Source organism: Clostridium sp., assembly GCF_036569345.1.
Classification (GTDB): Bacteria; Bacillota; Clostridia; order Clostridiales; family Clostridiaceae; genus Clostridium_AD.
In genome coordinates this window covers 1-44,128 of sequence record NZ_DATCQT010000152.1, presented here as the reverse complement: position 1 = coordinate 44,128, position 44,128 = coordinate 1, and the positions used below count along the sequence as shown (strand labels likewise).

The 44,128-nt window shown below is 31.4% G+C and carries 37 protein-coding genes, 1 other RNA gene, 2 pseudogenes and 1 riboswitch; of the genes and pseudogenes, 35 read left to right on the top strand and 5 right to left on the bottom strand.

Annotation, left to right across the window (positions count from 1 at the left end; translation table 11 throughout):
* The 10 genes from VIM70_RS15400 to VIM70_RS15355 form a co-directional block, all read left to right on the top strand.
* Window positions 1–232 (top strand): electron transfer flavoprotein subunit alpha/FixB family protein (locus tag VIM70_RS15400; protein WP_331946658.1); only part of this gene is annotated, 232 nt, incomplete at its 5' end.
* A gap of 117 nt (window positions 233–349) precedes the next feature.
* Window positions 350–1,198, top strand: a complete 849-nt coding sequence (locus VIM70_RS15395) for a 3-hydroxybutyryl-CoA dehydrogenase (protein ID WP_331946657.1) — start codon at window positions 350–352, stop codon at window positions 1,196–1,198.
* A 119-nt stretch (window positions 1,199–1,317) separates the two neighbouring features.
* Window positions 1,318–3,249, top strand: coding sequence for a sigma-54-dependent Fis family transcriptional regulator (locus VIM70_RS15390; RefSeq protein WP_331946656.1), 1,932 nt, complete (start codon window positions 1,318–1,320; stop codon window positions 3,247–3,249).
* Between the two features lie 298 nt (window positions 3,250–3,547).
* Entirely contained in the window at window positions 3,548–4,714 is a 1,167-nt protein-coding gene (locus tag VIM70_RS15385) for an iron-containing alcohol dehydrogenase (RefSeq protein ID WP_331946655.1), read from the top strand.
* A gap of 252 nt (window positions 4,715–4,966) precedes the next feature.
* A complete protein-coding gene (locus tag VIM70_RS15380) occupies window positions 4,967–5,839 on the top strand; it encodes a sulfide/dihydroorotate dehydrogenase-like FAD/NAD-binding protein (RefSeq protein ID WP_331946654.1) in 873 nt (290 codons plus the stop codon).
* Window positions 5,839–7,221, top strand: coding sequence for an NADPH-dependent glutamate synthase (gene gltA, locus VIM70_RS15375; protein WP_331946653.1), 1,383 nt, complete (start codon window positions 5,839–5,841; stop codon window positions 7,219–7,221). The genes VIM70_RS15380 and gltA overlap by 1 nt, the downstream gene beginning before the upstream one ends.
* Before the next feature lie 272 nt (window positions 7,222–7,493).
* A complete protein-coding gene (gene gap, locus VIM70_RS15370; protein ID WP_331946652.1) occupies window positions 7,494–8,534 on the top strand; it encodes a type I glyceraldehyde-3-phosphate dehydrogenase in 1,041 nt (346 codons plus the stop codon).
* A gap of 254 nt (window positions 8,535–8,788) precedes the next feature.
* Window positions 8,789–9,202 (top strand): C-GCAxxG-C-C family (seleno)protein, encoded by a 414-nt coding sequence (locus VIM70_RS15365; RefSeq protein ID WP_331946651.1) that lies wholly within the window; start codon window positions 8,789–8,791, stop codon window positions 9,200–9,202.
* A 20-nt stretch (window positions 9,203–9,222) separates the two neighbouring features.
* Entirely contained in the window at window positions 9,223–10,104 is an 882-nt protein-coding gene (locus VIM70_RS15360; RefSeq protein ID WP_331946650.1) for a DNA-3-methyladenine glycosylase family protein, read from the top strand.
* An 87-nt stretch (window positions 10,105–10,191) separates the two neighbouring features.
* Window positions 10,192–10,905 (top strand): TVP38/TMEM64 family protein, encoded by a 714-nt coding sequence (locus VIM70_RS15355; RefSeq protein ID WP_331946649.1) that lies wholly within the window; start codon window positions 10,192–10,194, stop codon window positions 10,903–10,905.
* A 52-nt stretch (window positions 10,906–10,957) separates the two neighbouring features.
* On the opposite strand, the gene VIM70_RS15350 is transcribed toward VIM70_RS15355, so the two are convergent.
* Window positions 10,958–11,617, bottom strand: a complete 660-nt coding sequence (locus VIM70_RS15350) for a TIGR01906 family membrane protein (protein ID WP_331946648.1) — start codon at window positions 11,615–11,617, stop codon at window positions 10,958–10,960.
* A 287-nt stretch (window positions 11,618–11,904) separates the two neighbouring features.
* Between VIM70_RS15350 and VIM70_RS15345 the strand changes: the two genes are divergently transcribed.
* From VIM70_RS15345 to VIM70_RS15310, 8 genes are all read left to right on the top strand, one after another.
* Window positions 11,905–12,192, top strand: a complete 288-nt coding sequence (locus VIM70_RS15345; protein ID WP_331946647.1) for a co-chaperone GroES — start codon at window positions 11,905–11,907, stop codon at window positions 12,190–12,192.
* A 91-nt stretch (window positions 12,193–12,283) separates the two neighbouring features.
* The gene (groL, locus tag VIM70_RS15340) at window positions 12,284–13,909 is read left to right on the top strand and encodes a chaperonin GroEL (protein WP_331946646.1); all 1,626 of its coding nucleotides are present in this window, start codon (window positions 12,284–12,286) and stop codon (window positions 13,907–13,909) included.
* Window positions 13,910–14,069: 160 nt separating this feature from the next.
* A riboswitch (purine riboswitch) is annotated at window positions 14,070–14,167 on the top strand.
* Between the two features lie 205 nt (window positions 14,168–14,372).
* Entirely contained in the window at window positions 14,373–15,827 is a 1,455-nt protein-coding gene (gene guaB / locus VIM70_RS15335; RefSeq protein ID WP_331946645.1) for an IMP dehydrogenase, read from the top strand.
* 54 nt (window positions 15,828–15,881) lie between these two features.
* Complete coding sequence (guaA, locus tag VIM70_RS15330; RefSeq protein WP_331946661.1) at window positions 15,882–17,411, top strand: glutamine-hydrolyzing GMP synthase; 1,530 nt, start codon at window positions 15,882–15,884, stop codon at window positions 17,409–17,411.
* Between the two features lie 358 nt (window positions 17,412–17,769).
* Window positions 17,770–18,555, top strand: coding sequence for an electron transfer flavoprotein subunit beta/FixA family protein (locus VIM70_RS15325; protein ID WP_331946644.1), 786 nt, complete (start codon window positions 17,770–17,772; stop codon window positions 18,553–18,555).
* A gap of 19 nt (window positions 18,556–18,574) precedes the next feature.
* Window positions 18,575–19,513: an electron transfer flavoprotein subunit alpha/FixB family protein gene (locus VIM70_RS15320; RefSeq protein WP_331946643.1), complete on the top strand. Its 939-nt coding sequence runs from the start codon at window positions 18,575–18,577 to the stop codon at window positions 19,511–19,513.
* Window positions 19,514–19,823: 310 nt separating this feature from the next.
* Window positions 19,824–21,257: an FAD-binding oxidoreductase gene (locus VIM70_RS15315; RefSeq protein ID WP_331946642.1), complete on the top strand. Its 1,434-nt coding sequence runs from the start codon at window positions 19,824–19,826 to the stop codon at window positions 21,255–21,257.
* Window positions 21,258–21,307: 50 nt separating this feature from the next.
* Window positions 21,308–22,450, top strand: a complete 1,143-nt coding sequence (locus VIM70_RS15310; RefSeq protein WP_331946641.1) for an acyl-CoA dehydrogenase — start codon at window positions 21,308–21,310, stop codon at window positions 22,448–22,450.
* Between the two features lie 229 nt (window positions 22,451–22,679).
* Here VIM70_RS15310 and VIM70_RS15305 read toward each other — a convergent pair.
* A pseudogene (locus VIM70_RS15305) lies at window positions 22,680–22,829 on the bottom strand (zinc ribbon-containing protein); the annotation flags it as partial.
* 752 nt (window positions 22,830–23,581) lie between these two features.
* On the opposite strand from VIM70_RS15305, the gene VIM70_RS15300 reads away from it, so the two are divergent.
* Window positions 23,582–24,010, top strand: a complete 429-nt coding sequence (locus VIM70_RS15300) for a hypothetical protein (protein ID WP_331946639.1) — start codon at window positions 23,582–23,584, stop codon at window positions 24,008–24,010.
* Window positions 24,011–24,185: 175 nt separating this feature from the next.
* On the opposite strand, the gene VIM70_RS15295 is transcribed toward VIM70_RS15300, so the two are convergent.
* Complete coding sequence (locus VIM70_RS15295; RefSeq protein WP_331946638.1) at window positions 24,186–25,466, bottom strand: glycosyl hydrolase family 18 protein; 1,281 nt, start codon at window positions 25,464–25,466, stop codon at window positions 24,186–24,188.
* A 238-nt stretch (window positions 25,467–25,704) separates the two neighbouring features.
* Here VIM70_RS15295 and VIM70_RS15290 point away from each other — a divergent pair, with 238 nt between their 5' ends.
* The 7 genes from VIM70_RS15290 (at window position 25,705) to ssrA (ending at window position 34,609) form a co-directional block, all read left to right on the top strand.
* On the top strand, window positions 25,705–27,054 hold the full coding sequence (locus VIM70_RS15290) for a glucose-6-phosphate isomerase (RefSeq protein WP_331946637.1): 1,350 nt from the start codon (window positions 25,705–25,707) through the stop codon (window positions 27,052–27,054).
* Between the two features lie 4 nt (window positions 27,055–27,058).
* Complete coding sequence (locus tag VIM70_RS15285) at window positions 27,059–27,499, top strand: YaiI/YqxD family protein (protein WP_331946660.1); 441 nt, start codon at window positions 27,059–27,061, stop codon at window positions 27,497–27,499.
* A 311-nt stretch (window positions 27,500–27,810) separates the two neighbouring features.
* Complete coding sequence (locus tag VIM70_RS15280) at window positions 27,811–29,823, top strand: triple tyrosine motif-containing protein (protein ID WP_331946636.1); 2,013 nt, start codon at window positions 27,811–27,813, stop codon at window positions 29,821–29,823.
* A gap of 106 nt (window positions 29,824–29,929) precedes the next feature.
* Window positions 29,930–30,646 (top strand): pseudouridine synthase, encoded by a 717-nt coding sequence (locus VIM70_RS15275; RefSeq protein ID WP_331946635.1) that lies wholly within the window; start codon window positions 29,930–29,932, stop codon window positions 30,644–30,646.
* A 500-nt stretch (window positions 30,647–31,146) separates the two neighbouring features.
* The gene (gene rnr / locus VIM70_RS15270; RefSeq protein ID WP_331946634.1) at window positions 31,147–33,378 is read left to right on the top strand and encodes a ribonuclease R; all 2,232 of its coding nucleotides are present in this window, start codon (window positions 31,147–31,149) and stop codon (window positions 33,376–33,378) included.
* Between the two features lie 187 nt (window positions 33,379–33,565).
* Window positions 33,566–34,033 carry an SsrA-binding protein SmpB gene (gene smpB, locus VIM70_RS15265; protein WP_331946633.1) on the top strand — a complete coding sequence of 156 codons (468 nt, stop codon included), beginning with the start codon at window positions 33,566–33,568 and terminating at the stop codon, window positions 34,031–34,033.
* Window positions 34,034–34,257: 224 nt separating this feature from the next.
* Window positions 34,258–34,609, top strand: a transfer-messenger RNA (tmRNA) gene (gene ssrA, locus VIM70_RS15260).
* Between the two features lie 574 nt (window positions 34,610–35,183).
* Here the strand turns inward: ssrA and VIM70_RS15255 are convergent.
* Together VIM70_RS15255 and VIM70_RS23455 are read right to left on the bottom strand one after the other, a co-directional pair.
* Window positions 35,184–36,320, bottom strand: coding sequence for a serine hydrolase (locus VIM70_RS15255; RefSeq protein ID WP_331946632.1), 1,137 nt, complete (start codon window positions 36,318–36,320; stop codon window positions 35,184–35,186).
* Between the two features lie 179 nt (window positions 36,321–36,499).
* A pseudogene (locus tag VIM70_RS23455) lies at window positions 36,500–36,844 on the bottom strand (PRD domain-containing protein).
* A 43-nt stretch (window positions 36,845–36,887) separates the two neighbouring features.
* On the opposite strand from VIM70_RS23455, the gene VIM70_RS15250 reads away from it, so the two are divergent.
* The 9 genes from VIM70_RS15250 to larC form a co-directional block, all read left to right on the top strand.
* Window positions 36,888–37,451 (top strand): 3'-5' exonuclease, encoded by a 564-nt coding sequence (locus VIM70_RS15250; RefSeq protein WP_331946631.1) that lies wholly within the window; start codon window positions 36,888–36,890, stop codon window positions 37,449–37,451.
* Window positions 37,452–37,641: 190 nt separating this feature from the next.
* On the top strand, window positions 37,642–38,547 hold the full coding sequence (locus VIM70_RS15245; protein WP_331946630.1) for a DUF362 domain-containing protein: 906 nt from the start codon (window positions 37,642–37,644) through the stop codon (window positions 38,545–38,547).
* A 430-nt stretch (window positions 38,548–38,977) separates the two neighbouring features.
* Window positions 38,978–39,178, top strand: a complete 201-nt coding sequence (locus tag VIM70_RS15240) for a hypothetical protein (protein WP_226126334.1) — start codon at window positions 38,978–38,980, stop codon at window positions 39,176–39,178.
* 60 nt (window positions 39,179–39,238) lie between these two features.
* On the top strand, window positions 39,239–39,472 hold the full coding sequence (locus tag VIM70_RS15235; protein WP_331946629.1) for a hypothetical protein: 234 nt from the start codon (window positions 39,239–39,241) through the stop codon (window positions 39,470–39,472).
* A 75-nt stretch (window positions 39,473–39,547) separates the two neighbouring features.
* Entirely contained in the window at window positions 39,548–40,288 is a 741-nt protein-coding gene (locus VIM70_RS15230; protein WP_331946628.1) for an alpha/beta hydrolase family protein, read from the top strand.
* Between the two features lie 38 nt (window positions 40,289–40,326).
* Window positions 40,327–41,307: a cobalt transporter CbiM gene (gene cbiM / locus VIM70_RS15225; RefSeq protein WP_331946627.1), complete on the top strand. Its 981-nt coding sequence runs from the start codon at window positions 40,327–40,329 to the stop codon at window positions 41,305–41,307.
* The gene (locus VIM70_RS15220) at window positions 41,308–42,096 is read left to right on the top strand and encodes an energy-coupling factor transporter transmembrane component T (protein WP_331946626.1); all 789 of its coding nucleotides are present in this window, start codon (window positions 41,308–41,310) and stop codon (window positions 42,094–42,096) included. It abuts the gene before it with no gap.
* A gap of 35 nt (window positions 42,097–42,131) precedes the next feature.
* Window positions 42,132–42,857, top strand: coding sequence for an ABC transporter ATP-binding protein (locus VIM70_RS15215; RefSeq protein ID WP_331946659.1), 726 nt, complete (start codon window positions 42,132–42,134; stop codon window positions 42,855–42,857).
* A gap of 57 nt (window positions 42,858–42,914) precedes the next feature.
* A partial coding sequence (larC, locus tag VIM70_RS15210; protein WP_331946625.1) for a nickel pincer cofactor biosynthesis protein LarC occupies window positions 42,915–44,128 on the top strand: 1,214 nt, incomplete at its 3' end.

The following is a 44,128-nucleotide window of genomic DNA, read 5'->3' as shown; positions in this document are numbered from 1 at the left end:
AGTTCAAGTAGGCCAAACAGGAAAAACTGTAAGACCAACAGTATATATAGCTTGTGGTATTTCAGGAGCAATTCAGCATTTAGCTGGTATGCAAGATTCTGATTTTATAATAGCTATAAATAAAGATGCAACAGCACCTATCATGAAGGTTGCAGATATTGCAATAGCTGGAGATTATAGTAAGGTAATTCCAGAAATGATAGCTCAAATCAATACTCTAAAAAATAAATAATTAAAATAAATAGTGTATTGAACTTGCTTTAATTACTAAATTTAGTATTAAAGTAAGTTCAAAAAATATTCATTACTTATGTATTCTAAATACATATAATTAGAGGAGAGTGTTAGTATGAAAAAGGTTTTTATACTTGGTGCAGGAACTATGGGAGCAGGTATTGCTCAAACATTTGCAGCTAAAGGAAATGAAGTAATATTAAGAGACATTAAAGATGAGTTTGTAGATAAAGGACTTGCTGGAATAAAAAAGAATATGGAAAGATTAGTTAGCAAGGAAAAAATCACAAATGAACAAATGGAAGAAATACTTTCAAGAATCACAGGAACTACTGATATGAATTTAGCAGCAGACTGTGATCTAGTAGTTGAAGCTGCAGTAGAAAATATGAAAATAAAGAAACAAATTTTTGCTGAGTTAGGTACCATATGTAAACCAGAAACTATTTTAGCTTCAAATACATCTTCACTTTCTATAACTGAAGTAGGAGCTGCTACAAACAGACCTGATAAGGTTATAGGAATGCATTTCTTTAATCCAGCTCCAATGATGAAACTTGTAGAAATAATTAAAGGAATGGCTACATCTACTGAAACTTTCGATGCAGTAAAAGAAATGGCAATTGCTATCGGTAAGGACCCTGTAGAAGTTGCTGAAGGACCTGGTTTTGTTGTAAACAGGATATTAATACCAATGATTAACGAAGCTGTAGGAATCCTTGCAGACGGTATTGCGTCTGCAGAAGATATTGATAAAGCGATGAAACTCGGTGCTAATCACCCAATGGGACCTTTAGCATTAGGTGATCTTATAGGCCTTGATGTATGCCTTGCTATCATGGATGTTTTATATTCAGAAACTGGAGACTCTAAATACAGAGCTCATAGTCTTTTAAGAAAATATGTTAGAGGCGGATTTCTTGGTAGAAAAACTAAAAAAGGAATCTTTGATTATTCAAAATAATATATTATTTTAAAATAAATAATGAATTTGGGGAGTATTGTAACTTATAAGGGTTATGATACTCCTTAAATTTTAATTACATATATTTATTATTTTGTATATATTAGGAGTTGAAAATAATGACATATACTAAAGAAAATAGAGAAGATATTATTAAAAAATCACATGAACGTTCTCGAAAATACGGTATTCAAATAGAACAAGTAAGATCCAAGAAAATTTTAAGAGGGCAAGCAGCGGCTGATAACATGAAAATTAATGAGGAGTTAATAAGGATAGCGACTCCCTTTATGAAAATTGTTTACGACTTTTTAATAGATTCAGGATTCTTTATTATATTAACAGATAAGGAAGGGTGTATTCTTAATATAATTGGGGATAAAGGTATATTAGTTGCAGCAAAAGATATGGATATGGTAATTGGGGCCTATATGGATGAGGAAAGTATAGGAACCAATGCTATGGGAATAGCTATAAGTGAAAATGTGCCTATTCAAGTATCGGCTACAGAACATTTTGTTACAGCATATCACAAATGGACTTGCTCTGCAGCTACTATCCATGATGGGAATGGTATTATAATTGGAACGCTAAATTTAACAGGAAATAGTAAGTTTGTACATCCTCATACTTTAGGTCTTGTGGTGGCTGCTGTAAAATCTATAGAAGTTCAGATTAATAGCGAAAAAATTAAAGTTGAGCTTGCAAAATCATATTTATATATGAGTACAATCATGGATTCCATGGATTATGGTATTATTGCTGTAGATGTTTATGGGGTAATTAGAAACATCAATAAGACCTCATGTGTTATGCTTAAAATACTTAAAGAAGATATAATAAATAAGTCTATAGAAGAAGTATTATATAATTGGCAAGATATATTTAATCAAGTTAAAAATCAAAAGGAATACCACGACGAAGAGATAGTGCTAGTGCGAAGTGGAGTACGGGAAAGATATACCTTAAGTACTTATGCTATTAAGGAAAAAAATAATGATCTTATAGGTATGGTTTTAACAATTAAAGAAATTCAAGAGGTTTTAAATTTAGTTAATAAATATACTGGGAGAAGAGCCAGGTACGTATTTGAAGATATTATAGGAGAAAGCCATTCAATAAAAAGGGTAATAAGTAATGCTAAAAATATTGCGTCGACTACATCAACTATATTAATTGAAGGCGAAAACGGGACAGGTAAGGAAATATTGGCACAGGCTATTCACAATGCAAGTGATAGAAGAAATAATAACTTTGTGACAATAAATTGTGAAGCTATACCTAAAAGTTTAATAGAAAGCGAATTGTTTGGATATGAAGAAGGAACTTTTACTAAAACTGAAAGAGATGGAATGCCAGGTAAGTTTGAATTAGCAAGTGGAGGAACTTTATTCTTAGATGAAATTGGAGAAATGCCACTTGATATACAAGTGAACTTATTTACAGTTTTGCAAGAGGGTTGTGTAAGACGTGTAGGAAGTACTAGGTATATTCCAACAAATGTTAGGCTAGTAGTAGCCACCGATAAAGATCTACGACAAGAAGTAGAGAAAGGAACTTTTAGACGAGACTTATATTCTAAACTTAGTGCAATTTCAATTTGGTTACCACCTTTAAGAGATAGGGAAGATGATATAATGCTTTTATTTAAATATTTTATAAGTGTAAAAGCAGAAAAGCTTAGAAAACCAATTCCTTATATATCAAATGAAATATATAGTAATATTTTAACTTATAACTGGCCAGGAAATATTAGAGAAATTGAAAACTTTGCAGAAAACATTGTTAATTTGGAAGGAAATACTACCTTTGATATTGCTAATAAACAAGATAAAATGCAATCTATTACAGAATGTGAGAATAAAATACCAGATGATGATATGTATATCTGTTCGCTGCAAGAAATTGAGGAAAAGGCAATAAGAGATACTATTAAAAAATTTGATGGAAACATATCTAAGGTAGCAAAGGTGCTGGGAATAAGTAGAAATACACTATATGTAAAGATGAAGAAGTATGGCGTGGAATTTAAAAACGGCAAACCTGAGTAAATACAAGCAAAATAATAATTAACAAAGTACAAAAATAGAAAAGTGTATAAAAACATAACAGTGTCACATAAGTTAACAATTAATTGTTAATTTATGTGACACTTTTTAATGATATAATATAATAAAAGTCAAAATATACTGAATTAGGTTACGATAATATTGACTTTATGCTTTCAATGATATATTATTAACAAATAGACGAGAAATAAAAAATAAAAATTTAACAAAGTGTTACTAGTATAAGAGTATAAAGATACAAAAATGCATACTACTATATTTATAAATGGAGGGATATACAATGAATAGGTTTACTTTGCCAAGAGATATTTATTATGGAGAGAATTCATTAGAAATGTTAAAAACTTTAAAAGGTAAAAAAGCAGTAATAGTTACTGGTGGAAGCTCTATGAAAAAATTCGGATTTTTAGATAAGGTTGAAGCTTATTTAAAGGAAGCTGGAATTGAAGTTAAGCATATTACAGGAGTAGAACCAGATCCATCAGTAGAAACAGTTATGAGTGGTGCAGAGGTAATGAGAGAATTTAAGCCAGATTGGATAGTATCAATCGGTGGTGGTTCACCAATTGACGCAGCAAAGGCTATGTGGATTTTCTATGAATATCCAGAATTTACTTTTGAACAAGCAATTATACCATTTAATATTCCCGATTTAAGACAAAAGGCTAAATTTATAGCTATACCGTCAACTAGTGGAACTGCAACGGAAGTTACAGCATTTTCAGTAATTACTGATTATAAAGCAAAAATAAAATACCCTCTGGCAGATTTCAATTTGACTCCAGATATAGCAATAGTTGATCCCGCACTAGCTCAGACAATGCCACCTAAACTAGTAGCTCATACAGGTATGGATGCATTAACACATGCAATTGAGGCTTATGTAGCAGGTCTTCACTCAAGTTTTTCTGATCCGCTAGCAATGCAAGCCATAACCATGATTAGAGAAAATTTATTAAAATCATTTGAAGGAAATGAAGAAGCACGAAATGAAATGCACATTGCGCAATGTCTTGCTGGAATGGCATTCTCAAATGCTCTACTGGGGATATCTCATAGTATGGCACATAAAACAGGCGCTGTATTCCATATTCCTCATGGTTGTGCTAACGCAATATTCCTTCCATATGTTATAGATTTCAATAAAAAGACTTGTGGAAGTAGATATGCTACTATAGCAAGAGCATTAAATTTAGCTGGTAAATCGGAAGATGAATTAATAAATTCATTAACTGGTATGATAAACGATTTAAATAAAGCTATGAATATACCATGTTCTTTAGCTGAATATGGCATGACTAAAGAAGATTTTGAAGCGAATGTAGACTTTATAGCGGAAAATGCTATAAAAGATGCATGTACAGGATCTAATCCAAGACCAATAAATGTTGATGAAATGAAAAAAATATTTAATTGTACCTTTACAGGGGGAAAAGTTAATTTTTAGTATAATAGGTATTAATTGAATAATTATTAAGAGGACAGGTAGTGAATAGCATCAGTGTTTTTATGCTCTATACTACCTGTTTTTTAATATAAAAATTTTATACTAAAGGGAATTGTTATTCAAAATAAATTTTAATTAAAATACTTTGAATTTTTGTGGTAAAATAAAGATAAATAACAACTTATAATAATGAAGATTTAAAAACGATTGCATAAAAAGAACAAAATCATAGATTAAAATGGAGGGTTAAAAATGTATAAAATAGTCGACAAAAGAGCATTAGCACCTCAAATATTTTTAATGGATATAGAGGCGCCAAGAGTAGCTAAATCAGCAAAGCCTGGTCAATTTATAATTATTAGAATGGATGAAAAAGGTGAAAGATTACCTTTAACAATCTCTGACTTTGATTCTGAAAAAGGTACAGTTACTATAGTAGTTCAAACAATAGGATGTTCAACAAAAGAAATGGAACACTACGAAATTGGTGATTCATTTTCAGATTTTGTAGGACCACTTGGACAAGCATCAGAATTAATGAGTGAAAATATTGAAGATTTAAAGAAGAAGAAAATTGTATTTGTAGCTGGAGGCCTTGGAACAGCTCCAGTTTATCCTCAAGTTAAATGGTTAAGTGAGCAAGGTGTAAAAGCAGATGTAATAATAGGCGCAAAGGGTAAAGATTATGTAATTATGGAAGATAAAATGAAGAAGGTAGCAGGTAATGTGTATGTTTGTACTGATGATGGTTCTTATGGATATAAAGGGCTTGTTACAAATAAATTAAAAGAATTAGTTCAAAATGAAAATAAGAAATATGATTTGGTTATTGCTATCGGACCAATGATAATGATGAAATTTGTTTGCAAATTAACTGAAGAACTTGGAATATCAACTATTGTAAGTATGAATCCTATTATGGTTGATGGAACAGGAATGTGTGGAGGTTGCAGACTTACAGTTGATGGTGAGACTAAATTTGCTTGCGTTGATGGACCAGAATTTGACGGACATAAGGTTGATTTCGCAGAGGCAATGAGAAGACAAACAATGTACAAGTCCCAAGAAAGTTCTAAAACTGAAGGCATTAAGCCTGGTTGCGGTTTAGAAGGAGGTACTAAGTAATGAGTATTAAGAGTAGAGTTCCAATTGCAGAGCAGGATCCAAAAGTAAGAGCAACTAATTTTGAAGAAGTATGCCTTGGATATACAGAAGATGAGGCAGTTGAGGAAGCATCAAGATGTTTAAAATGTAAAAAACCAATGTGTGTTACTAAATGTCCAGTAGCAATAGATATTCCTGGATTTATTGCGCATGTTAAGAATAGAGAGTTTGTAGATGCAGTTAAGGTAATAGCAAAATACAGTGCATTACCAGCCGTTTGTGGAAGAGTTTGTCCACAAGAAACCCAATGTGAAAGCAAATGTATATTAGGAATAAAGGGAGACGCTATCGCAATTGGTAAACTTGAAAGATTTGTAGGTGACTATTCAAGAGCGCACGATGTAGATATTTCGGAAACTAAACCTAAAAACGGTAAAAAGATTGCAGTAATTGGAAGTGGCCCATCAGGACTTACTTGCGCAGGCGATTTAGCCAAAGATGGATATGATGTAACTATATTTGAAGCACTTCATGAGGCAGGCGGAGTTTTGGTATATGGAATTCCAGAATTTAGATTACCTAAGGAAACGGTTGTTAAACACGAAGTTGAAAATGTTAAGAGATTAGGCGTTAAATTAGAAACAAATGTTATTATAGGACGAACTGTTACAATAAAACAATTAATGGAAGAGGAAGATTTTAAAGCTGTGTATATCGGTTCAGGTGCAGGACTTCCAATGTTTATGGGAATACCAGGAGAAAATTTAAATGGAGTATTCTCTGCAAATGAATTTTTAACTAGAAGTAATTTGATGAAAGCATTTAAAGAGGGATATCGTACACCTATAAGAATAGGCAAGAAGGTTGCTGTTGTAGGTGGAGGAAATGTTGCTATGGACTCAGTGCGAACATCAGTGAGGTTAGGCGCAGAAGGTCACATAGTTTACAGGAGATCGGAATCAGAACTTCCAGCAAGAGCTGAAGAAGTGCATCATGCAAAAGAAGAAGGAGTTATAATGGATTTACTTGTAAATCCAGTTGAAATTCTAGGAGATGAAAAAGGGAACGTTATAGGAATGAAGTGTATAAGAATGGAACTAGGAGCGCCTGATGCTTCAGGTAGATGTAGACCTATAGAAATTAAAGGATCAGAATTCACAATGGATGTAGATACGGTTATAATGTCTCTAGGGACATCACCAAACCCATTAATCCCTTTAACAACAAAAGGTTTGGATATTAATAAGCGCAAGTGTATAATTGCAGAAGATGAAACTGGTTTAACTTCTATAAATAAAGTATATGCCGGTGGAGATGCGGTTTCTGGAGCAGCTACAGTTATATTAGCAATGGAAGCAGGGAAAAAAGCTGCTAAAGCTATAAATGAAATGTTAACAAAATAACAAAGTTTATTAAAAAGCCCTGTGGACATTTGTTCATGGGGTTATTTATTGTTCCCAGTCGATATTCTTAGAAAACCAAAGGATACATGAGCATTGAGGAGTACAACTGATATGCAATTGAATGCTTAATATTGACAAAATCATAGTACATTGGTATAAATGTTATAGGACATGAACTTGTAAATGGTTAAACATTAAAGAATAATGTTACCAAAAAAATAAAACTGTACTATACAATACATAAAAAAATATATATTGGGGGAACAACAAATATGTGTATAAAAATCGCTATAAATGGATTTGGTAGAATAGGAAGAGTCGCACTAAGGATTGCTTTAAACAATTTATATGAGGGAACAGAAATAGTAGCTATAAATGCAAGAGCGGATGTAGAAACACTTGCACACCTTTTTACCTATGACTCATGCTATGGAACATTTAAAGGCGAAGTAAAAACACAGGGTAACTCATTAATAATAAACGGCAAAGAGATTAAAGTGTTTAATATAAAAGAACCTAAGGACTTGCCTTGGAAAGAATTAGAAGTAGATATTGTTATAGAATCAACCGGCATATATAAAAAGAGAGAACAGGCTATGCAGCATATTAAAGCAGGAGCTAAAAAGGTAATAATTACTGCACCAGCAGAGAATGAGGATATAACAATAGTTATGGGTGTTAATGATGAAAAGTATAATCCTCAAAAACACAATATCATATCAAATGCTTCGTGTACTACCAATTGTCTTGCCCCTTTTGCTAAAGTGTTAGATGAACAATTTGGTATAGTGCAAGGAAGTATGACGACAATACATTCATACACTAATGATCAAAAGATATTGGATAAAACTCATAAAGATTTAAGACGTGCTAGAGCAGCGGGAGAGTCAATAATTCCTACAACTACAGGAGCTGCAAAATTGCTGGCAAAAGTAATTCCAAACTTAGCAGGCAAGATTAATGGGTCGGCTTTAAGGGTACCAACAGCTGCAGTGTCTATTACAGAAATGGTATGTGAGATGGCAACAAAAGTAACTGTAGAGCAAGTAAATAATGCATTCAAATATGCATCACAAAATGAGCTAAAGGGTATATTGGGTTACTCAGAAAGGCCATTAGTATCCATCGATTATAAAGGGGATGATCGATCATCCATAGTTGATGGACTTTCAACTATGGTTGTAGGCGATAATATGTTAAAGGTACTAGCATGGTATGATAATGAATGGGGATATTCAACAAGAACAGTAGATTTAGTAAATCTTGTAGCAAGTAAAATGATTAATATGAAAAATATGAAATTGGTAGTATAAATGTTGAAAATTAGTATCTAAACTTAAACAGTAATTCTTTAATTTCTTATATTTAAACACATAAAAAATAGGGTACGGGGACAGTTAACAATTATTGACTTTGTGGTTAGTAATTGTTAACCGTCCCCGTTTATTTTTTTAAGTTAGATGATGAGTAAGTATTTATAAAATTTATAGCAGAGGTTAAAATTAAAAAACTTGTTAGATATCCAAATGTTTTGATATAATGAGGTTAAAGGCTAAGGGGGATATCTATGTTAATGGATAAAATCAATAAATATTACACTAAGGGATATGATTTTAGCTGTTCTGAGGTGATGATCTACGCAGCGAGTAACGAATATAATATGAATTTACAAAGCGAAACATTTAAGGCTATGTCATCATTTGGTGGTGGTATGGGTGTTGAGAGTGTATGTGGAGCCATAACGGGTTCCTTGGCAGTTATAGGCATACTGTTTACTATTGAAAAAGCACATGAAGGAACTAGGGTTAAAAAATTATGTCAGGAATTCTTCCAAAAATTTGAGGAGAAGTTAAGTTCCAATAATTGTGAAAAACTTAAAGAAAAATATAAAAAAGAAGATAGTGGGTGTAGGGTAATGATTGAGACCGCAGCCCAAATATTAGATGAAATTGTGTTACGTGAATTACTAGTTAATCAATAAAAACGTTGAAAGGAAAAATTATGGATTACGAAAATATTGAATCATTTAATAAAGGTATCATTTTAAAAGGCGTAATTAACTTTGAATTAGACCATATATTCGAATGTGGGCAATGTTTTAGATGGAATAAGCAACCTGATGGAAATTATATAGGCGTGGTAAATGGCAAGGTAATAGAGGTAGAGAAAAAAGAGACATTGGTAAAAATTTATAATATAGATGAGGAAGAATTCAATAATTTTTGGTGTGATTATTTCGACCTTAAAAGAAATTACTCCCTTATTAAAGAGAAATTTCAAACTGATCCTCTTCTAGAAAGGTCTGTTAATTTTGGGCATGGTATTAGATTATTGCAACAAGAGCCATTTGAACTTACCATATCGTTTATAATTTCATCAAATAATAGAATTCCTATGATAAAAAGAGCTATTAATAATTTGAGCCAAAAGTGGGGAAAAGCAATTGAATATAAAGGAGAAACATATTTTACGTTTCCAACGGTTGCAGATTTAGAGGGAGCTTCTTTAGGAGATATTCAAAGTTGCAGTTTAGGATTCAGATCTAAATATGTAAAAGATACAGTACATAAGATATATATCGGTGAAGCAAATTTGGAATTTATTAAATCATGTGATGATGATATTTGCCATGAACAATTAAAAAAATTTAATGGTATTGGTCCAAAGGTTTCAGATTGTATAATGTTATTTTCTATGCAAAAATATTCTGCATTTCCAGTGGATGTATGGGTTAAGAGAGCAATGCAATTCTTTTATTTAGCACCAGATGTATCGCTACCTAAAATAAGAGTTTTTGCTAGAGATAAATTTGGAAACTTGGCAGGTTTTGCACAACAGTATTTATTTTATTATGCGAGGGAGAATAATATTAAAATAGAATAAATTAATAGAAATTAAGCAAAATATATAATAACATATAAAAAATTTGCTTAAGATTGAATATTCTAGGGATGAAGAGGATGAAAAATAATGAAGATAATATGGAATTCTGTAATAGAGAAAATATTAAAGAACAAACAATATATAATATTATCAGCAGTTTTATTATTTTTCATATACATTGGATATGAATATTATTTTAAGTTTTCATATATAGTGAAAAATCCCAATATATTAAAAGAAATTGTTCTTTCTTATGGGAAATTTAGCATTTTAGTATTTATTTTTATGCAGATTTTACAAGTGGTTGTTTTTTTTATACCAGGTGAATTTATACAAATTGCTGGAGGTTATATTTTCGGAACTTTTTCAGGAGGAATAATATCATTAATAGGTATTACTATAGGCAGCATGATAGTATATCTTATTGCTAATAGCTTTGGTAAGCCATATGTTGAGAAAATAATACTAAATGAAAAAGTTAAATTCTTTAAAAAAATTCTGAAAGTAGGAAGCAAAAAAATTGTTGTATTCATGTTTTATTTAGTTCCAGGAATACCGAAAGATGCACTAGCATATATATGTGGAGTATCAGATATTTCTCTTAAAGATTTTATTATATATTCAACTCTCGGCAGAATTCCGGGGATTATTATTTCTTCTTATTTTGGGCAGAAAATATATGATCAAGATACTACAAGTTTAATAACTATAAGTGTAACCATGAGTATTTTATTTGTAATAGGAATTTTTAAAGGTAATAATATAATAAAGAATATGATTAGAAAGAGAAAGATTAGTTGAAATCACTTTTTTAAAATAAAAAGTTATAAAGAGTGTAGCTTTTTATAAAATGTTATAAAGAGTGCAGCTTTTTATATTGTGATTTATATATACATCTTAACATTATGCTACTTAAAGAAATTAAAATAATTATTAATATTGCACAGTGAAAGAAAAAATTCTGTGGTAGTATTGTAATTATTGGGTCGGTGTTAATATCAAATAACCAATAGTCATTATTGAAAAAGATATGATGGAAAGTTGTGAAGCTTTTATCAAAATTGATTAAAAAAGGTATAAGCAACGTTATGGGAATTATAATCAAAAATATGGAGCTAGTTAATAGATAGTTTATTTTCTTACGTTTTTTATTTATAATAACACCTATAATATTTATTAATATGGATAATAATAGCATTATTTTAAGATTATCAAATATTACTTTAACTTCCTTAAAATGAATTTTTCCATGATCAGATGAAGGTAGTGTTGGAAGATTAAATTCTTCTGTTTCATTTTGGGTTAAAAATGTTATAACATAATTATAATTAGCTTTAAGTTCACTTTTATTCAAATTGGAAGATTGTTCAATATTTAAAACATTAATATCAATATAATATAATGGTTTAAAGAGCAAAGTAAAATACACACTTAAAATTAAAAAAAAGAAAGTAATACTTAAAATAAAAACTGTTTTTAATGAAAATTTGTAAACACTAGATAAAATATTCATAAAATCACCTCTATTAGTGATTTTAACAATAAATGAATATATATTCAATAATAAAAATATTCGCAAATTACAAAATTTGAGAAAAATAAGCAAACTGGAGTAAAACTATATAATACAGTGATAAATAAGCATAACTTGATTATTTGACTATATATGATATAATATATACAATATACGAATTTGATATTATACTGATTATTAATTATTATGTAAGTTATAGACAATGTTAGCACTCAAATGTGTTGAGTGCTAACAAAAGTGAAAAAAATATATGAGGAGGGGTTTAAATGAACATTAGACCACTTAGTGATAGAGTATTAATTAAAAGGTTAGAAGCAGAAGAAACTACAAAAAGTGGAATACTTCTTTCAGGAGCTTCAAAGGAAAAACCACAAGAGGCCGAGGTAGTTGCAGTAGGACCAGGAAAGACCGAAGATGGAAAATTAATTAAAATGGAAGTTAAGGCAGGGGATACAGTATTATTCTCTAAATATTCAGGAAATGAAATCAAATATGATGGAATTGAGTATATCATATTAAAACAAGAAGAACTATTAGCAATAATTGAAAAATAATTTTAATTAAACGTTATAACAATTAAATGATAATTAAACAATAACAATTAAATTATTATTATTTAATTGTTATCGTATAGGAGGGTTTTAAATGGCTAAAAACATATTGTTTGGAGAAGAAGCAAGAAGAGCTATGCAAAGAGGTGTAGATAAGCTTGCAAATACTGTTAAAATAACACTAGGACCCAAAGGAAGAAATGTTATTTTAGATAAGAAATTTGGATCACCACTGATAACAAATGATGGTGTTACTATAGCTAGAGAAATAGAGCTTGAAGATGCATTTGAAAATATGGGAGCACAACTTGTTAAAGAAGTTGCTACAAAGACCAATGATGTAGCGGGAGATGGAACAACAACTGCAACACTTCTTGCTCAAGCTATAATAAGAGAAGGTTTAAAAAATGTTACAGCTGGAGCAAATCCAATGCTCATAAGAACAGGAATAAGAATGGCTGTAGATAAAGCAGTTGAAGAGATTAAAAAATCTTCTAAACCAGTTAATGGTAAAGAAGACATAGCTAGAGTTGCTTCTATATCAGCTAGTGATGAAGTAACAGGAGCTTTAATTGCTGATGCTATGGAAAAAGTAGGTAACGAAGGTGTTATAACTGTAGAAGAATCAAAATCTATGGGAACTGAACTGGATGTTGTTGAAGGAATGCAGTTTGATCGTGGATATTTAAGCGCATATATGGTTACAGATTCAGAAAAAATGGAAGCAAATCTTGATGAGCCATATATTTTGATAACAGATAAGAAAATTACTAATATACAAGATATACTTCCAATACTTGAGCAAATTGTTCAACAAGGTAAAAAATTATTAATAGTTGCTGAAGATATTGAAGGTGAAGCTTTAAGTACATTAGTTGTTAATAAATTAAGAGGAACTTTTACTTGCGTAGCTGTTAAAGCACCAGGTTTTGGCGATAGAAGAAAAGAAATGCTTCAAGATATAGCAATCCTAACAGGAGGAGAGGTTATATGTGAAGAATTAGGAAAAGAGCTTAAAGATGTTACTGTTGAAATGCTTGGAAAAGCAGAAAGTGTTAAAATATCTAAAGAAACTACTACAATAGTAAACGGAAAAGGTGAAAAGAATGTTATACATGATAGAATCTCTCAAATTAAAAAACAAATTGAGGATACTACATCAGATTTTGATAGAGAAAAGTTACAAGAAAGACTTGCTAAACTTGCAGGAGGAGTAGCTGTAATAAAAGTTGGAGCTGCTACTGAAACAGAACTTAAAGAAAAGAAACTCAGAATAGAAGATGCTCTTGCAGCTACAAAAGCAGCAGTTGAAGAGGGAATAGTGCCTGGTGGTGGAACTGTTTATATTAATGCTATTGTACAGATTAATAAGTTATCATCAGATGTACCAGATATTCAAGTGGGTATTAATATAATTAAAAGAGCTTTAGAAGAACCATTAAGGCAAATAGCTACAAATGCTGGTGCAGAAGCTTCAGTTATAATAGAGAGAGTCAGAGAAAGTCATGGAGAAATTGGTTATGATGCTCTACACGGAGAATTTGTAAATATGAATAAAGCTGGAATTGTTGACCCAACAAAGGTTGTAAGATCAGCACTTCAAAATGCAGCATCTGTTGCAGCAACTTTCTTAACAACAGAAGTTGCAGTTGCGGATATTCCAGAAAAAAATGCAGCTCCAATGGGTGGACCAGGAATGGGAATGGACGGAATGTACTAAAAGTAATTTAAATAACAAACAGAAATATCTGAAACAAAAATATATTATTATAAAAAAATTAGCTAGGTTTTAACCTAGTTAATTTTTTTAGTTTAATCTATCTTACCAGCAAGTATACATTGACAAAACCTTAAAGATTTACTATCATGGTTATAATAACTTTTAAAAACTGCACACTACTCATATATCCCTTGAATATGGCAAGGAGCATCTACGGTCAGCCTTAAATTGACCACTATGGGTAATTTTAGTATGAACTTATTTTAGGTATGCTAATTTTACTTTTGTTTAAGTAGGATATAACATATCTTTTTTACTTTCTACCTTATTTAAAAATGTCGTATATATAAATATTTTTATGCTAACTATAAAGATGAATATAAGGTGTTAATAAGCAATATACCATAATTTAGGTATGTTATTTATTTTTACCTAAATAGAATTACAAAGGGGTGTTAATTAAATGGCAAAAATATTAAAACAAGCATATACTTTCGATGATGTATTACTAGTTCCAAATAAGTCAGAAGTATTACCTAGGGACGTTAGTTTAGCTACTTATCTTACAAAAAAAATAAAACTTAACATACCTTTAATGAGTGCAGCGATGGACACTGTTACTGAATCTAGAATGGCAATTGCTATGGCTAGAGAGGGTGGAATAGGTATTATACATAAGAACATGAGTATTGAAAACCAAGCTATTGAAGTAGATAGGGTAAAAAGACAAGAAAATGGTGTAATCACAGATCCTTTTTTCCTATCTCCAGATAACATTTTAGAAGATGCTTTAGCTTTGATGAAAAAATACAGGATATCAGGAGTTCCAATTACAACAAATGGTAAATTAGTTGGAATAATTACTAACAGAGATATAGTTTTCGAAACTGATTATAGCAAAAAAATTAAGGACATAATGACAAGTGAGAATCTAATTACTGCACCAGAAGGAACAAGTATGCAGCAGGCTAAGGAGCTTCTTAAAAAACATAAAATAGAAAAGCTACCTTTAGTAGATAGTGCAAATAATTTAAGAGGACTTATAACTATAAAAGATATAGAGAAAACTTTAAAATTTCCTGATGCTGCAAAGGATGCTAGAGGAAGATTATTATGTGGAGCAACTGTTGGCGTAACTTCAGATATGATGGAACGCGTAGCAGTCTTAGTAAAGTCATCAGTGGATGTAATAACTATTGATACAGCTCATGGTCATTCTTTTGGAGTAATGGATGCAGTGCGTAAAATAAAATCTGTTTACCCAGAACTTCAAATAATTGCAGGAAATATTGCAACAGCTGAGGCAACTCGCGATTTAATTGAGGCTGGAGCAGATTGTGTGAAGGTAGGAATAGGTCCAGGATCAATTTGTACAACAAGAATTGTAGCAGGCGTGGGAGTTCCGCAACTCACTGCAGTAATGGACTGTGTGGAAATGGCAAATAAATATGGAATACCTGTAATCGCAGATGGTGGCATTAAATATTCAGGAGACATAGTTAAGGCATTAGCCGCAGGAGCTAAAGTAGTAATGATTGGTTCTATGTTTGCAGGTTGTGAAGAGGCTCCAGGTGAAATGGAAATATATCAAGGAAGAAGTTATAAGGTATATAGAGGCATGGGTTCTCTAAGTGCTATGGATTCAGGGAGTAAGGATAGATATTTTCAAGAAGGAAATAAAAAGTTAGTTCCAGAAGGGGTAGAAGGAAGATTACCTTTTAAAGGAACTGTTATAGATACTATATATCAAATGATAGGTGGTATACGCTCGGGAATGGGTTATTTAGGTTCAGCTACGCTTAAGCAATTGTTTGAGACTTCAACTTTTGTTGTTCAAAGTTCAGCGGGACTCAGAGAAAGCCATCCACATGATGTATCAATTACAAAAGAAGCACCAAATTATAGCGTGAGCAACTAGAATAGATAAGAGAAGCTAAGTATAAAGCCTAAGAACATTGGAGGAAAAACATTGATTAATAGAGAATTAGTTTTAGTAGTTGACTTTGGTGGTCAATATAATCAACTTATTGCAAGAAGAGTTAGAGAAAACAACGTTTATTGTGAAATAATACCATACACATATTCTGTTGAAAAAATAAAAAGTATGAACCCAAAAGGAATAATATTCACAGGTGGACCTAATAGCGTATATGCAGAGGGTGCCCCACAAGTTGAAAAAGAAATATTCGAGCTCGGTGTACCTATTTTAGGGATATGTTATGGTGCTCAATTAATGGCTCGATCTTTTGGTGGAGAAGTTATAACAGCTGCTGTTCGTGAATACGGAAAAGTAGAAGTTGATCTAAATAAAGATTCTATAATTTTTGCAGGATTAGAAGAAAATCAGTGTTGGATGAGTCATACAGATCATATATCTAAGGTACCAAAAGGATTTGAAATCATTGCAACTTCTAAAAATTGTCCAGTAGCAGGTATAGCCAATGTTTCTAAAAAACTTTATGGAGTTCAATTTCACCCAGAAGTAAAACATACATTGTTTGGTGAAGAAATGCTTAGAAAGTTCCTATATGACGTATGCCTTGTTAAAGGTGATTGGTCAATGTCATCTTTTGCAGTAGAAAAAATTAAGGCTATAAAAGAATTAGTTGGAGACAAAAAGGTGCTTTGTGCATTGTCTGGTGGAGTAGATTCTTCAGTAGCAGCTGTGCTTGTACATAAAGCAATAGGAGATCAGTTAACTTGCGTATTTGTAGATCATGGTCTACTTAGAAAAGATGAAGGAGACCAAGTTGAAAAAATGTTTAAGGGTGAATTTAAAATGAACATAATAAGAGTTAATGTTCAGGATAGATTTTTGGGTAAACTTAAAGGGATAAGCGAGCCAGAGCAAAAGAGAAAGATAATTGGAGAAGAATTTATAAGAGTTTTTGAAGAAGAATCTAATAAACTTGGACAATTAGATTTTCTTGTGCAAGGAACAATATATCCGGATGTAGTTGAAAGTGGAACGGCTACTTCAGCGACTATAAAAAGTCATCACAATGTTGGAGGCCTTCCAGAAGATATGCACTTTAAACTAATTGAACCTTTAAGAGAATTATTTAAAGATGAAGTTAGAGCAGTTGGAGAAGAAATTGGAATTCCTCACTACTTAGTATGGAGACAACCATTCCCAGGACCAGGTCTTGCTATAAGAGTACTTGGAGAAATAACACCAGAAAAATTATTTATAACTAGCGAAGCAGATGCAATATTTAGAGATGAAATTGCTAAAGCAGGACTTGAAAGTGAAATATGGCAATACTTTGCATGTCTACCAAACATCCAATCCGTTGGAGTTATGGGAGACGAGCGAACATACTGTCATACAGTTGCGTTAAGAGCTGTAACAAGTTCAGATGGAATGACATCTGATTGGTCTAGAATACCATATGAAGTATTAGATAAGGTATCTCGTAGAATCGTTAACGAAGTTAAGGGAGTAAACAGAATTGTTTATGATATAACTTCAAAGCCACCTTCAACTATTGAGTGGGAATAGGATGTATAAAGTCTACAAGCCTTATAAAATAAGTGCTTGCGGACTTTCCTTTTATTCTTTGATTTTACTTTAATTTTTCAAGTAAGGAAATTCATTGAACCAATCTTGGATTAGTATAGCAGGGTTAGATCGTTATGCCAAAATTATGAAATAAAGAAAATTGTATAAATGATTGAGTTGTTTTAAACATTGTGATAGAATTAAATAAAGTGGTAGGACCATACTACCAAAAATAATATTTTTATAGAAATTAATCGAAACAATTTTTATAAAATGGTACTTTATAAAAATTTAAATAAACAATGGGTCTATCAAAAAAACAGTTTAATAATATAAAAGTGTAAAGGAGAGGGAAAGTATGAATATTTTGTTATGTGTAAAACAAGTTCCAGATGATTCTATTGAAATCCATTTGGATAATAAGACGAAAAAACCTAATTTGAATGGAGTCAGTTTGGTAGCAAATGCATTTGACACATATGCATTAGAGTTAGCAGTTCGTTTTATGGAAGCTAATGGAGGAAATGTTAGTGTATTAACTGTTGGAGCAGATGATTCTTTAAATACATTGAAAAATTGTCTTTCTGTAGGAGCTAAAGAAGCATTTTCTGTAAAAGATGATTTATATGCAAATTTAGACGGTATTGGAACAGCTAATGTTTTGGTAGATGCTATTCATAAAATTGAAAAAGACAAAGGTGAAAAATTTGATTTAATTCTTTGTGGAAAGGAATCCACAGATGAAATTACTGGTCAGGTAGGAGCAATACTTGCTGAAAAATTGGAGACAAGTTTTGTTAGTAGCGCAATTGAAATCGATTTGAAAGATGGTGTCATGGAAGTTCATCAAGAAACTGAAGAAGGATATAATATAGTTTCTTTAGAATCTCCAGCTGTAGTAACAGTAAGTAAACCAAATTATGATCCACGTTATCCTAGTATTAGAACTAAGATGGCAAGCCGTAAGGCAGTTATTCCAACTTACTGCGCAGCAGAAATTGGAGAGGTAAAACAAGCAAAAGTACGTATCATTGAATATGTTGAACCTCCTAAGAAAGAGGCTGGTATCAAAATTAAGGAAAAAGATGCTACACTAGCAGTAAGTGCTGCTATCGAGCAAATGAAAAAAGATAAGACAATCTAATTAAGGGGGTAACGAAAGTATGAAAGCATTATTGTTTATTGAAACAGATGGAGAAAAAGTATTAGGCGGAAGCCTTGAATTGATTAGTGCAGTAAAAGCATTAGATGCAGAAGGAACAGCTCTTATAGTAGGTAACAGGGCTGCGGCAGATACTGTAGCTGCTTTGGGAATTCCAGTTATTTTTACAGAAACTGCTACAGAATGTGATACTTTGACAGAAGTATTATCACAAACTGTTAAGGAACAAAACCCAGATATTGTACTACTCGCAAATACAGCATTGGCTAAAGATATTGCACCACGTATTGCAGGACGTATGGACTTAGGATTTGTAAGTGACGTAATAGGAATGAATAAAACTGATGGTAAAGTTATATACACTAGACCAGCTTATGGTGGTACAATTTTAGAACACATTGAAGTAGAAGGCACAGCCGTAGTTATAGTTAGAAATGGAACTTTTTCAAAGCCAGAGGCTGGTTCAAGTGCAGGTGTTACAGAGAAAAAAGTAGAAATCCCAGCTAGTGCTGTTAAGACAAAAATTGTTGATATAGTAAAAGACAGTTGTGAATCTGTCAATTTAGAAGAAGCACAAGTTATTGTTTCTGGTGGACGTGGAATGGGAAATGTAGAAAATTTCAAACTTGTTGAAGAATTAGCACGTGTTCTTGGCGGTGTAGTAGGTGCAACAAGACCAGCAATTGAAGATGGATGGATCCCTCGTACACACCAAGTTGGACAATCAGGAAAGATTGTAGCACCAAAACTTTATATTGCATGTGGTATTTCTGGAGCAACACAACATACATCTGGAATTACAGGTGCAAAGTATATTGTGGCAATTAATAAAGATGAAGAAGCTCCAATTTTTGAAATCGCAGATATAAGTATTATTGGAAATGTAAATGAAATTCTTCCAGTTATGATTGAAGAAATGAAGAAAGTAAAAGCAAAGTAAAGGTTTTTTGTTCCTTAGGTATCAATGAAAGAAGAAACAGCTTTATCATTTGGTAAAGCTGTGTAAGCATGGTGTCCATTTATTTTAATATTTATAAAGTAAATGTTTACATCGAAATTTGTATAAATGATTGTGTTGTTTTAAATATTGTGATAAACTTAACTAAGGTGGTAGGACCATAATACCAACAAATAATATTTTTATAGAAATTAATTGAAACAATCTTTATAAAATGGTATTTTATAAAGATTTAAATACTCAATGGTTCTACATTATAGAGTAAGAAAAAGTTTAGAAAGGAAGGATTATTATGACTAAGTATAATCAATTGACAGAAGAATTAATCTTACAATTACAGGAGGCAGCTCCAGGACATATTTTAACAGGTGATGATATCAATGAAGATTATTCTCATGATGAAATGCCTATTTATGGAAAGAAAGCTCCACAAGTTGTATTTATGGCACACTCTACAGAGGAAGTTGCTGCAGTAGTAAAAATATGTAATGAAAATAAGATACCAGTAACTCCAAGAGGAGCAGGAACAGGACTTGCAGGAGGAGCAGTTCCACTTTTAGGAGGAGTTTTAATTGATCTTACAAAGATGAATAAAATACTTTCTTATGACTCAGAAAATTTTGTTGTTCATGTTCAAGCAGGTGTTTTGTTAAAGGATCTTGCAGAGGATTGTATAAAACACGGATTACTCTATGCTCCAGATCCTGGTGAAAAGCTCGCTTGTTTAGGTGGAAACGTTTCAACAAATGCTGGTGGAATGAGAGCTGTTAAATATGGCGCAACACGTGATTATGTACGTGCAATGACAGTTGTTCTTCCAACAGGAGAAATTACTAAGTTTGGAGCTACAGTATCAAAAACAAGTTCAGGTTATAGCCTTTTGAATTTAATGATTGGTTCAGAAGGTACCCTTGGAATTATTACAGAACTTACTTTGAAAACCATTATAGCACCAAAGGAAGTTGCAAGTTTAATTATTCCTTTTGAAAATCTAGATGATTGTATTTCTGCTGTTCCTAAATTTAAAATGGCACACATGAATCCACAAGCATTAGAATTTATGGAAAGAGAAATTGTTTTATCTAGTGAAAGATATATTGGAAAGAGCGTATTCCCTCAAGTAATTAATGGAGTAACTGCAAATGCTTATTTACTTGTTACTTTAGATGCAGGTGATGAAGATGAATTAAATAACCTTATTGAACAAGCAAGTGAAATAGTATTAGAAGCAGGAGCAATTGATGTTCTTGTAGCTGATACACCTTCGAAAATTAAAGATGCATGGGCTGCACGTTCTAGTTTCTTAGATGCAATTCTTGCAGAAACAAAATTATTAGATGAATGTGATGTGGTAGTCCCAATAAATAAAATTGCTTCTTATCTTGCTTTTACAAATAAAGTTGGCGAAGAGTGTGGATTAACTATTAAGAGTTTTGGACATGCAGGAGATGGAAATCTTCACATATACCAATGTAGTAATGATTTAGATGAAGCAGAATTTAAAGTAAGAGTTGAGAAATTCTTTGATATTATTTATAAAGAAGCAGTAGCTTGTGGCGGACTTGTTTCAGGAGAACATGGAATAGGTAGTGGAAAGATAAGCTATTTAACAGAGTGCGTTGGAGAAACAAATATGGAATTAATGAGAGGCATTAAAAAAACTTTTGATCCGAATGGTATTATGAATCCAGGTAAAGTATGCTGTTCAATAGATGCTGCCAACTAATAAAACACAATTCACAAACTAATATAAAAAACGAAAGGTAGGTAATTAATATGAATTTTATACAAGATGAAAATAACCAACAATTACAAGAAATGTATCGCGATTTTGCAGAAAAAGAGGTAAAACCAATCGCAAAAGAAATTGATGAAAATATGCGCTTCCCAGCAGAAAATGTAGCAAAAATGGCTGAAATGGGCTTGCTTGGAATTCCATTTCCTGAAGAATTCGGTGGAGCTGGAATGGATACATTAAGTTATGTACAATGTGTAGAAGAATTATCTAAAGTTTGTGCAACAACAGGTGTTATTGTTTCAGCACATACAAGTCTTTGTGCAACACCAATTTACACATACGGTACAGACGAACAAAAAGAGAAATATTTAAAACCACTTGCTTCAGGTGAAAAATTAGGTGCCTTCGGATTAACAGAACCTTCTGCTGGAACTGATGCTTCTTTGCAAAAGACAACAGCTGTATTAGAAGGAGACCATTATGTACTAAATGGCAGCAAGATCTTTATTACTAATGCAGGATTTGCAGACATATATATTATTTTAGCTATGACAGATAAGAGTAAGGGAACAAAGGGTATTTCAGCATTTATCGTTGAAAAAGATTTCCCTGGTTTTACTGTTGGAAGTCATGAATTAAAGATGGGAATCAGAGGATCTTCTACATGTGAATTATTCTTTGATAATTGCATAGTTCCAAAGGAAAATCTTTTAGGAGTAGAAGGTAAAGGATTTAGCCTTGCAATGGCAACTCTTGATGGAGGCCGTATTGGTGTTGCCGCACAAGCTCTTGGTATTGCAGAAGGTGCAATAGAAGAAACTATAAAATATGTTAATGAACGTGTTCAATTTGGGCGTACTATTTCAAAATTCCAAAACACACAATTTGAACTTGCTCAAATGCGTGCAAATACAGAAGCTTCAAAACTTTTAGTATATCAAGCTGCATGTGCAAAGGATAATCATGAAAAATTTTCACATTTAGCTGCTATGGCAAAATTAGTTGCTTCTAGAAATGCCAGCGATGTAACAAGACGTTGTTTACAATTATTTGGTGGATATGGATATTCAAGTGATTATCCAATTGAAAGAATGATGCGTGATGCAAAAATAACAGAAATTTATGAAGGAACATCAGAAGTTCAAATGATGGTAATTTCTGGATGGATGGGTGTTAAATAATAGATAACTAAAATTAAATAAAAAACAGATGATCAGGAAGATGATTTCCTGATCATCTGTTTTTAATGGAATAGAGAATAAAATTACTTCGACTTATTAAAAAAAAGCGATATTATAATAGAAATATTAAAATAAGATAATTAAAAGTGGTTATGAAATATGCTAATAAATTAGTATATCATAACCACTTTTTTTATATTCAGATGAAGTAATTTAGGCTTTTAAGTGACTAAAGTTTAGTATAAGTAGTCATATGACACCTAGGGCATGGAGGTAATACGTCAGTGTCTTGATCTAAAATAACTATTTCCCCACAAGTAGTACATATATAAGTGCCTTTACCTGGTTTTTGTCCTGCTGTATACATTAATATCAACTCCTTTAAATATAAGTATTCAACACTAGTTTGAGAAAACCTGCATTAAACAAATGATTTATGTAAAAATATGAAGAATGACTAGTACAGCCGCAGATTTGATAGGTAATAAATGAAAATCTAGTGGGAAAAATTGTTCGTTGAATTATTATAAAGTATATGGTATGGAAGACAGTACGGATGTACAATTAAGGATAGTTATGTTGGTTTCAGGGGGTATAGGGTACAGAAAGAGCACTCGCATAAATGTACTTTTTTATAAAAATTCACAAATCATTCTTATTTTCGTCACTCTAATGACACAGAGAGTTGTTATTCTAAGTACATAGAAAGTAGTTGATTTTTTTAATTAGAGCCCCCTTTAATTAAATTAATATAAACCTTAAAAGAACTGGTTATATAACCGGTTCTTTTTATTGCGAATTTTTTTGGTATTTCATAACTTTTTATATGTTTGAAATTTTCTACTGTAGGGTGTTCTCCGCCAATTCTAATTGTCATCTCGTCTATACCTATTACAAAATTATTGTTAAGCAAGTTATTGAAAACATTTTTTTCAAAACGATACACTTCAATGCTTAGTTTATGCTAGTATGTCCATTGAAACATTTATTATGTTAATTAAAACATAATATATATTAAAGTGTGGCATAATAAATTTATAATTTTAGAGAGCAAAAATAATAATGTGTATGCTCTAAAATGGCGTACTAATTGATTGTTTTAAAAAATATAAAGAAAGGTATGTGAAAAGAATGAATAAATTAGAAACACTAATAGATGCAGGATATGAGATAAAAATTCAATCAAATGCTAAATTCTGTTTAACGCTGCAAGATACAGTCCCTTGTATGAATTTTAATGCGGATAACATAGAGGAAGCTATTGATTCAGCTTATTACTTTGTAAAAGAAATGAAGACAGTAGCAGATAAGACGGAAATACAAACTGAGATAGAAACGCAAATAAAGGATTTTAAAACTATAATTGAAGAAATACAACCACAAGAAATAAGCATTAATGAAGATATGCTTAATGGGGAATTTAAGACGACCATTAGTACTAGATTGTATTCCGAAGTTTGGGGGCAGTTTAAAGATTTTACAGACGAGCGTAAAGAGTATAAAAGCATAGATTTAGTAAGCATGGCACTTTTAGAATATATTGAGAAATACAAAAGATAACATATAAAAAAATATTATTAGATTATGCTAACAAAGGATATATGGCATAAAATGCATTTTAATATGCCTAGTAATTCTTATTTTACTTGGCAACATAGATGCACTGAAAGCAATATATCCTTTTTGTTATAACTGATTAAAGAAAAATTTGCAATTTAAAATTACAGGTTACAACCTAAAGCAATTTTTTAACATCGTATAAAGAATTTTGAACCAGCCAGGCTTGGGGAAAAAACTTACCTACGGTCCAATAGCTTACTCCACCTAGATTATAGTCATTAGCAGTTCTAAGTTTTGCATTCATGCTTCTAGCATCTTCGAACCAAACAGCATGTTTTTTGCCATTAGAATCATAATAGTTAAAAAATGGAGCTTGAGAAATAGGGTCATATTGAATAGAAGCAAATACTTTTCTTGCAAGATCTACAGCCTCTACGTTTCCTAATGCTGTTGCTGTAGTCCCTTTTACGAAAGGTAGAGTCCAATCATAACCATAATTAGGTATACCCATAAAAATCTTTTTACTTGGAATTACTGTTACTGCATAATCAAGGATTTTTTTTACTTCATTAATTGGAGACACTGCAAGTGGTGGCCCAGCGGTATATCCCCACTCGTAAGTCATCAGTATAACATGGGTAGCCAAAGCACCATGAACTGGGTAATCATGAGCCTCGTAAAGTAAACCTTTTATATCGCCAGAAGGTTTAGGGGCTAAGGCTGTTGTTACAGGATACCCTAAAGGCTTTAGTCTGTTTACTACTTTGCGTAAAAAATTATTATAGTTTACTCTATCTTCAGGATGGATGTATTCAAAATCTATATCCAATCCGTAATAATTTTTATTTTTCAAATTATTAACTATGTTATTAATTAATGTGTTTTGCACATTTTCATCTGTAAGAATAGTATGGACTAAATCGCTATCAAATCCACCACCTTCTTTTAAGTTTGTAATAACCATCATAGGAGCTACTTTAGCTTTTCTAGCAGCTTGAATTAGAGGAACGTCATTTATACCTTTTAGTGTGCCATCGGGTTGCACTTGATGACTAAATATACTAAGATATGTGAGGTTTGGGAGAGTTTTTGCAAGAACATCCATATTCGTAGTAGGAAGTGCATATGCATTAACTTCGATAGAACCTAATTTTTGGGGAGAAAGTGGTATATTTATGATTTGACCAGGGTAAATTATCATTGAGCTAGTAAGAAGAGGGTTTGCAGCATATAAATCTGCAATAGTTACGTTATACATTTTAGCTATACTGTATAGTGACTGCCCAGGAAGAACTTTATGAGTGCGGGTGTCCTGTAGTATTACAAGTGTTTGGCCTACCACAAGTTCATTTGGTTTTGTGAGTTCATTATCAGAAGCTATTTTATCATATGAAACACCATATAATTTAGAAATTTCATATAAGTTTTCGCCACTTTTTACAACATGAATAATCAAAAAAATCACACCTTATATATTAATATACTTTAATATATGCTATATAACACGAGGGAGTACATAGTATATTCATATAATGAGAACATAATTTACTATTAATTCAAGATTTTATTTAAAAACTTGATTTATTTTCTTAGATAAACTAAAATTATTTTAGACTATCATAGTGAGAAATTATTCCTAGATAGAAGTTAATAATGATTATTTTGTTTCAAATTATAAACAAGGAGGAATATTAATGGAAAAAATTTTAACGTTAGATTTGAGTAAGACGATTCCATATTTAGCTGAACATGAGATATCTAATTTTCAACCAATGGTATCTACTGCACATAAAATGCTTACAGATAAAACAGGTGCGGGAAATGAGTTTTTAGGATGGATAGACCTTCCTGTGAATTATGATAAATCAGAATTTGCAAGAATTAAAAAGGCAGCAGAAAAGATAAGAAAAAATTCTGAAGTCTTAATAGTAATTGGAATAGGTGGATCTTACCTTGGGTCTAGAGCGGCTATAGATATGTTATCTCATAGTTTCCACAATTGTCTTTCTAGCGATAAAAGAAAATCACCTGCAATATTTTTTGCTGGAAATAATATAAGTTCTACATATATGGCGGATTTAATTGATGTTATAGAAGGTAAAGATTTTTCAGTGAATGTAATATCAAAATCTGGAACTACCACAGAGCCAGCAATTGCATTTAGAATATTTAAAGATTTATTAGAAAAAAAATATGGTAAAGAAGGAGCAAAAGAAAGAATTTTTGCGACTACTGATAAAGCAAGAGGAGCTCTAAAAAAATCAGCAGATGCAGAAGGTTATGAAACTTTTGTTATTCCTGATGATGTAGGGGGAAGATTTACAGTGTTAACACCCGTAGGACTGCTTCCAATAGCAACAGCAGGTATTAACATAGACGAAATGATGAAGGGCGCAGCGGATGCAAGAGAAGCTTACAGCAATGATGACATAAGCAAAAATGATTGTTATAAATATGCTGCGGCTAGAAATGCTCTATATAGAAAAGGCAAAGTTACAGAAATATTAGTTAACTATGAGCCAGCACTTCAATATTTCGGTGAGTGGTGGAAACAACTTTATGGTGAAAGTGAAGGAAAAGATCAAAAGGGAATATTCCCAGCAGCAGTTAATTTTTCTACAGATTTGCATTCTATGGGACAATATATTCAAGAAGGTGTAAGAAATATATTTGAAACAGTTATAAATGTTGAAAAGCCAAGAATAGAATTTGTAGTAGAAAAGGATAATAAAGATTTAGATGGATTGAACTTTTTAGCAGGTAAAACTATGGATTTTGTAAATAAAAAAGCTTTTCAAGGAACAGTACTTGCTCATAATGATGGTGATGTACCTAATATTATTTTAAATGTACCAGCAATAAGCGCATATAATTTTGGACATATGGTCTATTTTTTTGAGAAGGCTTGTGCAATAAGTGGATATCTATCAGGTGTGAATCCTTTTGATCAACCAGGAGTTGAAGCATACAAGAAAAACATGTTTGCTCTTCTTGGAAAATCAGGATATGAGGACATTAAAGCAGAACTCGAAAAAAGACTTTAGAGAAATGAGAATTATTGTAGATGCAGATGGGTGCCCTGGTAAACAACTAATAGAAAAGGCAGCTAAAGAAAATGCTATAGAGCTTATTATGTATTGTGATATTAATCATGTTTTAAGTAGTGATTATGCATCAATAAGATATGTGGACAGTGGGTTTCAGAGTGTTGATATGAAAGTAGCCAATGAAGCTAAATCTAAGGATATAGTAATTACTCAAGACTTTGGTGTCGCTGCAATGGTTTTAGCTAAAGGAGCTTATGCAATAGGGCCTAAAGGCCACATATATGATGATGATAATATCGACAAGTTATTATTTGAGAGGCATTTGTCTAGCAAATTAAGACGGAGCGGAGGAAAAACCTTTGGCCCTAAAAAACGAACAAAGGTCGATGATGAAAAGCTTTATAACAATTTAATTAGACTGATTCTAAAAGCCAGGCAGTAAGAGCTAAGTCACTTCTGTTTAACTTTTAGGGTATACAAAATAGCTAGTAACTAACGTTACTAGCTATTTTTATAATGATTTTGTCACATAACTAACTTTTATAATAATAAATTTAGTCCTATAAAAAACTATAAATTTTAATATAATGCCATTTTAAAATAAAATTATGAAAAAATATGTCTATAAATGAAAGAAAAAAAGTGGAATATATACTGTTACATATAATGGTATTATAGTATAATATATCACTATAGAGAGTAATTTTTTAATAATACATTATATAGTTTATTTATAAAGGTAGGTGAAAATAAATGAATGAAATGAATATATTGTTTAGCTTAGAAAATCCTGAAGAAAAATATAAAGAAATCGAGATAAGTGTTGAAAACAAGCTAGAGGATGATTTAAATTATAAATTTCTTGTAGGACTAGACGGTACGTGGACTACCCTTAAGAAATTAAGTGGAGCTAGCGATGTTATATGGAAACCAGAAACAGAGGGTAAGTATTCTATAATGGTACAAGCTAAAAGAAAAGAAAGTAATAAGCCATTTGATTTTATGTCAAAAACAGATTATATAGTAGGCGAGCATGCAGAAAAATTAATAAGTAATATTTACATAAATAAAACAGAAATAATGGTAGGTGAAAAAATCACCTTAACAGTAGAGGCTGTAAAGATCCCTATTATGTATAGATATTGGTTACATCAGCTTGAAAAATGGACACTTATAAAGGACTATTCACCAGACAATATACTAACATGGACTTCAAAATATTCTGGAGAACAGGAATTTTTAGTGGAATGCAAAAATTTGGATTCCGAAAATAGTTTTGATGACTTTATGAAAATACAATTTAATGTACAAGCTGTGCAGTCTTTAGAAATCATGAGCTTTAAATGTTTGACTGAGGACATATTAGAAGGCACGGAGCTCGTTTTTGAGGTAGAGTCAAAATATGAAGACAATAGGATGATTTTATACAAATTTGTGAAAATTAATCCTATGGGAGATACCAAATGCATACAAGATTATTCAACCAAAAAATTAGTTAGTTATGTTGAAGAAGAGAAGGGTGATTATAAGCTGTTATGTATGGCAAAGGATATGTATTCACTTCATGAATTTGATGATCGTGCATTGATTTATTATAGTGTAGACCCGTATGAAGAAATAAATATATATAGTTTCACTACTGATCTAAGTTCACCACAGTTATGTGATACCCCTATTATATTTAAGTGTATTGCTAGAGGTGGAAAAGAGTTATTGTATAAATTTAAAATTGATGGAAAATATCCAGAGGATTCTGGTTATATTAGTAAAAATAATTATATATGGACACCGAAGGAAGCAGGAGAATACAAAGCTAAATTATGGGTTAAAGATGAATCTTTCAAGGGTGAATATGAGAAGGAAGTTTCTTTAAATTTTATAATAGATGATATAGGAAATGGAAATGTAATTATTGATGATATAATAGTAGATAAGAAAGATACCGTACTAATAGGTGAGCGTGTTCATGTAGAGGTTAAAGCAACTGGAGGAATCTCTTTAAGATACAGTTTTGGAGTTTTTCAGAATGATAAAGAAATAGAAAAAATAGAATTTGGAACACATCATTTTGTTGATTTCACCCCAGAAGAAGGTGGCAAATTTAAACTTGAGGTAAGAGTGAAAGATAAATACTCCAAGAGAGAATTTGATGCTCATGCAGTTGTATATATTCAGGCTGTAGAGTGTATACCAGCTAAAATAGACTATGTCTTAATGCCCCCGAGAGAATACTATATGGTTGGAGATATTATTTCTCTCCAAGTTATATCAGAAAACACACGAAATACCCTTGTGAATTATGTTTTGAAAATAGATGGTCACTTAGTAGAACAAACAAACTTTGTAGAACATAAAAATTATGAACTTAAGCCTAAATGCAGTGGAACCTATTTAATAGAACTTCTAGCAAAGAATAAATTAAGCACAAATGAGTATGATAGTAGGAAGGAAATAAAAATTAAAGTACATGAGAATATGCCAATAACCGATACCAAGATTTTATGTGACAGATCAAATTTTATGGTTAATGAAACAATAACATTTGTTGCGCAAAGTACTGGAGGCCGCGAGGTAGTTTATGAATTCTATCTTATGGAAAAAGGGGACTGGAGTTTAGTTCAAAAATTCAGCATAAAAGATGATTATATTTTTATGCCTTTTACTATTGGAATTTACAAAATGTTAGTATTATCAAAATGCTTTTATAAGAGTATTTCATATGAAGATTATGATATAATAGAGATTGAAGTAAAAGAAAAAATTTAAAACAGCTTTTAAAAGCTGTTTTTTTTACTGACGTGTTATTTATTAAATACGTTTTAATATGTATTTTACCTGAAATTTTATGAAATAGTTGAGGAGATGAATATAAATGGAAAGAATAGATAAGATATTGTCTAATTTAGGTCATGGAACAAGAAAAGAAGTAAAAACATTATTAAAGAAAGGCTTAGTAGAGGTTGATGGAATAAAAATTTCTGATAGTGCTACGAAAGTTGATCCAGATAACACCGTAATAAAAGTATCTGGGGAAGAAATTAACTATAGAAAATTTATATACATAATAATGAATAAACCATCTGGTGTGGTTTCGGCTACAATAGATAAATATGATGAAACAGTAATTGATTTACTAGATCAAGAGTACCATGCTTTCAAGCCATTTCCTATTGGTAGATTAGATAAAGATACAGTAGGGTTATTACTAATTACTAATGATGGAGAACTAAATCATAAATTAATAGCACCTAAAAATCATGTAGATAAGGTATATTATGCAGAAATTAATAAATTTGTGGATGAAGTTGACATTAAGGCTTTTAAAAAAGGTGTCGTACTAGATGATGGATATAAATGTATGCCAGCCATATTAGAGATATTAAATGCAAATGAAAATGGATCTGAAGTAAAGATTACTATCCAAGAGGGTAAATTTCATCAGGTTAAAAGAATGTTTGAAAGTGTAGATAAGAAGGTTGTATTTTTAAGGAGAATTAGTTTTGGACCATTAAAATTAAATGAAGATTTAAGTGAAGGACAATACCGAGAATTGTCGGAAGATGAGATAAATTTATTGAAACAAATTTAATTGAGTTAATAATATCATTATACATGAAGCAAAAATGAACGAAATATGAATAAAATCTACTCATTTTAAAATTTATTTACAATAAAATATGGTAAAACACTTGCAATCTTTAATCAAATTTAATATAATTAGGTAGTAAAGATAAATAGAGAGATAAATAGCCCCCTTTTTATTTATTATAAAACAGCCCAACCCCAAGGGCTGTTTTATTTTGTAAAAAAAAGTCGATTTTCGTAAATAGTTCTCGACATAATATGTTTCGACAAAATGCCCATATTAAATTGTACTATTTAATATGGGCATTTTTTATTGGATAATAGGGAAGTATATAATTACATAGTATATACTAGATGAAATTTTTGGATTATAATAAAGTGAGTAAATATAGAAACGCATGAATAATTTAGTATATTTTAGATGAAAAACTAAAGCATTAATAAATATTTTATGGAATTTATAAAAATAAAAAATAATAGGAAGATTAGATAGGAGGTTACCTTATGGTGTTAAAAGAAACTTTAATAAATTTTATGACAGAGCAAGCATATAAACCTATGAACACAGTAGAACTCTCTAAAGTGTTCGATATAAGAAAAAAAGAGATGAAAGGGTTTACTGCTTTTTTGGCTGAAATGGAAAAAGACGGTGATATAGTTAAGTCAGTCAATGAATATTATGGTATTCCAGAGAAGATGGGTCTTGTAGTTGGTAAATTCCAAGGTCATCAAAGAGGTTTTGGGTTTGTAATAGCGGAAGTAGAAAGACCAGATATATTTATCCCTGCAGATAATGTAAATGGGGCAATGAATGGAGATAGAGTTCTTGCAAAAGTTCTAAAAGAAGAAAACACAGGTAAAAAATGTGAAGGTGAGATTGCAAAAATAATAGAGAGATCTAATAAAACAATAATAGGAACTTATGAGGATAGTAGTAACTTTGGTTTTGTAGTAGCTGATGACAAGAGAATTGCTCAGGATATATTTATTCCTAAAGCAGAAAGAAATGGAGCCAAAACGGGTCAAATAGTAATAGCTGAAATAACTCAGTGGCCAGAACAAAGAAGAAATCCTGAGGGGAAAATCATTGAAATTCTCGGCAATAAAGGTGACACTGGTATAGATATATTAACTATAATTAAAAAACATAAATTGCCAGAGGAGTTTCCAGCAAATGTCGAGGCTTATGCAGACAATATAGATGAAGTAATTCCAAAAGAAGAATATGCTAGGAGAACAGATTTAAGGGACTTAACTATGGTAACCATTGACGGAGAGGATGCTAAAGATTTAGATGATGCTGTGTCTATTGAGGTTTTAGAAAATGGTAATTATCGTTTAGGAGTACACATAGCTGATGTTTCTCACTATGTGAAAGAGAAAAATCCCTTAGACAAAGAAGCTTTAAATAGAGCAACTTCTGTATACTTAATTGATAGGGTTATACCAATGCTTCCTAAAAAATTATCTAATGGCGTTTGTAGTTTAAATCCTAAAGTGGATCGATTAGCTCTTACTTGCTTTATGGAAATAGACAAAAATGGTAAAAGTGTAGATCACGAGATAGTAGAAAGTATTATAAAGACTAATGAGCGAATGACTTATACTGATGTTACCAAAATAATACGAGATAAAGATGCGGAAACAATCAAAAAATATGATTATTTATATGAAGATTTTAAACATATGGATGATTTATGTGCCATTCTTAATAAAAAGAGAATGAAGAGGGGCGCTATAGATTTTGACTTTGTTGAGTGTAAAATAATATTAAATGAACTTGGAAAACCAATTGATATTGTACCTTATGAGAGAGGTGTTGCAAATAGAATAATAGAGGAATTTATGTTAACTGCTAATGAAACTATAGCTGAGCATTTTTTCTGGTTAAACACACCATTTGTATATAGAATTCATGAAGATCCAGATGAAGAAAAATTAATGAGATTTAGTGAATTTGCAAGTAATTTTGGATATTCTATGAAATGGGGAAAGGAAATACATCCTAGCATGCTTCAAGAAGTAATATCTAAAGTAAAAGGGCAAAAAGAAGAGATGGTACTAAGTACTTTACTACTTCGTTCTATGATGAAAGCAAAATATTCTCCAGAATGTGTTGGTCACTTTGGTTTGGCAGCTAAATATTATTGTCACTTTACGTCTCCAATTAGAAGATATCCCGATTTAATGATCCATAGAATAATTAAAGAGGTTATAAATGGAGGATTAAGTGAAGCCAGAACAGAAAGATTGAAAAAAGAAGTTCAAATAGCATCAAAACAGTCCTCAGATATGGAAAGAGTAGCTATGGAAGCTGAGAGAGAAGTAGATGACTTAAAGAAAGCAGAGTACATGAGTGAGCGAATTGGTCAAGAATTCGATGGTATTATTTCTTCAGTAACTAATTTTGGATTGTTCATAGAACTTCCAAATACTATAGAAGGTTTAGTTCATATGACTAGTTTAGATGATGATTATTACGTGTTTGACGAAAGACACTTAACCCTTATTGGCGAGAGGACTAAAAAGACGTATAGGCTAGGTGAAGAGGTAAGGATTATAGTTAGTAAAGTTGATTTAACTTCACATGAAGTTTATTTTGATATAATTGATGATAAAGAAGATAGTGAAGATAATAAAGATAAAGAAGAAGATTTAAAGGAATACTCGGTTAGTGATTTAAATGAACTTATAAAGGATGATGGGGCAACGGAAAAAGACTTTATTGCAGAATAGGATATGTTACAAAATAAGCTTTAAAGAAAAATGATCTGAAAATAAAAGTGCAGAAGGGGAATAACCACCTCTTCTGTATATATATTTAAACATTGACTGCTTTGTAAAAATGATCCATGCAATCTTGAAAAAGAATATAATATATAGTATAATTAAATGTATTAATAAGAATAAAGTAGGTGAAATTATGGTAAAAAAATCAGAAAATAAAACATTAGTAGAAAATAGAAAAGCAAGACATGATTATTTTATAGAAGAAGCAATGGAAGCTGGTATAGAGCTTGTTGGTACCGAAGTGAAATCTATTAGAGCTGGTAAAGCAAACTTAAAAGATAGTTATGCAGATGTTATAAATGGTGAAGTATTTATTAAAAATATGCATATAAGTCATTATGAAAATGGAAATCAATTTAATACTGATCCATTAAGAGTCAGAAAGGTATTGCTCCATAAAGAGGAAATAAACAAACTAGCATTATTTACGGCTCAAAAGGGCTTCACGCTAGTTCCATTATCCCTTTATCTTAAAAATACTAAGGTAAAAGTTAATCTTGGTGTTGTTAGAGGTAAAAAAGACTATGATAAGAGAGATGCAATGCTTGAAAAAGATGCTAAAAGAGACATGGACAGACAGATAAAAGAAAGAATGAGATAACAAGTAATAATACACTTAAGTTCCATAATGTTGACACTTGATAAAGAATATAAAATAGTGTATCATTAGGTTTATAGTAAGTAACTTAGTAAGAAAATAAAAGTTGCTATTTAATTGATTTACGGGGCATTAAAAATTTAATAATTTGGATTTGCGTAAAACATACAATAATATTTATATATTATTGTAGTACAAAAGATTCAGTTTAATCTTTTGACATATTAGGGGGCGTACTTGGTTTCGACGGGGGTACGTTGCATCTAGGAAGCGAGTCGAGGGAACCTATGGACCCGCGTAAAAAACTATAGGGACAATTTAAACGCAAACGATAATTTAGCACTAGCAGCTTAGTCTGCTACGTCTTACCTTTGATTACCGCGACTTAGGATAGGGCGCCGACAGCGGTGAACCGAGTCCGGGAAAGCTTTGACCTGGAAACGGAAATTATGAAGCTACTAAAACTTAAACCTGGTCAATAGGGGTTAAGTAGAGGGAATGTTAAATTATTGACTACACTCGTAGATGCCTAGGTGTTGCTGCTTTCGGACAGGGGTTCGACACCCCTCGCCTCCACCAGTAAAACCCTCGACTAATTAATAAATTAGTCGGGGGTTTTCTTATGATATAAAGTCGGAAGTTATACAATTCTTTGCACCTGGAATACCTCAAGTATATTATGTGGGGCTTTTAGCTGGAGAAAATGACATTGAATTACTTGAAGCTACAAAGGAAGGCAGAAATATAAATCGTCACTATTATACTAAAAAGGAGGTGGAAACAAACCTTAAAAGACCTATTATGAAAAGATTATTAAATCTTATGAAATTCAGTAATTCATATTAAGCTTTTAATGGAAATATTTACATAGCTGAAACTGATAATGATGAGTTAGTTGAAATAGTATGGAACAAAGATGATTTCAAAACAATTTTGAATGCTAATGTTAAAAATCACACATTTACTATAAAATATTTTGATGTTGATAATAAAAGGTATGAGAAATTACTAGATGTCTAGTACAATAAATTCTAAGCTCCATACAATAAAAAAAGTTTATAAAGAAAATGAGTATTTAGTTGATTTCTTTCTTGTTTTCTTGATTAAAAGATATTAGCACAAGCAATTTAATAATTGATTGTGCTAATATTTTTTACCTTTTTAGTTGGTTTTGATATACCATCTTTGATACTGTTGCTATTTTTTCAGCAGAATTTGATAATCCATCAACGTATATTACAAACATATACGGTTTATTTGTAAATACTATTCCCACATCATTTGTATAGGAACCCAAGTTACCTATTTTATGTGCTACTAAATACCTTGGTATATATTTATCTATTCTATCATGAAATTTGGTTCTTTTCATGTCACTTATTAGTCGTGTATAATATTTGTCATTTCTACCGTAATAAAGCTTCTTTAAAAGCCTAGTTTCAATCTCTGGTGTTAATACATTTTTGGTTGTACTTACTCCAGTTATTCCTGTCATAGTAGCTACCTTCTGCCTAACGATTCGAGCACCACCAAGCCTACTTGAAATCATATTTGTAGCTATATTATCAGAGTAAATTATCGAATAGTCTAATAACTTTTGTAATGCTACTGGATGTTTTAAAGTGGTTTTTAATTGACCTTGTAAAATACCAGTTCCTGACTCATAATAAGCACTATTATATCTAAGTCCATCAGTTAATTTAAGTTTTCCTGCCCTTACCATATCATATGCAACCATATTCATTCCTACTTTATAGGTACTAGCTGCTATACATACTTTGTTTGGATTTATTGATAGTTTGTCTCCAGTGGATAAGTCATAATAAACAAAACCTACTCTATTTACTCCACTACCTAAATAAGCTTTTATTTTATTTAATAAGGCCACATTTGAAGCTTGTCTTTGTTTTGCCTTCTGAATAGCATTGTAATCTCTAATATTTTTAGTTTTATTTAAAATATTTTCTGTAGCAGTGTCATATATACCCGATTGGATAAGATTATATTTTTCCTGAAATTGTTTTATCACATTTTGTGTATCTGAACCAAAAACACCATTAATACTTACAGTATAACCAATATTAAATAGTTTCTTTTGTAAAGAAAGAACTTTAGCATCCTTATTGCCTACATTAAGAATAGTCACATTTTTAATCTTTTGCGTAATCAATATTTTTCGAACTACGACAGGTTGTATACTTTTTTTGTAGCTTTGACTAATTGTACTCGGTATTGTGTAGACGATTGCAATTATTGTTAATGCAATCATTAATATAGTCTTTTTTTTCATTTTTATCCCCCATTTTTTATCCTTCTGTTTATATTATCATTTATATTATGCAAGTAACATAAGTGTGCATATTATAGGTGAAGTCCAATATTATTTTTCAACAATTTTATAGAGAAAGAGGGTTTCTCTATTTGTAAACTCTAATAGTTTCAGCCTTATAACATTTATTTCATGGAATATTATATCAATTCATTACCAACTAAAATTTTAATTATATAACATATTTCATCATCGGTTGTATCTATATAATATTTATTGCATAAGAAAACAATTTGTTCTTTAACCACTTGATATATTTCTTTATGCTTATTTATAAGTTTCTCTTAATAAGGATACTCTATTGATGGTTCTCCCTTTTTAAGTCTACTAATAGTAAAGGCTAAATGAAGAATTAAGCCTATTAGATTTTCATCTGTTAATGAGATGGATAGACTTGTGGCTATTTTATTGAAAAATTGAGTTATATCAGTGTAAAGCACATCTCCATCAAAGTTATCAATATTTTCTTTAAGAATCGATCGCATTTTAAGAAGGGTAGTTTTGTATCAATAATTTCTTGAAGTTCCTTTGCCTCTTTATGGTGTGAATATTTTACAAAAGGATATAAATAGTGCTGCAGATTCTGTAAAGCTGATGACGTTACATGCCTCTAAGGGATTAGAGTTTTCATATGTTTTTATTACCGGTGTCAATTATGGCTTGATTCCTTTACAGACAAGAGATATGGAAGGGGAAGAAGAGGAACGCCGATTATTTTTTGTGGGAATTACCAGGGCAAAAGATTATCTGGAATTTTCCTATTATACGAATCCGGATTATTATAGAGCAATGCCTGGAGAAAGTAGATATATTCATATGATTCCGCCACACCTAATTCACAAGGATGCGGTTAAAAGTAAAGCGGTGAACTTACAGGAACTTAAGAAACAGATTCAGGAGGTAAAAACAGAAGAAAAGAAAGAGGAAACATCAGTGGAACCTGTAAATCAGATATCTATAAAACAGGTGAGCCATAAGAAATATGGAATAGGAAAAGTTCTGAAAGAGGAAGAGACGATGATTGAAGTAGAATTTGAAAATTATGGAGTGAAAGAATTTATTAAAGCGTTTAGTGAGTTGGAATTTTTATAAATATGTTCTTGTATGTTTATTTATTTATTTGTTGATTATTACTTGACTTAGAGTTAACTCTAAGTGGTAAAGTAAATTATAGATAGCTACAAGACAGTTATCTAAAGTAAATAACAGAAGAAATTTATTGCTTATATGGAAAAATATTATGTGCCACATAAAATAGTGCATTTAATTAGGAGGTATTAACATGAAAAAAGTAATAAGCAAGAAAAATAGTGAGAATGAAAAAACAGCATTCGTTTATATGACTAAGGACATCAGTGCGGAAGGTCTTATGGCCATTTATGAAGCATTGGACCATAAGGCAACCGGAAAGGTTGCCGTGAAGCTATCTACCGGTGAGCCAGGGGGGCATTATTTTCTTTCTACTAAATTGATACAGCCCCTTGTGCAAGCTGTGAACGGTACGATTGTAGAGTGCAATACTGCTTACGGAGGTCGACGTTCCACTACGGAATCCCATCGTAAAGTTGTGAAAGAACATGGATTTACAGATATAGCACCGATTGACATTATGGATGCAGAAGGTTCAATGAGTATTCCTGTTGTAGACGGAAAGCATTTGAAAGAAGATATGGTTGGTGCAGGTTTTGCGAACTATGATTTCGTAGTGAATCTTGCGCACTTTAAAGGTCATGCCATGGGAGGCTTTGGCGGTGTAATTAAGAATATGTCGATTGGAATTGCTTCTTCTATGGGAAAAAGCATGATTCATAGTGCAGGAACAGCAACAACTGGCTTTGGTCTTGACTCACCCCAGGATGATTTTCTGGAATCAATGGCGGAAGCAGCGAAGGCTGTTGCCGATTATGAAGGTGAAAATATTATTTATATCAGCGTCATGAATAATCTGTCTGTAGACTGCGATTGTGATTCACATCCAGCAAAACCTGAGATGGAAGATATCGGTATACTTGCCTCCCTGGATCCAGTAGCACTTGACCAGGCCTGTGTAGATTTTGTATATGATGCACCGGATGGTAGAGCACTGATTGAGCGTATGGAATCCAGACACGGTATCCACACGTTGGAACATGCGGATTTTATTGGTTTAGGAACCCGCAATTATGATTTGTTTACGATTGATGACTGATATACCATCTTCAATAATATTTTCAGAATGTGTAAATAGAATTGTATAAAGTGGAAATTTTTGACTTTCTAGAAGTGGCGAAGCAGTTAAGTTTCGTCACTTCTTAATTTTAAAAATAAATAGTTAAAAAAAGTTTATGACAAATGGTGGATATGTGTTCAAATGGAGAAAATTTTTACTAAAAGGTATTGACTTGGAGTGCACTCCAAGTGGTAGGCTATATATAGTATCAAAAATATAAAATCTAGAAAAGAAATGATAAATACAATGAGTAAGAAAATATTAGTTTTGCCTGAAAGTTCGATTATAAAACAGACTACATAAGTTCAAAAAAATCAGAAAAACACTTGACTTGGAGTTCACTCAAGGTAATACAGTTTATGTTGAAATGAATTAATAAAATACATGAAAGAATTGAGTAGGTTTCATTATGGAATTGATGAACGAAAAAAAATTTGGTTATGGATGTATGCGCTTGTCTTTACTAAATAAGGAAGACCAGACTTCTTTTGACTACGAACTAATTAACAAGTTATTTGATACCTATTTAGAAAAGGGATTCACTTTTTTTGATACTGCCTATACATATCATGGCTACATGCTGAAGAAGCAATGCGTAAAGCTTTGGTAGAACGTCACCCTAGGGATTCGTTTCAATTAGCTACAAAATTGCCACTATGAGACTTCAAATATGTCCGATTTTATCCCTTTGAATGAAGAAGAGAATACCATTATTGAAAAGGTTACTAAAATCATTAACGAAAATACAGCTGTACAATGTACTGCCTGTGAATATTGTACGCATGGATGTCCAAAAGACATTGCTATTCCAAAATATTTTGCACTGTACAACAGCATTATGCGTACCACTGGTAGTTTCTCAAGTCAGATGGTATATTACAACAATATTGCTATTTACAGATGAAAGTGGCTATTATAAATGGAAGGTTTTGGAGAGAAATAATGAAATGAAAAAAATGTAAAAATTAGGCGGGCGGGTTTGGATTTAGTTGGAACGCTTGAAAAACCCGAACTTAAAGAAGGGGAGAAATGTCCTCTTGTCATCATAATGCATGGTTTTACGGCAAATCGTCAAGAGCTGATGCATGTATGGATTGCACAGGAACTGTTGAAGAATCATATCGCTTCTGTGCGATTTGATTTCAATGGACATGGGGAGAGTGATGGGATGTTTGAAGACATGACCGTCATGAATGAGGTGGAAGATGCCATGGAAATCTTACGTTATGCAAAGAAACTTGACTTCGTGGAAAGCATCAGCATACTCGGGCATTCTCAGGGAGGTGTGGTAGCCGGGATGACTGCAGGGTACTATCCAGATGAGATTGCTTGTCCCGTACAGATGGCACCAGCTGCAACTTTAAAGGATGATGCCATAAAGGGTACGATAATGGGTGTGCAATATGATCCGGATCATATACCGGAATACGTTATATTTGGTAATATACGGTTAAGTAGATTATATTTTGGTATTGCACAACATTTGCCCATTTATGAGGTGTCATCTCAGTATAGGGGGCCTGTATGCCTTATTCACGGGACATCTGATTATGTTGTTAGTTACACTGCATCGAAAAAATACCAAGAGATATACACTGACAGTGAACTACATCTACTTGAAGGGCAGGATCACTGCTTTATGCATAATCTGGATGAGGCAGTGGTATTGGCAGTTGATTTTATTGTAGCAAAAGCAAAACAGATAAAATATAATTTCTAGATGAAAATCACAAACTGGAACTAAGGGGGAATAACTTTATGCACATACCTGATAATTATTTAAGTCCTTCAACTTGTGCTGTTTTTGGAGTGGTTATGTTGCCTATATGGAGAAAAGCAAGTTTAAAGGTAAAGAATGAAATAACAAGGCAGAAAATGCCTCTTCTTGGAGTAGCAGCGGCCTTTTCATTTTTAATTATGATGTTTAATATACCTCTACCAGGAGGAACTACGGCCCATGCTATTGGTGGTGCACTTGTTGCTATTTTGCTTGGACCTTATTCTGCTGTTTTAGCGGTTACTATAGCACTTGTAATTCAAGCATTGTTTTTCGGAGATGGAGGGATTTTAGCACTGGCCGTAAATTGTTTTAATATGGCTTTTATAATGCCATTTACAGCATTTAATTTATTTGAGATTACAAAAAAAATATTTAAAAACCGAAAAGGAGAATATATTGGAGCTTTCCTAGGTGGTTATATTTCAGTTAATGCAGCAGCTTTATTTGCCGCAGTGGAGTTAGGTGTTCAGCCATTACTATTTAAGGATTTTTCAGGACTACCCCTATATAGTCCCTATGGGCTAGCTATATCTATTCCAGCTATGATAATACCTCATTTATTAGCAATTGGAATTTTGGAAGGAATAATAACGGTGGGAGCATATAGCTATATAAAAAAGGCATCACCAGATGTAATATATAAAGGAAAAGTAAGCAAAATAAAAATTTCATGCACTATAATAGGAATTCTCATTTTAGCTACTCCTTTAGGACTTTTAGCAAATGGAACTGCTTGGGGAGAATGGGGTTTAGAAGAAATTAAGCATTTTATAGGATTTGTGCCTAAGGGAATGGAGCAAGGATTTAAATTTAATTCACCAATTCCAGATTATAGTTTTGGATTTTTAAGTAGTTATTTTGGATATATTTTATCAGCATTAGCTGGGGTAATAATAATTTTAATTATTTTTAAGGTTTTAGAGAAAATAAATTTGAAGAGAAATGTAAAAGGAGATTAAATGGTTCCACAATGGCTTTTAGAAAAAGATAATTACATTCCAAAGAAAGAAAAAAACTTATACATTGAAAAAAGTATTTTTTCTTTAATTAAAACAATTTCGATAATCAGGCAAAATAAAAATCAGGATAAATTGATCTATTCAATAAATCCATCCTTAAAGGTTGCAAGTACTATATTAATGATACTGTGTGTATCTATTTCAAGAAGTTTTATTTATTTATTAATAATAGATATATATGTGTTAATTAATCTTTTTCTTATAGGAAAAAAGTCAAGTAAAAGGATATTGTTTAAAAGTTTTATCTTTCCTTTAATAACTTTAATAACATTAATACCATCTATGATTTTTGAAAATATATATAATAGTTTATTGATTCTCCAAAAAATAATTATAACTATATTGCTTATGAATATATTATCACATACTAGCAGATGGAGCGAAATCAGCAAATCATTAAAATTATTATTTATACCAGATATATTTATATGGATTATGGATTTAACCATAAAATATATTGTTCTGCTAGGCGAATATACTATTAACCTGCTACATGCATTAAAACTTAGATCAATTGGTATAACTCCTGATAAATATAATTCTCTCACAGGAATTATTGGAAATTTATTCATAAAGTCTTATAAAATGAGTGAAGAGATGTCCCATGCTATGGAATGTAGGGGCTTTGTAGGAGAATATACTACAAAAGCAAATTTAAAATTAAAGAAAATAGACTATGTATATTTTATAATAAATATAGTCTTGGTTAGTTTGTTTATATACTTATAATAAAAGTATATCTGAAAAATTAAGGAGAATTAATGATGATAAATATAGAGAATATTTCATTTACATACAAGAATAAGATAGCTCTTGATAATATAAATGTTCATATAGAAGAAGGTGAATCTATAGCTATTATAGGTCCAAATGGAAGCGGGAAGTCAACTGTTTTAAAATTATTAAATGGCATTATTTTTTCAAGTCAAGGTAAATATATGTTTGATAACAATGAAATAAATGAATATACATTAAAGGATACTAAGTTCTTAAAACTATTTCATAAAAAATTAGGATTTGTATTTCAAAATTCTGATGCTCAACTATTTTGTTCTACAGTCTTTGAAGAACTGGCATTTGGCCTTATGCAAATGGAACTGCCAGAGGAAGAAGTAAATAAAAGAGTAAGAGATTGCCTTAATCTTCTTAATATAGATAAGTTAAAAGATGAACATCCGTATAATTTAAGCGGAGGAGAAAAGAAGAGAGTTGCAATTGCTAGTGTTTTAGCTATGAATCCAGAAGTAATAACTTTAGATGAGCCCATGAATGGGATAGATCCAAAAGGGAAAAGATTTTTAAAAGAATTATTAATTGATCTAAATAAATGCGGCAAAACTATAATTTGTGCAACTCATGATTTTGAATATATACAAGGTGTTTTTGATAGAGCTATAGTATTTTCAGAAGATCATAAAATAATAAGAGACGATAAATATGAAAATATCATGAATGATCAAGATTTTTTAAGAAAATATAACATTATATAATTTTAAACATTGGACAAGATAGCATTTAAAATTCAAACGATTAAAGGAGTTATAGACATGAAGATTTTATATTACGATTGTTTTTGTGGAATAAGTGGTGACATGAATTTAGCGGCACTAATAGATTTAGGAGTTCCTAAAGAATATTTAATGGAGGAACTTTCAAAATTAAACTTAAATTCTGAATATGAAATAAAAATTGAAAAATCTAAGAAACTTGGAATAACAGGGACTAGGGTAGACGTCATATTAAAAGATAAATTAGATGATGAGTTGCATATTTTAGATAAAGATTTACATGGGCATAACCATGAACACAATCATCATCATGGCGATGAAGAACATCATCATGATGAAAATAACCATAGTCACGAACATCATCATAGAAACTTGAAGGATATAGAGAAAATAATAAATTCAAATGATTTAAGTGATAAGGTTAAAAAACTTAGTATAGATATGTTTATGAAGGTTGCAGAGGCAGAAGCAAAGGTTCATGGAAAACCATTATATGAAGTATATTTTCATGAGGTAGGAGCTATTGATTCAATTGTAGATATGGTAGGAGCAGCTATTTGTTTAGACTATCTAAAAGTTGACAAAATTATTGCATCTCCAGTTCAAGTTGGAGGAGGATTTGTTAAATGTGCTCATGGGCTTATGCCAGTACCAGCACCTGCAACAGTAGAAATATTAAAGAATATTCCTATAAATGCTGGAATAGTACAATTTGAAACGACCACTCCTACTGGGGCTGCAATACTCGCGACAAACGTTGAAGAATTTACTCAAATGGTTGATTTCTCAATTAAGAAGATAGCATATGGAATAGGTCATAGAGAGTTAGAAATTCCAAATGTTTTAAGAGTATATTTAGGTGAGAAGGAAAGTTCTGAAAAAGTAAGAGAGCATTATATACTTGAAACTAATATAGATGATATGAATCCAGAACTTTATGGATATGTAGAAGAAAAACTTTTTGAAGCAGGAGCCTTAGACGTATTTAAAACACCTATATTTATGAAAAAGGGAAGGCCGGGGATAAAATTAAGTGTGTTAACTAATGAAAAAGTTGAAAAGGATGCTTTAGATGTTATTTTTGAAGAAACTACATCGATTGGTGTTAGAAAATATAAAGTTGAAAAAATAATGCTTAATAGAGATTTTTCAAAAGTAAAAACAGAGTATGGAGATATTACAATAAAGAAATCTTATTATAAAGGGAAGCTAGTCAAATATAAACCAGAATACGAAGAATGCAAGACTATAGC

Bases quoted from the DNA above. Each gene is read 5' to 3' on its own strand.
- VIM70_RS15290 (WP_331946637.1), top strand. From the start codon at position 25,705: ATGGAAAAAATTTTAACGTTAGATTTGAGTAAGACGATTCCATATTTA.
- VIM70_RS15345 (WP_331946647.1), top strand. From the start codon at position 11,905: ATGAACATTAGACCACTTAGTGATAGAGTATTAATTAAAAGGTTAGAA.
- VIM70_RS15355 (WP_331946649.1), top strand. From the start codon at position 10,192: ATGAAGATAATATGGAATTCTGTAATAGAGAAAATATTAAAGAACAAA.
- VIM70_RS15325 (WP_331946644.1), top strand. From the start codon at position 17,770: ATGAATATTTTGTTATGTGTAAAACAAGTTCCAGATGATTCTATTGAA.
- VIM70_RS15360 (WP_331946650.1), top strand. From the start codon at position 9,223: ATGGATTACGAAAATATTGAATCATTTAATAAAGGTATCATTTTAAAA.
- VIM70_RS15280 (WP_331946636.1), top strand. From the start codon at position 27,811: ATGAATGAAATGAATATATTGTTTAGCTTAGAAAATCCTGAAGAAAAA.
- VIM70_RS15235 (WP_331946629.1), top strand. From the start codon at position 39,239: ATGTCCGATTTTATCCCTTTGAATGAAGAAGAGAATACCATTATTGAA.
- VIM70_RS15215 (WP_331946659.1), top strand. From the start codon at position 42,132: ATGATAAATATAGAGAATATTTCATTTACATACAAGAATAAGATAGCT.
- groL (WP_331946646.1), top strand. From the start codon at position 12,284: ATGGCTAAAAACATATTGTTTGGAGAAGAAGCAAGAAGAGCTATGCAA.
- guaB (WP_331946645.1), top strand. From the start codon at position 14,373: ATGGCAAAAATATTAAAACAAGCATATACTTTCGATGATGTATTACTA.
- VIM70_RS15380 (WP_331946654.1), top strand. From the start codon at position 4,967: ATGTATAAAATAGTCGACAAAAGAGCATTAGCACCTCAAATATTTTTA.
- VIM70_RS15255 (WP_331946632.1), bottom strand. From the start codon at position 36,320: ATGAAAAAAAAGACTATATTAATGATTGCATTAACAATAATTGCAATC.
- VIM70_RS15285 (WP_331946660.1), top strand. From the start codon at position 27,059: ATGAGAATTATTGTAGATGCAGATGGGTGCCCTGGTAAACAACTAATA.
- VIM70_RS15300 (WP_331946639.1), top strand. From the start codon at position 23,582: ATGAATAAATTAGAAACACTAATAGATGCAGGATATGAGATAAAAATT.
- cbiM (WP_331946627.1), top strand. From the start codon at position 40,327: ATGCACATACCTGATAATTATTTAAGTCCTTCAACTTGTGCTGTTTTT.
- VIM70_RS15275 (WP_331946635.1), top strand. From the start codon at position 29,930: ATGGAAAGAATAGATAAGATATTGTCTAATTTAGGTCATGGAACAAGA.
- VIM70_RS15320 (WP_331946643.1), top strand. From the start codon at position 18,575: ATGAAAGCATTATTGTTTATTGAAACAGATGGAGAAAAAGTATTAGGC.
- VIM70_RS15240 (WP_226126334.1), top strand. From the start codon at position 38,978: ATGGAATTGATGAACGAAAAAAAATTTGGTTATGGATGTATGCGCTTG.
- VIM70_RS15385 (WP_331946655.1), top strand. From the start codon at position 3,548: ATGAATAGGTTTACTTTGCCAAGAGATATTTATTATGGAGAGAATTCA.
- VIM70_RS15315 (WP_331946642.1), top strand. From the start codon at position 19,824: ATGACTAAGTATAATCAATTGACAGAAGAATTAATCTTACAATTACAG.
- VIM70_RS15350 (WP_331946648.1), bottom strand. From the start codon at position 11,617: ATGAATATTTTATCTAGTGTTTACAAATTTTCATTAAAAACAGTTTTT.
- gap (WP_331946652.1), top strand. From the start codon at position 7,494: ATGTGTATAAAAATCGCTATAAATGGATTTGGTAGAATAGGAAGAGTC.
- smpB (WP_331946633.1), top strand. From the start codon at position 33,566: ATGGTAAAAAAATCAGAAAATAAAACATTAGTAGAAAATAGAAAAGCA.
- VIM70_RS15390 (WP_331946656.1), top strand. From the start codon at position 1,318: ATGACATATACTAAAGAAAATAGAGAAGATATTATTAAAAAATCACAT.
- VIM70_RS15395 (WP_331946657.1), top strand. From the start codon at position 350: ATGAAAAAGGTTTTTATACTTGGTGCAGGAACTATGGGAGCAGGTATT.
- gltA (WP_331946653.1), top strand. From the start codon at position 5,839: ATGAGTATTAAGAGTAGAGTTCCAATTGCAGAGCAGGATCCAAAAGTA.
- VIM70_RS15365 (WP_331946651.1), top strand. From the start codon at position 8,789: ATGTTAATGGATAAAATCAATAAATATTACACTAAGGGATATGATTTT.
- VIM70_RS15310 (WP_331946641.1), top strand. From the start codon at position 21,308: ATGAATTTTATACAAGATGAAAATAACCAACAATTACAAGAAATGTAT.
- VIM70_RS15245 (WP_331946630.1), top strand. From the start codon at position 37,642: ATGAAAAAAGTAATAAGCAAGAAAAATAGTGAGAATGAAAAAACAGCA.
- rnr (WP_331946634.1), top strand. From the start codon at position 31,147: ATGGTGTTAAAAGAAACTTTAATAAATTTTATGACAGAGCAAGCATAT.
- VIM70_RS15220 (WP_331946626.1), top strand. From the start codon at position 41,308: ATGGTTCCACAATGGCTTTTAGAAAAAGATAATTACATTCCAAAGAAA.